We start from the raw sequence: 57671 nt of genomic DNA, 5'->3' as shown, positions 1-57671 counted from the left end.
CAATGGAGGACGCTTTTACGTCAGGGTCCCAGGAAGACCAGCCTTTTACGTCTGCGTACAGGGAAAAGACCTTTTCAACAGGGGCTGCGATTACGACTTGCTCTTCAAATTGCATGGCACTCCCTCTTTGATAAAACTAACGTCTGACGTAACCGACTGGCTGTCGTCTGGCGAAGCCCGCGGGAAGCCAGGCCAATTGTTCCAGCTCCGTCCCGCTATATTGCTTTTGCTCAATAATCATCACATATATTATCCCAGCAACTTTCAAGCCTGGCAACTTCGCAGATTATATTTCATTTCTCTGCAGCCGCAGATGAATAATTCCTACTGTGTTCACCAAATACGTCATTGATGAATTTGAGTCTGTCAAATCTCTTGTCGCCAACCTGCAATAGATACTTACTCATCACGACACATCTTATTATCATTAAATACCGACAGAGGATTCTGCGAATAGAGAACTTTTCATGCTGCAGCCTAACATGCTTTAGGCCAAATACGAATCGCACCATATACACCGACAGGGTCCAAGTTTACACTAGAAAATCAGATAAAAATACGTTATACAGCATAGTACGCATGTGCACATAATACCTGGTGGTCGAGGCCAAAATGAAACACCTCAGCAGTCAGGCGACTTCGCGCACCCTTGTAGTAGAGAGTAATGCTGTTAACGCCGATCAAAATTGAAAGCAGTTCAAACTGAAGATCAGGAATGAGTTGCAGTGCCTTCGCCCAGTACGCGCCAACCGCGTTCTTGCCCTTGAGAGTGCCGGATGGCTCACCTGCAATTTGAATGATGGCGGGGAGAACATCTCAAACTGTTCTGAATAGTGAGAAAGAATGCGATCAAGGTCATGATTATTCCATGAGCCGATCCAATCGCTCGCAAAATGTTCAGCAAACTCCTTGTCGATCATTGCGGTTCTCTCCTTACCTCTGACGGCTGAATTCAGTAGCACATCTATGTGGCCGAGTGTTATGTTATCGATCCATTTGAGCGCTGTACAGGCACGCTTTCACGGAGTCACCTTTTCCCCGTCTATTATGACACGCGTAAGCACTGCGGGGGCAATGAGTCTATGCAGTGGTGTGACGGGAAGCATATACATTCGCCCCAGCAAGTTGTGAATGTGAACAACCGTCGTCACCGAAACGGACTGAATGCCGCCTTGGCCAGGAGGATGTTTGTAGATGGAGAGCACAACATCCAGATGCTTGTCGTGATCTCCCAGCAGCGCCTCATTGGGTGTGTTGGAAATGAGTGTGAAAATACCTACTCGATCTCCAGGCGCATAGGCTGGCGCAGGCTTTGATAGATCCAACTCGCCAAGACCGCCAAGATCTTTCAAGCCGGCAAACCGAACCATCTTGTTCCGCAACGCCATGAGCGAATTAACCCAAGGGGGGGTGTCCGCCAAAGCAGTGAGAAAATAGCTCAGAGCGGTACGTGTATTGGTAGCACCGGGAACAAAAATGGTGTAGCAATCATTAAAATATGCACCAGGCAATCGTGCGTTTATTACGCTTCCGGGTGGCACATCAGAGAGTATGGCGCGTGTTTTCATTGCGGCCTAATATTTGAGTTGGGGTACATTTTTAGAACACCAATATGGCGAGTTTCCGACCATGACCCAAAGAACGATGTTTGACAAGACATAGGTTATGAACCGAAGTAGGGCTAAGTTAACTGTGCAATGAATAAAACCATGTACGGCTCGCAAAACAACATAAATATACTGAAACCACCTGACGTACATATAAGGGTACTGTCAAGCAGCCGCGTGGCAAGGAATCCGACAAAGCTGCTCGGAGCGGTAATCCTCATTGAGGCTTTGTCGATCGGTCACTTTCATGCGTATCTCCAAAGGCATGGCCTGATGATGGGTAGACTCCACCAATGGTACTATGCTTCCAGGTGGTTCGGTCTAGCTGTTAGTTTTGACAGGGATGCCTGGGCTCAAGGGGGTTAATGCGCGACTGCCCACGAAGTCATCTTGAGATGGCGTAAAGTTATTGACGGAGGGAAACAGTGTGAGATTATGGAAAGAGGGTGTTCTCCAATCGTTCCCGTTTGCCGAGAGCGAACCGCAAGTCCTGGAAACCATGACTTCTTTGGCGCATCAACTGGGATTTGATTATTGTGCCTATGGACTCCGCATGCCGATCCCTCTGAGCAATCCCCCTGTGGCCCTGCTATGCAACTATCCGGTAGCTTGGGCGGAACAATATACAGCGCGTAACTATCTGGCCATTGACCCCACCGTTCGCCAGGCCATGAAATCCACATCGGCGTTTGTCTGGTCAGAAGAAACCTTTTCATCAGAACGCGTCTTCTGGGAGGAAGCACGCTCCTTCGGTCTCCGGGAGGGACTGGCCAGTGTTTGCCGTGACACGGGTGGTGTCAGCGGCATGCTGAGCCTTGTCCGCTCCGGCGAAGCGATTACAGAGATTGAATGGCAGGCCATATCTGCGCGTGTTTTACAACTAACGGAAGCCGTGCATTGGGCCTTTCGTGGTTTGGTGACACCCCGCCTGTGCCCCGAGCTCAATGCAAAACTATCCCCGCGCGAAGCCGACATCCTGCGCTGGACTGGCGACGGCAAGACTGCGCAACAGGTCGCCGATGTGCTACGAATTTCCGAGCGCACCGTCAACTTCCATCTCCGGAATGCTATGGCAAAACTGAATGCCGCCAACAAAACCGAGGCCACATTGCGGGCAGCAGTACTGGGGCTACTTTAGCGCAAACAGGACTCAGGCCTGCCAAATGCCATCATCCCTAGCGTCTGCGGCGCGAAGTGCGGAAATACATGAGCCACGAGCCGATGGTAAAGAGTTCTGACGAAGGCTTCTGAAAGCCTCTGCGCACAAAGTGTTCTATCTATCCCCGCCGTTTGCATCTCGCATCATCGGCAGAGAGAAGCCCCTCGGAGATTTGTTTTATCTCACCAACTTCGGCGTCAATCTCACGAGCCTTGCGCCGGAAGCACTTTCATCGTTACGGCATGCTCATTCGACGTCGTTTACTTGGAGATCGGTGACCGTACAGCGGGTGACTCAGCCTCGTACCCTGACGATGATCTTCAGGCCATTCGGGTCAACGGCAATTGGCAGTTCAATCACAAAGATGGAACACCTTACTAACCTCGCTCATGGGGCTAACGCGGCCCGTTTTTATGAATGGCCGACGCAATAAACGAGCAGTGGAGATCGGATCAAAATCAGGGCGGGGTCGACTTACGCCGGTGCGTAGCGACTGCCGACCATTGAGCGTGGTCGGCATGACGGATTGCCGGTATCTGGAAGATCCACCAGCAGCCCCACTGGCTGAAAGACATTTGAGCCGTTTTACCGATGATATCGCCGTCACGTGACTAACTGACGGATGTCAGCCAGTTGTGCCAATTTCTTAGTCTATTTCTTCACTGATCATAGACGGAGACGCCTTGGCTCTTGCTCCCTAACAGGTAACCAGCCCCTCTTCGCTCTCCAGCAAGCCTGGCAGCGAGATTACCGACGCGCAAATGGGTATAACGAGCAAGCATCTGCAGCGTTCTATGCCCGGTGATCCCTTTTATTTCCATGATGTCGAGATCTGTGCGCTCAAAAAATCGGCTCGTCGCCTCATGTCGCAGGTCATGAAAGTGCAAAGACTCTTCATCCCACCCTGCCTCCATACCCGCAGCATCTCTGGCTCGATCCCATGCACTGTCGATGCCGTCACAACTGAGATCAAAAATGGATCCCTCAGTCTTTCCAGCCCGCCTCATCGTCAATGCTTCAATGGCTGCGGGTGACAATGACACCGTTCGCGCTTCCGATATTTTTGTTTTAGGCAGAAATGCCGTCCGAACGTCTAAATTGACATTTTCCCAAGTGAGCGCAGCGATTTCATTCAGCCGCATTGCTGTTTCTAATGCAAAAACTATTAAACACGCAAATTCCAAACTCGTAGCACCCAACAGAGTACCCGCTTCACCTGACCGGAGACGGCGCTCCCGACCAGGGGGCAGTTTTGGCTTGCGCACGATCGCAACCGGGTTTTCGAGTGATTCCATTCCCCAGTTGGATTTAGCCACGGTAAATAAATTGGACAAAACAGCGAGATGCAGACGAACAGTATTTGCCCCCTTTCCTTCCGCCTGCATATCCAGGATCACGTTCCCAATATCGACGCTGCGCACGCTGGCCATCGTACGCTTCGATAAGGGGCGCTTGAGCCACTGGGAGATAAATCATCGTTCTCCCGATTGACCACGCCCCTCTTTCTTCAGTGGGGTCACTTCCCGAAGGTATCGCCCCAAGCACTCTCCGACGGTCGTGCGTTCTGCCTCACCCCGAGGAGAAAATACACCGCGTTCCATTTCGGATTCGACCTGTCTGGCCCATGCTTGAGCCTGCCTTTTTTTTCAAAAGTTTTTGACTGTGCAGGGAAGCCCTTTCTTCGCACTTGGGCCTGCCAGCCAATCACAATACCGTCGCAATCCTTTCTAGCATTGATACTTGCCATGCTGCACCTCCGCTGCACTCTCGAATCCATAGTGCAGCATATTTGCAGCAAAAAATAAACAGGCACTGAGCATATTCTGCTAAGTGCCTGTTTTATTTGGTGCTGGCGACCGGAATCGAACCGATGACCCACTGATTACAAATCGGACAATGTACCGTCTTTCCAAGTATCACGGGGACTCAAAACAGCATACTTTACACTTTATAATCAGTCTATTGTGTAAAGTCATTGTGTCGTAGCGTATCAAAGAATATCATAGCAGCGTACCCAAGAAAGTTACCCCGAAGTTACCCCGGACGCGCTGATTGATAGGAACTGGTGCCATGCAAAAACTGACGTTCACAGACACAACGGTTAAAAACCTGAAACCCACAGGTGCCCGCGTGGAGATCCAAGACGCAGGCTATAACGGACGCGGAGCGCTGTATTTACGAGTCGGAGCCAAAGGCGGCAAGTCTTGGGCGTTTCTGTATCGGTTTGCTGGCCGTCTGCGGCGTCTCACTCTGGGCGATTATCCAGGGGTAACCTTGGCCGGTGCGCGGGTGGCAGCGGCTCAGGCCGTCACCGAGATAGAAAAGGGTGATGATCCTGCAAGTACCAGGCAGGGCGAAAAAGCGATAAACCGCCAGGCGCTGACGGTCGAGGGGCTGGCGGCTGATTATGTCGAGATCTACGCCAAAGCAAGAAAGCGAAGCTGGGCAGAGGATCAGCGTATTCTCCTGCATGACGTAGTTCCCGCATTGGGCACCCTCAAGGCCAAGGACGTGACTAGACGCGATATTGCGCGTCTACTTGATGGCGTCGCAGCCAGGGGCGCACCTATTGCGGCAAATCGCACATTAGCGGTGGTGCGGAAAATGATGAACTGGGCTGTTGACCGTGGCGAAATCGAAATAAATCCGGCAGCGGGCATCTCTGCGCCAAGCCGGGAGCGAAGCCGAGACCGAGTAATGACTGAGGATGAGATTGTGGCGTTCTGGTCTGGGCTGGAAACGGCGCGTATGGAAGCCGTCACCAGGCAGGCGCTCCGGTTTATGCTGGTGACTGGTCAGCGCCTTGGCGAGGTATGCGCGATGCGCTGGGAACAAGTAAATGGCGTCTGGACCATACCGGCGTCTATCGCCAAGAACGGCAACGCACATCGGGTGCCGTTGTCCGCGCTGGCGTTGTCGATTTTGGAGCAGGCGAAGCAGGTTGACGGCGGCGCGGTGGTGTTTCCTTCACCACGGGGGGACAAGCCCATGAGTCCTACGGCGCTGTCGCATGCCTTACGGAAGAACCTGGAGCAGATAGGGCTGGATGACGTGCACCCTCATGATCTGCGGCGTACTGCAGCCAGCCACATGACCATGCTGGGCCATAATCGGCTGGTGGTATCGAAAGTTTTGAATCATGTGGAAGGCGGCGTTACGGCTGTTTATGACCGCCATTCATACGACCCAGAGAAAAAGGCGGCATTGGACGCCTGGGCCGCGAAGTTGGAAACGTTGGTACTCTGAGGAGCACCCCGCAATCGCTTCCACTGTGGAGGCGAGCGAATAACCCGGCGCAATGCCGGGTCTCTTGGTCAGCTTCCGGCAAGGCCTCTGCCGAAACTGCCGAGCTGCTTTGAAATCCACCAGTCTGCCGGGTCGTATATGGCTGGCACCTTGGGTGCTTTGGGCATTCCCTTGCCTGCACCCCAGTAGTCGCCTATTCCTGAAGTGGTGAACCGGCCCAGCCCACTGTTATAGGCGTCCTCAACCGCGTGCGTCCCAGCCCATTTACTCGGCGTGAAGGTAGGCGCGTCTGGTGCAGTCGGTACGCCCGGACCGGCGCCCCAAGCATCTCCGATTGAGCCCCCGATAAAATTCCCGGCCTGCTGCGCGGCTGGCTTCGGCTTGGCAGCGGTGACTTGCCCAGGTGTCGGGATAGCCGCTGATATATTTGGTACACCCAAATACGGGGCTCTCCCCGTAAAGAAGCTATCGACGAGGGGGGATTTCATCGGGTTAACCCGTTGAGGCATCCCCGAAGCGCTGGGAAGCCCAGCAGGGGGAGGACCGATCATCTTCTGATAGGAACTCACCGACCCAGGATCACTGAACGGCTTTAGGCTTGGAGCAGGTTTATCGTAGGAGGCGCCAGTCCCCCCCAAAAGTGCGTTCTGTTGCGCCGGACTAAGGTTGGCGCCCTGGTTGTGCATATTCGTGGCAAGTTGTTCCGCCGCACCGGACGGACTGATTTGGTTTGCTTCGTTATACACACTGGGAATATTCGTAAAATTATTCCCGCCCTGCTCGTGAACCCCGTGAACATCAGTCGGTTCAAAACCCATGCCCGCGCCGGTTGCGAAGTTCACGGGATGGCTGGGGTCATTCCCTTTATAGCCAGTAGCCTCGTCGTAACGCATGGCAGACCCAATGCCCCCACCAGGCGCTACAAAGCCTGAACCATCGGTTGCGGGCATCACAGGGGGCGTAGACGGTTCATACGGACGATAGTTAGCGGCTGTCGCGGGTAGCTGGCCGTAAGGATCGCTGGCAGGCACTTGGCCTGTGCCGACTCCAGAACCTTGAGCAATCAATCTCGCGCCCTGCGGAAGCCCCCGCATGCCAGGGAATGACGCCTGGAGCGGTTGGGGTAGTTTCGGCGTGGCCCCGCTGGTTACACGTCCTGTCGTGGGTAGTCCTAGTCCAGCCATGTCTGCTTCCTCGTGGGTTGTCTTTCGATGGCTTGAAACTAGCATCTTCGCAAGTGGATTGATGCCATTCATAGATGCGGCTGTCACTGTGACTAATTAAGAGCCTTATATAGGGCAACATATTCCAAACGCTGAATGTCATGATTCGCCTAGATGCCTTGTTATAAGTAACGCAACGGCAACGGGCCGTAGACATACAACGAGGTTACGATGGACAAGATTATTAGATTTCCAGAGGCAGTGAATATCACCGGGTTATCCAAGGCCACGCTGTATCGCATGTTGCGCGAGGGTCAATTTGTGCCACGGGTGCAGATCTCGGAGCGCAATGTGGGCTTTCGTCAGAGCGAAGTTGCGAAATGGGTTGAGTCCCGTCGACGCGCGTGACCCGCAAAAATAAAGGGCCGCTCCGCAGCGACCCCCTAAACAACCCCAACACGAGGTAATTATGGCACAACTTTCAACTGTAAACAACGAAGTACTAGAACCTTTAACCCCGCGTTTTGACGCGATTCCTGCCGCGTTGCGGGCTATGCCGTGGGCGGTATCCGACCCGACAATACCGGACGGCAACGCGCCCAAAGCCCCTCGAAATGCGCAAGGGCGGATGCTCTCGCCAGCATCGGACACGGGGTGGCCTAGTTTTTTACAGGCTAGCGCCGCTCTAAAGTCGGGTAAGTTCCGCTCTTTCGGGGTGCGGCTTAATGGCACAGTGGACGATGAGGGACGCGCACTGGTTGGGTTCGACCTGGACAAGACCGACGCGAAATTTTTGGAATTTCCAGCCCTAAAGTCGATTTTAGAGGGCGCAGTCGGGCGGGGCGTTTACGTGGAAAGATCGCCAAGCGGGACCGGATTTCGCGGGTTCGCGTATGCACACGTCCCCGCAGGCTTTACGGGAGCAAACAAAGGGCACGGGCGGGGCCTCGAAGTTTACGCAGATTTAAGGTATCTAAGGATAACTGGGCGTAAACTTACGGCATCAGCCCCAGAAATTGGCGTGGATCAAGAAGTTATTGGCGAGTTTTTGGCGATGATCGGTGACGGAGATCCGGCGGAGCGTTTCGATCTGGCGGCGAATGATACTCCGGCAGATGCGGAACTGATCGCACAGTGCGCGGAGCGAGTGAAGCAACGCGACCCGTTTCTCTGGGCTGGCAATCTTGAGGTGGCCTGCGACGCGAACGGCGTAAAGTACGGCCCCAGCGAAGCGGACATGGCACTTTGTGCAGTCATCAGAAACGCGGGAATCGAAGTCGGCGCGCCAATCGCCCAGATCCCGAGCCTAATTGAGGCGGTCATGGCCCAAACGGGGCTTGCACAAGGCGCACATGGCGATGGCAGCCGGAAGTGGATTGAGCGGGCCGATTACCGCGAACGGACCATATCTGCAGTCTGCGCGGGTCTGGCGGCAGCTCCAGCCGTACTCAAGCGTGAGGCGGGCGTAAATCCAAATGCTGCAGGCGATATTGCGCTCGCGGAGCGTTTCGCCCAAGCGCAGCGCGGACGGTTGCTCTGGATTCCCGAAATGTCGGCGTGGCTGGCCTGGAGCGGCACTTGCTGGGGCGCGTGTAGCTGCGGCGAAGAGGTCCAGGCGGCCAAGTCGGTTTTGTTTGCACTGGTGGACGAGGCTAGGCAGGTCATGGCGACCGATCAAGAACGCGGAGCCACGATGATGCGTAGTGCGATGGCAGCGCAGAAAGACGCCCGCATTAAGGCCATGCTGAACCTGGCGAAAGCGGAGCCGGGGATGAGCCGGAGCGTGGTCGAACTAAACGCTGATGCCCACCTTCTCGGCGTTCAAAACGGTGTCGTGTACCTGAAAACCGGCGAATTGCTGGAAGCAAAACCCGAGCAGCTTATTTCACGGCAATGCGCGGCCAGCTATAACTCCAACGCAGTGTGTCCCGCATGGTTGGGGTTCCTCCACGGCGTGTTCGACGGGGACGATGAGCTGGTCGCTTACGTTCAACGGGCCATCGGTTACACACTGACGGGTAGCAACACCGAAGAGTTGCTTTTTGTCTGCCACGGCCACGGGAGCAACGGCAAGTCTTTATTCCACAATGTAATAAGTCGGATCATGGCAGATTACGCGAAGGGCGCACCTGCTGACGTTCTGGTCCAAAAACCCGGAATGAATCCAGGGGCGGCGAGTCCAGCCCTCGCAATGTTGGCCGGGTGCCGGATGCTTGGAATCAATGAAACCGGGACGGGCGACAGATTAGACGAGCAAGCGCTCAAGACGCTCGCGGGGCGCGAAGCCATCACCGCCCGGCCTTTGTACGGCTCGTACTTCACTTTCAGTCCGGCGTTCACTCCTTGGCTGCGCACGAACCATAAACCGGTGATTACGGGAACTGACCATGCGGTTTGGCGTCGTTTGGCGCTGATCCCGTTCAAGCGGCAGTTCTCCGGCGCGGAGCGCGACAACGGCCTCGAATTGAAGCTGTGGGCCGAGCGCGATGCCATTCTTACCTGGGCTGTCGCGGGCGCGGTGGAGTGGTCGCGGAACGGGCTGCAAGCTTGTACCACCATTACACAGGAAGTACAGGCGTATCGGCGGGAATCAGACCTACTCGGGCAGTATCTCGACGAGGCGACATGCGCCGATCCCGCTGTACGCGTGGAGCAGAAGCTGCTCTATGCGGGATGGGCGGCGTGGTGTGCCGAGAACGGGGTGCGGCCCACATCAAAGGCTTCGTTCACCCGGCGCTTGGCTGAACTCGGGCACAGTACGTTGCGGTCCCACGGCCACAGCTACTATGCCGGGCTGGCAATGGATACCACCGGGCTGATCCCTGCCCCTCTCGCGTAACGCACAGTTGGGTCGGGTGCAACGGGTACAACATTTTCGCTATTTCCTAAAACTTTCTATAAAACTTCTCCACGAGGGGACTTTATAGAAAAAGGCATAAAACTAGCACCCGTTGCACCCGATTCGGCACTATAACTGTGAAGAACGCAGTGAGCCTACCGATTTTTGACCAACAAGGAGCACATGATGGAATACACAACACAACACCGCACAGCCGCCCCGCGTACACTTGGGGGTGCGTCGTGACCACCTACAGCGAAGTTATCAAGGAGCAGATGATGGCAGCCGAGCCAATCAATGCGACGCGGCCAGAGCTTGGTCTATGCACAGGCCAGGGGCTTGTGGATGCGGCCAAGAGGCTGCGCAGCTTCTCAAGTACGGTGCCGCCCAGCCAGCAATGGCAGCAGTTTATAACTGCACAGAGCGATGTTTACCGGATTATTTTCGTGGCAGATCACTTCGATTATCCAGACGATCTGATTGATATTTTAGGCCCTCGCATCATGCAGGCGCAGGAGGTCATCGGCAGCTCTAAGTTCTACGAGAGCAAAGGGCGTTGCGCCCCAGGCATGCGAGAACAAAGAGCCCTTGAGAATTACTTCGGGTCCATCGCGTCTTATCTGGAGCGCCTCGTGGTCCATATCAAAACGAGAGCGCTGCAGCCCAAACAGGAAGAACCGGGGGATCATCCAATTCGGCCAGCGCAGGAAGCCGAGGACGCTTTGGAACTACAAAGGCAGAGTTTCGATCCGTTCGACGCTTTCGCCTCGCTGGAAGGCTGTCGGCTTGGGGAGGATTGACTATGAATGCGCTTGAATACCGCCAGCATCTTGCAGAGGCCGCGAAAGCGGCCCAGGCACCCGCACCATTACCTACTCCGCCAGAGACCCCGGACATTGCGCTGTACCGCCAATTGCTGAAATCAGGCTTGCAGCGCGGGAAACAACTGCCAGGCTTCCACAGTACCCTCTCAGACCGCCAGGAACGCCTCATGAGCGGCTATGTGGAGGACTTGCACCATGCCAATGATTGGTTACGCTCAGCGGCCTCGTTTGCCCTTGCACGGGGCGGTAAGGCTGGCCAGTCCCTCATGGTAGAGTTTCGCCACCACATAGCCTTGCTCGATGATCTCCGGGACGGGTTCAGTGTGGAGACGGCGCCAGCCCGAGCCGAGGCGTGGAACACCTGCTTTCTTCATTTGCTGGATGGTCTGGAGCGTTGCCGGTGGGTAGCGTACCGGCCATCACGCAGGAAAGAATGAAAGTGGTTACTTAAAATAACTGCGTCTTGTTTATGGGTTTCATATTACCGACCGGTCGGTATGTAGTGGATTGTGGTTTCGGTTGTCGCGCTTCTCGGTGGCGAAACCTCCGACCATCCCGACATGCCGCGCCACCATCCACTCCAAGCATCGGGACTGCGCGTTAGCGACTCCCGATCCGCCCAATCATTGGGATGCCGCGCAGAGCTTAGCGACCCAATTGACCGCAGGCTTGGGCAATATCCGCGCCGCTGTATCCCGCTGCCATCCCACTCGGAGACGCTGCGGTCCATTTTGCGTCCTGGGCTTCCATTCGTTTCTCGCAGGCAACCACAGTTTGTTCTTTAGCGTGTAGCGTTTTCTTGAGCCCCTGCATGGCTTGTCGCGGCGCTTCTCGTTCCACAAGGCGGGCCTGCCGTTGCGCCTCGATCCCGGCGTACCTCGCCCCCGATTGATCATCATCCGTAGTGGGTGCGCCGCGTCTGATAATAGCACCCCGGCACGGCGTACCCTGAAACGAGTTCCCACACTGGTAAATTGTCGCGTGCGCGGCTGCTGAGAACGCGAATAGAACGACCGGTAGGATATACTTATGCGCGGTCATTTTGTTCCACAGGCAGCTCAAGAAGTTTGATCACTGTTCATTATACATATTTCCACTGCCTCCATTGCTGTATAGTTTGCCGTTATTGTTATCAATCGCCTGCCCCCCACCTATACCTGTCAAAAATCCGCCATTTCCGTTGATAATAGGAATTTCTTGTCCTTCATTACTCTGGTGATGTTGCCAATGATCGCTATTTTTAAATGCTGCCGCTGGCGCTGCCTGTGGAGGTACGGGCTGACTAGCTTCCTCAGCCGCTAAAATCGGCGCTATCTGCGCCATTTCTGCCGATGCCTGAGCCTGTTCCTGCCCAGCTAGGTAAGCGTCCGCTTCTGCATTCTGTGCCTGTCGCTCCTCCTTTGCTTCAATTACCCACGGCGCACTTGCGCGAACTTCGGCCTGCACTTTCGAGAACGCGGCGAGACCTCCGACAATACCAGACAGTGATTCAATCTGTGCCTCGGTCTCAAACTGCTTCCCTTTCGGCATAGGGTTAGGATCTTTACTGCTTACAGGTGCCAACATTACCCCCGGCAAGTTATTCAGAATATAATGGGCATAATCGGTATTGTTGGTCGCGCCATGCGCGGCTGCTGAGAACACAAGCAGGGCGATTTTAAGGATAGGTTTGTGCATGGTTATTTCGTCCCACAGTAGGCGTTTATAATCGCCGCCTCAAAGGTGCCCGGAGCACCGTAAAATGGCGCGAAAGGTCCAGGGTCAGAATTGACTAACGTATCATTGAGGTAGGCACTCCCTTGAATTATTGTATCTGATCCCTGTGAACAATTTATCCTGTTTAGCGTTATTGTTTTATTATAAACACCACTGCCGTGATTTTGCGGAGAACTATGGACAATCTTTTGCCATACCTCATTTGCCCCCTGTGCACGCATAGCCCACACAGCCTCACCCCCGTGCACGCTGGTCCCGATTTTCACCCAATCAGCACCATACGCTGCCCCAAAGTATCCCAGCAGCGCCAGCCCTAAAATAAGCCGTTTCATACCCCTCCCTTTACACATTTTCATAAAAATTAGGCTCCCGTATAAGAGCGAGTAAGCAATATAGCAGTCGCACGAACTTCGACCCCCGTACCGACTAAGCAAGGCTTGTTTTAGCGTTTCTCGTTCTCAGTATCAATAGTGTATCAATAAATAGCAGCATTTAATCAGGTGCGATATAATGTGCTACACATTAATTGAATGGAGTTTTCAAAATGATCTGCCCAACTTGTAACAAACGCCTCCGCGTCGTTAATTCTGCCCACCGTAGTGATGGCGCTGTTCATCGCAAGCACTTTTGTTACCGCTGTGATGCGGTGTTTTTCACCCGCGAAGAACTGGTGCAAGGTCGTATCCCGATGTACAAGCCACAATTGCATCGTTTTCCCCGTCCGGTCTGAACACTAACGCGCCCTTCGGGGCGCACATTGGAGGCTTACCATGTATTTAATCATTCAAACCCTTATGAACACGGACAACCAGGCAATGCGCCTGCCTGGGCGCGTCCTCTCGCGGATCATCGCCGGTCGGTTCTTTGTGGTGGCTGGCGCTGACCACTTCGACCTTTTCACCGTTGATGCACATGGTCTGCCTTGCAGATTAGACGATGCTGGGAAATTTGCCAGTGCGAGCGCGGCCTACAGGCAAGCGCGTCGTTTGGCCAAATGAGACACGCGGCAGGCTTTACGCCTGCCCACTGGAGACGATCATGCACTTCTCGATCAAGGCAATAAAAGCAGCGAACAAGGCCGCCGGTCAGCACTTCTTTGATCGGTCCACGATGAGTTTCTTTCAGTCCAGAGTATGCAGAAAGGTAACAGGCCATTACTTTGTGACTTCCGAGCGGTGCAGATTCGACCAGAGCGCGAAGCGTACCTATACACTTCGGCAGGTAATGGATAACGGCTGGATCTCCACAGTGGGCGATTATGGGGCGTATTCCACCAGTCGGGCAGCACACGCGGAAGCTGCGCGGCTCTGGGATCAGGACTGCCTAGAGATCCGGCAGGACGAGGAAGCGGACGCGGGACGCTGGGAAGCCTACACAGCAGCATGACCACAGGAAGCAGCCCGGCATAGTCCGGGCTTTCTTGCGTCTGGACAGGGAAGGGGCGGCCTTGCGGCCTTGGTAGCGCTGGGGACGCTGGGATGTAGTAGCGGGCAGATATGACGCCTTGGCAGGTACTCGTGGCGCTGGTCTGGCTGTTCCGGTGTCACAGTAACAGACGAAGGCGCCGGTGAGTAAGCCATGGATAATTGAACAGAGGCCGAAAGTTACCCAGAAAGTTACCCCAGACGAAAAAAGGGCCTAGGAATTAACCTAAGCCCATGTTTAACATGGTGCTGGCGACCGGAATCGAACCGATGACCCACTGATTACAAATCAGTAGCTCTACCGACTGAGCTACGCCAGCAAGACGCGCAGTTTAACGCGAGGCGGGTGGTACTTTCAAATCTGACGGGGCCTGATGGTGGCGGTGCAGCCCGATCCAGAGCAACGCCCCCGGCAGGCTGGTCAGTACGACGGTGAAGCCCAGCAATAGTGAGAGAGCCAAGGCCTGATCATGCCCCATATGCAGGTATGACAGATAAAACACCATCAACCCCTCACGCAGTCCCCAGCCCGCAAAGGAGATGGGTAAGGCCAGAAAAAGGCTGATCACCGGCCAGACCACCCATATCGCCACGGCATCGGGGGCTTCGCCCAGGGCACGGGCGAGCAGCCAGAAAGTCAGGATCGAAAAAAACTGCACCACAAAGGAGAGCGCAATCGTGCCGCCGAGGGCCAGACGATGACGCAGCAGCGCCGCCATTCCCAGACGAATGTCGTGCAGCTTTTCACCCAGCTTACCCGCAAATTTTTCCAGAAAATTGAGCAGTGGGCTCAGAATCAAAAATACAATCAGGACGTAGGCAAAGACCAGAATCCCGATCGTCCAGCCCATCTGCGGCAACAATCCCACCCGCGCACCGCCCAGCACAAAGGCCACGGCGGCGATAGCGATGAGCGCCCCCAAACCCATGAAGCGGTCTCCGAATACTGCGGCCAGCGCCAGCGGCATGGAGTGGGTCTGATGGCGGGTGTACCAGGCGCGGATCACGTCACCGGACACGGAACCCGGCAGTACCTGATTGAAATAGGCACCCACCCAGTTCAGCCGCAGCAGCCAGAGCATGGGCGCGGAGCGCTCCATTGCCATGAGAATAATGCGCCAGCGTATGGCAGACACCGACAGATTCATGGCGTAGGACAACACGGCCGCGACAAACCACAACGGGCGCAGCGCCGCAAAACGCTGACCCAGCTCCTGCCAGTTGGTGTTGTGCAGGAGCCAAAACAGGATGCCGACCGTAAAGACGATCTGCAACAACAATTGCCAATGGGTATGACGTTTTTTGTTTTCTTCGGACATATTCAGCTTTTTGCAGTCATGACTGGCAGCGACTCTATGCCAGATGGGGGCACGATGACAAACACCCTCATCCTGCCCACGCCGCAAGCTCGCGATGGAATACGGCTACTTTATCCAGTGTCTCCTGATACTCCGCATCCAGATCAGAATCCGCGACGATGCCGCCCCCCGCCCAGAAGCGCAGATCGCCCTGAACCGCCGTCATACTGCGAATGGCAATATTCATATCCAGGCCGCCGCGCTGGTCCAGATAACCAATACTCCCGCAATACAGGCCGCGCGCCCCGGCTTCCAGTTCCGCGATGATTTCCATGGCGCGACGTTTGGGAGCCCCAGTAATGGATCCCCCCGGAAAGCAGGCCTCCAGCGCACTCAAGGCATCCCGTCCCGGTGCTAAGTGCGCCTCCACCACGCTGACCAGATGATGAACGTGGGCGTAAGATTCGAGCGCGCAGAGTTGCGGCACCTGCACCGAGCCAGTCGCTGCCACCCGCCCCAGATCGTTGCGCAACAGATCGACAATCATCACGTTCTCGGCGCGATCCTTGGGGCTGACTAAAAGTGCTTGCGCTATCTGTTGGTCTTCCTGCGGAGCCTCCAGACGCGGGCGTGTCCCTTTGATGGGCCGCACCTGCAAACGATCTTGTTGAACCCGCAGCAGCCGTTCCGGGGAAAAACTCAGCACCTCTCCCTGGGGCAGGGACAAATATGCCGAAAAAGGCGCCGGATTGACCGCCCGCAGACGCTGGTAAAGTGACCATGGCGATCCTGCATAAGGGACGGCAAAGGGTTGGGCCAGATTCACCTGATAGCAGTCACCCGCCTGAATATAGTCCTGTACCCGGCCAAAAGCTGTGGCATAGTCCCCACGACTCCAGAGCGGCCGTACCGGCCCCTGCACCTGAAAAGGTGGATCGGGGGAACATGCTGTCTCGCAAGCCAGGCGTGGCTGCCACTCCGCGAGTGCCTGCACCATCCGGTCTTCGGGTGCACAGAGCCAGGCCTCGCGCGCATGATGATCGACCAGCAGCACCGTATCATAGATACCAAAGGCCGCTTCAAGAAGAGACTGAGTAAGGGGCGGTGAAATACCCTGCCCCGCCAAACCAAAGTCATAGGCCAGATAACCCAGCGCCCCGCCCACAAACGGTAATTCTGCGGGCAGAGAAGCGGCATCGGGAAGTCTCGTCACCGACTCGCGCAACGCCTCCCAGAGAGAAAGCGCCGAGCGGCGCGCAGGACTATCCCCATCGGCAATCCAAAGCTGCCCCGCCTCCTGCCACAAGCGCCGGCGTGGTGCCGTCACCAGCATGCTGTAACGCCCCTGCGGCGATGCCGTCACGCCGCTATCCAGAAAAAAGGACCAGGGCATTGAGGCGAGCGGCGCAAATACCGTGGCGACATGCTCAGGATAGGGCACCACAACACATTGGGTCAGTACAGGGTGAGGGGGCATAAGCAGCGCGGAGTCCACTGAAACGGAAGCATCAGCATAAGGGAGAAGCGTGATTTTGCCCATTCCCGGACGTGGCATTGGGGCGCATCACCGCGGGACTCTCCCTTGACGGCTGACCGATCGGTCAGTATCTTGTGGGCTTACTGTCACAACAGGGTCATTCCCATGCGCGTAGATCGTCTCCCCCCACGTCTTCCGCTTCTTATGGCGACACTGATTCTGGGCACGCCGCCCGCCTGGGCGGAAAATCTCATTGATGTTTATCAACAAGCCTACCAGACCGATCCGATACTGGCGCAAGCCCGCGCTGGACTATCCGCTCAGATGCAGGACAAGCCCCTCGCCCGTTCCGCCCTCCTCCCCCATGTCGGCGCCGGTGCCGGTGTCGGCTTTAACACCGCCGACATCACCGGCTTCGGTGCAGAACCCATCAATCGCGCCTACCTGTCCGACAACTATAGCGTCAATATTACCCAATCCGTTTTTGATGGTCAGGCATGGACAGCACTTAAGCAAGCCGACACCAAAATTCAGGCCAGCGCCGCAGCTCTTACTTATACCGAGCAGCAACTGGCCCTGCAGGTGGCTCAGGCCTACTTCGGCGTATTGGAGGCACAAGCCCAGAAACACGTTGCCGAAAAACAGAAATCGCTGCTCGAAAGTATTTATAAACAGACGAACGCCACTCTGAAAATTGGCACCGGGGATGTCATTGCCGTACGTGAGGCACAAGCCCGCGTTGATGCTGCCGCAGCCGATCTCATCAAGGCCCGCAACGGGGTCGCTATTGCTCAGCGCCGCCTGCAGCAACTCACCCATCATCCCATCGGCGTGCTCGACAACCTGGGACATTATGAGGCCCTGGGTCCACAACCAGACGATATGAACAGCTGGGTACAGAGTGCCGTCAAAGATCAACCGCTGATGCGTCAGGCGGAAGCGCAGCTGCATACTGCGCAGGATCAGGTCGAATATAACCGCCGTGCGCGCTGGCCGGTGGTGAATCTTCAGGGTATCGCACAACACTCCCTGGGTAGCCCCTTCCCCGGCATGGCCATGAATCAGGCCGGGGTGAGCCTCAACCTCTCCGTACCCTTCTATCAGGGTGGACACACCTCTGCCTCCGTACAACAGGCGCAGGCACAGACCATCGCCAGTGTTGATCACGTCGCCAATGTCCGCGATGAAGTCACCCTCAATACCCAAACCGCCTTCCTCAATCTCAAGGACAGCGTGGCACAATTGCGCGCCGCCAAAGAGACCGCTGCCTCGGCCAAAGTTTCCCTGGAAGGCACGCGCAAGGGCTATGAGGTAGGTACCCGCTCCATCATCGACCTGCTGCAGACGGCCACGGATTATATCCGCGCCGAGCAGAACTACAATGTGGCGTTCTATAGTCAGATAATAGCGCGAATACAACTGAAGGCCGCCTCTGGGCAGATCGATATGGCGGATCTCGAAGCCATCAATGCCTTGCTGAACCAGAGCACAAGCCGCCCATAATAGTCCACCAACCTGGTGGACTGTGGCGTATGGCCGCTGCCAAGAAGATGCGGGCCGCTTTTGACCACGATAAATTTGTTCTCAGCCTCTCTACGGCAGCCGCGTCATTCGCAGAACGCCAAACCACCGTATAAAATGGCCACATTACTCGTCGACACACGGCGCGTGCTCTTGGCGCGCCCTCAGCAGCGTGCCAGAATCGGAAGATGAACCCCTCCCCACCTGACGGTGACCTCGTCATAAGCAGCCACCACCCCCTGCGCAGCGTGCTCAAAATCGGCAGCAATACTATGCTGTCACGCCTGCTGGGCTTCGCTCGCGACGTGATCCTGGCGCGACTCTTCGGCGCGGGTGAAATAGCCGATGCGTTTTTTGTCGCCTTTCGTATCCCGAATTTATTCCGACGCCTCTTCGGTGAGGGCGCTTTCTCCCAGTCATTCGTCCCGGTGCTGGGGGAGTATCGGGCCACCCGCTCCGTCGAGGAAACCCGAGCCTTTGTCGCGGACGTTGCTGGCTGGCTGACTCTCACCCTGGCGGTCGTCACCATCGTTGGGATACTGGGGGCCAGTGCCGTTGTCTATGCCATCGCGCCCGGTTTTGCGGATAGCCCGGACAAATTTCACCTCACCGTAGAGCTCCTGCGCATCACCTTTCCCTACCTCTTTTTTATCTCTCTGGTGGCACTGGCGGGTGGCGTGCTGAATACCTATGGACGTTTTACGGTACCGGCCTTTACACCGGTCTTTTTGAATCTGAGCATTATCGCAGCGGCGGTCTTCTGGGCACCGCATCTTCAGCAACCCGCTATAGCCGTGGCCTGGGGAGTTTTCATCGGCGGGGTGCTGCAGTTACTGTTTCAGCTACCCACCCTCAGACAGGTCGGGCATCTGCACTGGCCACGCTTGCGGCGGCGTGATCCCGGTGTGGGCAAGGTGCTGCGGCTCATGGGACCGGCGGCATTCGGGGCATCGGTAGCGCAGATCAATTTATTTCTGAATACCATTTTCGCTTCCTTGGTCGGGGCAAATGTGGTGTCTTATCTGTATTACTCTGATCGCCTGGTGGAGTTTCCTCTGGGCGTCTTCGGAGTGGCGTTGGGGACAGTGGTGCTGCCGCTACTCTCACGACAGGCGGCAGAGCGCTCGCCGCAATTCCCAAAAACTCTGGACTGGGCCTTGCGTCTCACGTGGCTCATCGGACTGCCCGCCACCGTCGGCCTGCTCATCCTGGCCCAACCTCTACTGATCAGCCTGTTTCGTTACGGGGCCTATACGGCTGAAGATGCCTGGCAAAGCACCCTCAGCCTGATGGGCTACGGCCTCGGCATCTTGCCGATCATTGCTGCACGGGTGCTCGCACCGGCCTTTTATGCCCACCAGAATACCCGCACGCCGGTGCGTTTTGGGATGATCAGTGTCGCAGTCAACATGGGTATCAGTCTTGTCCTGGCATGGCCGCTGCACCAACTGGGCTTGGCCATTGCGACGAGCTGCGCCGCACTGGTCAACGCCTTTTTACTCTGGCGTCGTTTGCATCGCGACGGGCTGTATCAGCCGCAACCCGGCTGGCCGAAGCTTCTGCTGAAATCCGCCGGGTTAGCGGTGATTATGGGCATGGTCTTACTGTTTTTGCGCGGCGACACAGCGCTTTGGCTGTCACTGTCCCTCTGGGAGCGGCTATTGCGCGTGCTGAGCCTGACACTCCTCGCCGCCACATTATATCTGGCGGGTGCCTGGTGGCTGGGCATTCACGAGCTGCGCGATCTGTATCGACAGAGATCGTCGCGTGCCTGATTCCGACGGATTACCCAGACATGGCGATACCGTCTTCGCCATTCAACGACCCGGCCAAATCAGGGTCTTTACCCTGCACGAGGCTGAGGCTCTCTTTCCTTTGGTCCGTTTCATCACGGTGCAGGCCCATGATGAGCTGGCTCCTATCCTGGAGTCTGCACGTGCCAGCATGCAAAGCCATGAAGCCTTGCGCCAGCAGGAAAAGCGCTACGAAGAAATTGTCCGACGCTGGATTAACAAGATGGAAAGGCTGGGGGTGGTGGTTGCTGGACTGTGGCTATTGGATTTTGATACCGGCGACGGCTATCTCTGTTGGCGTTATCCAGAAGTAGTGCTCGGATTTTATCATGGCTACGATCAAGGCTTTAGCCAACGGCGTCCGCTGCCAGAGATATTGCGGGAGCACCAGCCCGACTGGGCAGCTTCCGGCGAAGGAGAAGAGCGGTGAAGGACGGATGGCCCATGCCCTGCCGCTCGCGCTCTTTAGCCACACCGGTTCGGACTCTGGGTATAATCTAGGGTAATCCACATTTTTACGCTAAGATGACGGCATTTTTGGCAAACCCGGACGCACTGAGGCGCATGCACCCCTTCCCCTCTCTCCATCACCGTATCACCCACACTGCCGATGCAACCCAGGCGGTCAGCATCGGCAATTTCGATGGGGTGCATCGCGGCCATCAGGCACTACTGGGGACCCTGCAGGAAAGTGGGCTACCGACGGCGGTCCTCACTTTCGAACCCCTCCCCCGCGAGTTTTTCCGCGGTACGGACGCGCCACCGCGCCTCAGCAGCCTGCGCGAGAAGGTAGTAGCACTCCGCCAAAACAAGGTACAGAACATCACTTGCCTGCCTTTTAATCAGGCATTGGCCAACCTGTCTGCTGAAGATTTCATTACTCAGATACTGGTCAAACGATTGCGCTGCGGGCTACTGAGCGTCGGCCACGACTTCCGCTTTGGGGCGGGACGGCGCGGTGATCTGGACATGCTCTGCCGCTTCGGGCAGGCGTATGGCTTTTTGGTGAAAGAACAGCCCCCCTTTCTGCTCGACGGTGAACGGGTGAGCAGCACCGGTATCCGCGCCTTTTTGCAGGCGGGCAAATTGTCACAGGCAGCAGCCTGGCTGGGGCGTCCCTACGCCCTCTGCGGCCGCGTCGTACATGGCGACCATCTGGGTCAGGAACTGGGCTTTCCCACTGCCAATATCCCCTTGAATCGCCGCCCGGTGCCGGTCAGAGGTATCTTTGCCGGACGCCTGTTGAGCCCACAAGGAAACTGGGTCGCCGCTATCAGTATCGGCCTGCGCCCCACCGTCGGCGGCAAGCAGATGGTGCTGGAGGCCCACTGTCTGGATGCAGACAGCCCCGATCTCTACGGACAGCAGGTTTCCGTAGAACTGCACCACAAGCTACGGGACGAGGAGAAATATGCTGATCTCGACACCCTTAAGGCCGCCATCGACAATGACGTCGTGAACACCCGAAACTTTTTCGCCGAACATCCCAAGGACTCTGAATAATCATGGACTATAAGCAGACCCTTAATCTTCCTAAAACCGAATTCCCCATGCAGGGGAAACTGCCGGAACGCGAACCCGCGACCCTGGTCCGCTGGCAGGAGCATGACCTCTACGGAGCGCTGCAAAAGGCGCGTGCCGAAAGTCCGGCGTTCATCCTGCATGATGGTCCACCCTACGCCAACGGCAATATTCATATCGGCCATGCGGTCAATAAAGTGCTCAAGGACATTATCAACAAGAGCAAGCTGAGCGAAGGTTTCCGGGTGCCGTATGTGCCGGGCTGGGACTGCCACGGGCTGCCTATTGAAATCCAGGTGGAAAAGGAACTGGGACGTCCCGGCGAAAAAGTCAGCGCCCAGGCCTTCCGCAATGCCTGCCGTGCTTATGCGGAAGGCCAGATTGCCGGGCAACGTCAGGACTTCGAGCGCCTCGGTATTATCGGGGATTGGGAGAAACCCTACCTGACCATGCACTTCACGGCCGAAGCTAACATCCTGCGGGAACTCGGTCGCCTGACGGTGAAGGGCCAGGTGGTACGCGGTGCCAAACCGGTACACTGGTGTGTGGACTGCGGCAGCGCCCTGGCGGAGGCGGAAGTGGAATATCAGGAGCGCAGCGATCCTTCTATCGACGTTGCCTTCGGCGTCGCCGACGCCGCCGATCTGCACCAACGCCTCGGTCTCGCTGAATCTGCAGAGGCCAGCGTGGTGATCTGGACAACCACGCCGTGGACCCTGCCCGCCAATCAAGCGGTCGCCCTGCATCCGGAATATACTTACGTATTGCTGCGCGCCGACGAGCGACACCTGATCCTCGCCGCGGATTTGGCAGAAAGCACCCTCGCCCGCTATGGCCACCCGGAAGCAGAAGTGCTGGCGGAGTTCGCCGGTGCGGTGCTGGAGGGTCTCCAGCTCAGGCATCCCTTCCTGGATCGCGAGGTGCCGGTCATTCTCGGTCAGCATGTCACCCTGGAGGCGGGTACCGGCTGCGTACATACTGCCCCCGCCCATGGCGTGGATGACTATGAAGCGGCCCGGCGCTATCACCTGCCCGTAGACAGCCCCTTACTCGGCAACGGCCGCTTCAAAGATGATCTGCCCCTGGGTCTGGGAGGTATCACCGTGCAGGAAGCCAATGAACGAGTGCCGACCCTGCTGCGCGAGCGCAACGCCCTGCTCCACTTTGAGAAAATCCGCCACAGTTATCCCCATTGCTGGCGCCACAAAACCCCCCTGCTCTTCCGCGCCACCCCCCAGTGGTTCATCAGCATGAGCGCCAACGGCCTGCGCGAGAAAGCTATCGACGCCATCGACGCCACCCGTTGGATTCCCGACTGGGGCAAAGAGCGCATTGCTGGCATGGTCAACCAGCGTCCAGACTGGTGCATCTCCCGGCAACGGGCCTGGGGCGTACCCGTCGCACTCTTCTCCTGTGCCCAGTGCGGCGAACCCCTGCGCGATGCCGACACTTTTGAGCGTATCGCCCAGGCGGTGGAAGCGGGCGGGGTCGATGCCTGGTTCAACCAGCCGGACAGCGATTTTCTGCCTGCAGATGCTCACTGCAGTAGCTGCGGCCATGCGCATTTTCATAAGGTCACGGACATTCTCGACGTTTGGTTCGACTCCGGCTCCACCCATGCCTTTGTACTGGAGCAACGCCCCGAACTACACAGTCCCGCAGACCTTTATCTGGAAGGTTCTGATCAACATCGCGGCTGGTTTCAGTCGTCCCTGCTGGAGTCCGTTGCCAGCCGCGGGCGGGCACCCTACAAAGCGGTGCTTACCCACGGCTTCACTGTCGACGGTGAAGGTCGGAAGATGAGCAAATCCGTGGGCAACGTCATAGCTCCGCAGGCGATCATCGACCGCTACGGCGCGGACATCCTGCGCCTCTGGGTGGCCTCGGAGGACTACCGCAGCGAGATCCCCATCTCCGACACCATCCTCAAGCAACTGGGCGACAGCTATCGGCGCATCCGTAATACGGCCCGCTATATGCTGGGCAACACCCACGACTTTAATCCGGCCACGGACGCTCTGCCCACGGCAGAGCTGCTGGAAATGGACCGCTGGATGCTGGCCCGTACCGCGCTCTTGCAGGAGGAAATTCGCGCGGCCTATAGCGAGTATCAATTCCTCCGTGTCCAGCAGCGTCTGCATCACTTCTGCTCAGTGGATCTCGGTGGGCTCTATCTGGATGTGCTCAAGGATCGTCTCTATACCACGCCCGCCGCCTCACGGGCGCGGCGCTCGGCGCAGACGGTACTCTGGCAGATGCTCGAAGCCATGGTGGTGTGGATGGCCCCCATCCTGAGCTTCACCGCTGAAGAAATCTGGCACGAGATGGGCGATCGCCCATCCCCCAGCGTGTTTTTTGCGCAATATCCGAAAATTACACCAGCTGTCGATAGTGAAGCACTGGATGTACGTTGGGAGCGGCTCAGTCGATTGCGGGATGCCGTCAATGCCACGCTGGAACCCCTGCGTCAGGAAAAAAAGATTGGCTCGGGTCTGGATGCAGAAATCGCCCTTTACGCCAACACCGACTGGCATGAGTTTCTCGTGCCAGTCGGTGAGGAACTGCGCTTTTTTCTGCTGAGTTCCGCGTGCGCCCTGCACCTCTATGGAGAGCGCCCGGAAGGATGCAGCGATATCATCCCCGGCATCGCCATTCAAGTCTGGCCCAGCGATGCCCAAAAGTGCGCGCGCTGCTGGCATCGTCGCCCGGACATGAGTCGTCATCCCGAGCATCCGAATATTTGCGACCGCTGTGTCGAAAATCTCGCCTTACCCGGCGAAACACGGGAGTTCTGCTGATGCTGCGTTATTTATGGTTATCGCTCGGGGTCATCCTGCTGGATCAAGGCGTCAAGCTCTGGCTGAGCCACGTCTGGCGGGTGGGACAAGGTATTATCATCATTCCTGGCCTGCTCAATTTCCGCCTGATCCACAATACCGGTGCCGCTTTCAGCTTCCTGGCGGGAGCTGGCGGCTGGCAACGCTGGCTGCTCATTGGCATCGCCCTGCTCGTGGTCGCGGTCATCGTCGCCATCCTGCGACGGCTCAAGCCCGGCGCTACCTGGACCGCCATATCCCTTGCACTGATTCTCGGCGGCGCAGTCGGCAACCTGATTGACCGCATCCGCCTGGGCTATGTGATCGATTTTATTGGCGCTCACTGGGGTAGCCTTTATTGGCCTTACTTCAACGTCGCCGACAGCGCCATTTCCATCGGTGCCGTGATACTGGTTCTGGACGCTTTCCGACGCCATTGATGCAAAACGGCTGCGGGACCTGGGGGCTTTTTGCAACGCCGATCAAAGGAGCAAAAAGCAGCCCTGTTATTGGACTAATCCCCACTGCGGCACCGCTGCGACGAAGCATTGTCGTTTAAATGTGACAAATTTTCCCCGGATGACCTATCGGAAAACACCTACCCCATAATTATAATGACTTATTTTTTTGGCACGACTATTGCTATTAGCTCTTATATTTATCAGAGCAAAGCAATGGAGACTAATATGGACAGCACCGCGAATCTTCTGGCCGCCTTACGCCGAGTACGCAGCTTCCCTAGCTACGCATCATTCATGGCAGGCCACGAGCGGCAACGCATCAAACGTGAGTTGCAAAAGCGCTTGCTGCGTCTGCGTCGGCAGCGTCAAAGCCATAACCTCACCCACTTTGTCGCGAAAAAGCAACAAGCGGCCACGGGTTTATTGCACGCCATTTTTCACTGATCGTCACCGAATGGGCTGCAGGTGCTTTTTCTTCTTGAGAAGCCAGTGTAGCTCCTCCATCCGGAGTACACCGGCATCAACGCCGGTGCACCATTCCTACCCGTGCCTGATCCCGTGGCTTAATGATAATTTCGTCAATATTCACATGCGCAGGTCGCGTTACCGCCCACAGAACGGCGTCAGCAATATCTGCAGCCACCAGAGGCTCCATGCCGGCATAGACGCTGGCGGCCCGCGCTGCGTCACCGGCGAAGCGTACGAGACTAAATTCCGTCTCCACCAGACCAGGATCAATCTCCGTCACCCGCAGAGGCTGACCCAGCCATTCCGCGCGCATCGTCTCCGTAAGCGCTTTTACGGCATGTTTACAAGCCGTATAACCACCACCACCGGCATAGGTTTCGTGGGCAGCGACACTACCGATGTTCACCACGTGACCGACCCCGGAAAAGGCTTTCAGCAGATGGGGATAGAGCGCTTTACTCATGCGCGCGAGGCCGAGAACATTGCTCTGCCACATTTCCTGCCAGTGGGCCTCATTCAAGTCCGCAAGGGATTCCAGCCCCAGCGCGCCACCCGCATTATTGACCAGCACATCGACCCCGGATGGTAGCTGAGCCGCAAATACAGCCACACTGGCTGCATCGGTTACGTCCAGAAAAATAGCTTCCCCTCCCAACTCGGTCGCCAGCGCCTGCAAACGCTCCAACCGCCGGGCACCAAGAATCACCCGGTATCCCTGTGCTGCCAGCGCGCGTGCCGCAGCTGCCCCGATGCCGGAAGAGGCACCGGTCACTACGGCGCAAAGACCCTGCGCACTCATACCCAGTCCTCCGGCTCGTTACCCGGTCGCCATTTGATACTGCAGCCAATGCTGGGCAGCACTTTAGCGGGTGGCTCGGCCCCCGCCAACACCGCCGCGACCGCCGCCGCCAAATCTTCACCCGTCACCGGCAGATCATTCTTGGGACGACTCGCATCAAACTGACCGTGATAAAACAGCGCGCCCACCGTATCAAAAAGAAATAGATCAGGCGTGCACACCGCATTAAAAGCCTTGGCTACACTTTGCTCCCCATCAAACAGATAAGGGAAGAAATACCCGGCGCGCCGGGCCTCTGCAGGCATTTTTTCCGAAGCATCGTCGGGATAATTTACGGCATCATTGCTGTTGATACCCACCACCTGCACGCCCTGCTGCTGCCATTGCGTCGTCAACTCGCCTAAACGCTTGCTGATATGGATTACATAGGGACAGTGATTACAGATGAAAAGCACCAGCAAGGGCTTGCCCTGCGCCTGCGTGCTGCACCATTGTCCTGTCTGGCCCCCGATGGGCAGGCAGAATTCGGGCATTGCCCCACCAACCGGCAAATCTTTTGCAGTCATGGCCATATTGGATCTCCTTTCAAATCATCACGATGGATAGGAATAAAACAAAGTGTTCTTTCCGGCTGCCCGCATCAGACCGGTGCCGGCTCTTGTCTTCCAGGAACGGGATGAACAACGGTCTCCAGCTGCCAATGCCCATCGCCTTGCAGACGCAAACAATACTGATGATGCCGCAACAGGCTGGAGCGGTGGCCCACGCTGATGATGGCGGTTTCTGGCAGCGCCTCAACGAGCATATGGTAGAGCGCATCCTCTGCTGGTTCATCCAGTGCGGAACTGGCTTCGTCCAAAAACACCCATTGGGGCTTCTGTAACAGAATGCGGGCAAAGGCCAAACGCTGCTGTTCACCCAAAGACAATACGTGGGACCACAAACGGGCATCTTCCAACTTGTCGGCCAGTGCATCCATACCGACCAGATGGAGCACTTGTTGCAGCTGGGCATCGCTGATCCCTGGCACCCCGAAGGGATACACCAGCACATCACGCAAAGTACCCAAGGGCAGATAGGGTTTCTGCGGCAGGAAGAGAGGACGGTCGCCCTGGGGCATTTGCACGACCCCTTCGCCAAAGGGCCAAATACCCGCCAAAGCACGTACCAGCGTGCTTTTCCCACCACCGGATGGGCCCATGATCAGCAAACGCTCCCCACGCTGCACATCCATATCCAAATGATGAATCAATTCCCGGCCATCGGGCAGGCGCACGTTGAGATCTTTCACGAGCAGTCGCGGACCATCCTTGCGCTCAATCTGGTAATGGGTTTCACGGATGACCCGTACCTCATCCATAGACCGCTCAAAAAACCGCAAACGATCGACCACCGCATGCCAGTTGGCGAGGCTGCCGTAACTGCTGACGATGAAGGACAACGCGCCTTGCACCTGACCAAAAGCCGCAGCAATCTGCTGTAACCCGCCGATACCAATCGCCCTATTCACAAAATAGGCGGGCAAACTCACCAGGATTGGAAAAATAATGGCGACCTGACCATACCCCGATACCCACCAGTTCAGGCGCATGGACCGCCAGATAATCCGCCAATAGTTAGCATATACATTGGCAAATCGCTGTAAGAAATGATGCCGTTCCTCGGCCTCGCCGCCATACAGCGCGACACTCTCACTGTTTTCACGCAAGCGCATCATGCTGAAACGAAAATCTGCCTGAAAGCGCTCCTGGTTGAAGTTCAGATTGATGAGTGGTCGTCCGATAAGCGCGGCCAGAATGGTGCCGAAGATGGAATAAATGAGCGCTGCCCAGACCAGATAGCCCGGAATGGTGTAAAGACTGCCCTGCCAGGGAATGGTAATCATGGCCGACAAGTTCCAGAGCATGAACACAAAGGCGGCGAGGGTCGTGACCGAGCTGAGCAGGCCTATCACAATATTCAGCGTCTGCCCGGTGAAACTGGCCAGATCCTCGCTGATACGCTGATCCGGGTTGTCGGTGCCGTCACCCAGTACCTGCATGTGATAGAAGGTACTTTTGGCCAGCCAGGCATCCAGGTAATGCTTCGTCAGCCAACGCCGCCAGCGGATCTCCAGCATCTGGGTAAAGAAGGTCTGGGAAACCGCGGCGACAATATATACTGTGGCCAATCCGAGAAAAATCAGCATCTGGTGCCAGGCGGCATTCACCGCAAAGCGCTGCAGGGCATTCCAAAACACCGCATACCATTCGGTAATACGATAGGAAATAAAGACCATGAACAGGTTGAGCAGGATAATGAAGGCAAACACCCCGCGTGCCACCCAGCGCTCCTCAGAGTACCACCAATAGGGTTTGGTCATCCGCCATAGGTCACGGAAAAATGCGCCGTTAAACTGCTTCATGCACAACCTCTGAAGAATACCGATTCAACATCCACGCATACGCTCCTCATCCGCCGCGATCACGTCGGCGCAAATTTTGCTAGTCTTAGGGTGATTATCACAACCCGTAAAACTCAGGAGGATAGCATGGCTCAAGCCAAAAACCATTCCCGCCGCCACTTCATGGGAGGTCTCGCCGCCGCGGCCGGGGTCGGTGCACTGGCCGTCGCCGGTCAGAGCAAGGCCGGGGGAATGATGGAGCCCAGCAAGAACAAAGTGGTCTATCAACTCAACAAATCTGATGCCGCCTATATTTTAGATATTCTGCACAGCGCGGCAACGGTCCTGCAGCATTTCAATAACGACGCAGACATCGTCATTGACTGTTTCGGACCCGGTATCTGGCTGCTGGTCAAAACGGAAAAGAACCATCACCACTACGAGAAATTCATTATGGAACAGGTACAAAGCCTGTCCATGTATGGCGTGGTCTTTAATGCTTGCGAGCAAACCTTGAAGACCGTCGAAATAGACAAGGCCAGCCTGATTCCTGAGGCAAAGCCGGTGTTCAGCGGCGCGGTGGACCTTATCATCCTGCAACAGAAGGGTTACGCCTATATCTCCTGGTAAGCGTCGCAAAATGCCTGGCGGCGGCGACGATGCTGCAGGGCGGGCAGATTACTGCGACAGCGCCGCAAAAATTCCATGTCAACCTGGGCCAGAGCGACCCCTTCGCCCTGGTCCAGGCGGGCCAGCACCTGGCCCCAGGGATCAATAATCATACTACCGCCGAAGGTCTGACGGCCGTTCTGGTGCAAACCACCCTGATCAGCAGCAAGCACGTAGGCCTGGTTCTCGATAGCACGCGCCCGCAGCAGACACTCCCAGTGCGCGGCACCCGTCTGCTGGGTAAAGGCGCTGGGGACAACTAGTAATTCAGCCCCAGCGTAACTGCGGTACAACTCCGGGAAACGCAGGTCATAACAGACAGAGAGGCCAAGCTGACCCCAGGGCGTAGTCACGGCCACTGGGGTGCTGCCGGGAGCAACAGTACGGGATTCGCGGTAACTTTCGCCGCCCGCCAGATCGACGTCGAAGAGATGTATTTTGTCATAACGCGCCTGGCATTGGCCGGCGGGGTCGAAAACCAGGCAGGCGGCATAGCAGCGTCCGTCGGGGGCGGCCAAAGGGATGCTACCCCCGACCAGCCACAGACTCAAACGCTGCGCCTGCGCTGCCAACCAGGACTGGATCGGGCCATCGCCACCCATTTCCATAATGGCCAGTTTGGCCTTTTCGTCGCGCCCCATGAGCGCAAAATTTTCGGGCAAGAGCACCAGTTGCGCCCCCCCCATAGCCGCCTGCGCCAGCAGAGACTCGGCATGGGCGAGGTTATCCGCCAGCAGCTCCGAAGACACCATCTGCACCACAGCAACCTGGACTTTCATGGTCTTCCCTCTCCGGCCTTGGCCGGTGCATGGACCTGACGCACCACCGGATGCTTCCAGGGCCCGTCTACCTGATACCGCCATTCTAGCACCTTGCCTGATTTCCCGAAGAGGGCGGGACCGAGAATCGGAAAATGTCCGAGGAGCAGGTCAAAACTCTGCAAGGGATAGACCTGCAACCCCATACTCATGCTTCGGTGCGATAAATCGATATCACCACTCCCTTGCATATCGAGCGCGCTGGACTCAAGGCGTAGATTGCGGGTATGGGCGACACCATCCTGCACCTGGAAGTCGGCAAACAGCTTGGAAAAGAACAAGCCGCTGCCGAAGAGCGGGCGATAATCAAAGGTGAGAACGTCCTGAAATAACGTCGTAGGATTCAGGAAGATAAGCCAGGAAATATCCGTACCCAGTTTTCCGAGACGACCATTCCACAGCTTTGATTGTATGTTTCCGCGGAGATGCGCCGCGGAGAAATCCCAGGGTGCGCCTGGCCAGGACAGTTTTCCTGCATAATCAGCACGGCCATAGTCCAGGGTCTCCATACCGATATCCTGCAGAATAGGTGCAATATTGTTGCTGCGGACATTTCCCTGAAAGGTCGACTGACCAACTCCGGCGCCCTGCCATGATCCTTTAAAATCCCATTGACTGCCTGCCCAGACGCCTTTGAGCATAGCGATATTCCAGCCGCTCGCCGATCGCCCGGCATCCAGCAGTACGTCATGCACCTTGTGGCCCCGCCAATCGAGTTGCGCGATATGGGTATGCACTGTCAGCGGGCTACCCGCGGCTCCCTGCAGTGTTTGCGAAAGGACGGTGGCAGAGGACCCCGCAGATATCGGTGCCGCGATGTTTAATTTCTGGATGTCCAGATGCAATTCGGCAGGAACCATGGGCTGCAGCGCGGGCGCATACTGTAAGATGCCGGCTAACTGGGGGCTGGCGCATTGCAGATAGAGCTTCTCCGCCGCCACTTGGCCGCGCATCTGCACATCCGGCCAATCCTGTTCCAGAAAACGCAGGTGCTGCCAATGCAGGTCAAAGCGGATTTCCGGCCATGTCCCGCGGCCTGCTTCACCTCTCAGCATGCTCAGCCATGGTCCTACGGAGAGGCTATCGCCACGGCCCCGAAGGGAAAACCCATTACTGGGCAGTGGCGGAGGGATTTCTCCACCCAAACGGGCGGCGCCCGCCTTCCATCGCCAACCGGATTTCTCCCGTTGCCAAGCCAGGACGGCAGACCCCATGGGTAGCTTGAAATTGACTTGCAGACGGTGAGCCACATTGCCATGACCTTGCACGGTCAGGCTGCCACCCTTGCCTGATGCCCAATTCAAAGGCGCCGGTAAAGCGCTACGACTTTGGCGCAGGTCGGCATCGCCCTTAAAATGCAGTTTGTTGTTCAACAGCGTACCGCTACCCTGATACGGGACGGCGCCACTGAAAGCCGTGCGCCAGCGCTCCGGCATCGGCAGATCAGCCGCCTGGAGCGCACCCTGCAGCGAAAAATGCAGGCGCGGCGCGGTCGCCAGTTGACTGGCCTGCAGGCTCGCCTGCACGGGACCACCGGCAAAAACGCCTTTCAGCCCGCCAATCTGAATCTTGTCCCGCTGAAAATAAATCGGCCCCTGTATACCGGTAGCCTGCCAGCCGCCCCATCCGGCTCCCGCGTGACGGAGATCGATCCGGCCATCCACCTGGCTCTTCTCAGCCCCGAAAGGGACGCTGAGGGCTAATTGTAATTGTCCCTGCCCGGTCAGACGCAGGGGCATGTTCGCCACGGCCTTGCCCTCCAGTATGGGTGTTTCCCGCAAAAAGGGCAGCAATTTATCCAGCGGGATCGGCGTCTTCAAGGTTACCTGCAGCGGCGAGGTATGCGCTGCGAAAAGATGGTTGAGATCGATGCTGGCGGAAGCAACTGGCATCCCGAAAATGTCACCCTGATGGCTCTGGACGGAAAGGTGGTCTCCCACCCAGAGGAGTTGCGCGTTTACTTGCGTCGCTATTGGCCAGTGCGGGGCATAATGCAGGGTCAGATGGCGAAAATTCGCTCGCAGCGAAAAATGCCCGCCCGGTGCCTGACGGGGCAGGTGATTCCATGGTCCCCGCCACTGCAGATCAGCATGCTGCAAGGATCCCGCCTGAAATGCCTGCAGCAGCCAGTGGCGCAGGGCAGGGCTAATACCGCTCTGCGGTACGAAATCCGCCATCGCCGTCGCGGGCATATCGTCAAGCTGAGCCTTCAGGCGCAATTGCTGGCCCTGCACCACAAGGCTGGCGTGCAGGTGACCGGGACCCTTAAACGCGATCGGATTGGCCTGAATCGTCCAGTCTGCACCTGTTTTCCGGGCGGCAATCTGTGCCGAAACTTCCTGCAAGTGCAGCGGCGCCGCAAAGCGCTGCGGCCAGTCCAGGGCAAGTTGCGGACTAAGCATATGAAATTTCATGGCTTCCGGGTGAAGGACGAGATCGCCGCTAAGGCCCTGTACACCGAACCAGTATCCATGGGGCGGAACACCAATGCCATGCAGTACGGCCTGAAGCTCCCAAGTGACGGGCTGATGTCCGACGCTGTGTGAGTGGAAGTGCAAATCGCGCAGGCTGCCTTGCCACCGTTGCTGCGGTATCCAACGGAGTTGCGCGGGGAGGGCCATCTCCGGCACGTTCCGGAGGAGTGCAGCGGGAAGCAGTGGCGTTTCCACCTGCCATTGCAGGCGATGGCGCCAGTTGAGCCCCAAGCGCACTGCCAGCGGTTGTGCGGCAAGCCCTGTCAAATCAGCAAGCTGCAATGTCCCGGTAGAACCCGTTCCAACCCAGCCCAGATGACCATGGATTTGTGCCCACTGCTTACCGTCCACCCCGGCGTCGTGCACGGCAAATTGCCCGGTAGCGGTGCGCGGCAAGCCATAACGCCATTGCAGGCGCCCGCTGCTGCTCACGTTTCCGCTCAACAACGGCAGGCGCGGATCCGCGAGATGAAGCCATGGCAGCGGCAACGATTGCAACACCCAATTACCGCTGCCAGAGGAACGCTCCGGACGGGTAAAAACGCCACGCGCCGCTCCTGAGTAGCGCAACAAACCTTGCGGTGACCAGCGCACCTGCACCTGCATCTGTGGACGCAGACCACCACTGCTCTGCCACCGTACCTGCAGAGAAATGGGAGCGGCCTGCAACTGAGGGCGCCATTGTAGAGTCAGGTGCTGAATATCCACATGGGCCCAGTCCAGATCCAGTGGCAAAGGCGACCCGCCATGTCCCAGCGGCTGTCCAGCCACCTGCCAGGCACCGTCGGCTGCCTGAACGACGGACACTTCGCCGTCCGTAACGCGGAAATCCTGAGCGACCAGATCCCCCCAGAGCAGGGGCAGGGCAAAAAGGCGCAGATGCACCCCGTGCAGCGCCAGTTCCGGCTGTGCAGACGGGCCCACCCGCAACGTGGCCAATTCCAGCGACGGTCCCCAGTTCCAGCTCAAGCGCATCCCGCGCACCTGCACCGGAGCGCCCCAAGCCCGCGACAGGTATTGAGAAACATAGGGACGCAATGACTCCAGATGAGGCATCAGCAGGAGATAAAAAACCACCGCCAGCAACACCAGCACAGTCGGCACGATGGCCAGCAGCCAACCGCCCACCCGGCGGGCACCAACCAAGGTCAGGCGCAAACGCGGCAAGGCATGCCTCTCCTGAAAGCCCGCAACATCAGCCAACCCGTCCGGTCAACGCCGGTAAACGCTGTGAGATAATGAATGTGCCCCCTGCTACGATTCTCTTGGCGGATCGCGTTACCATATAGCATCGCGTAACGCGCCAACGGTAACCGCACAAAATCCTAGCACAAGAAGCACCACAGAGCCCCATGCGGACCCCAAAACAGGGATAAGTTACACTGCCCATACACACGATGCGGAACATCACCGGAAGGAGCATGCATGGCGGCACCTGAGTTACCCGAGGAGATCATCCACGCCATTAACCTGTTACCCCTGGAAACGGAGGCAATCACCGGACCACTCGAAACCACCTGGGCTGCCCTCTCTACTGAGGAACAGGCCGAGCTCCGTCGCCTTGGACCCGCCTTTGCCGCACACTGGGCACATATCGCTTGTGTCAGCCTCTTTGCGCGCCGACTCCTCCTCCGCCATCCCCACTGGTTGCTGCGTCTTGCACGCGGCGGGCACAGCGACCTTGCCGCCACCCATGGACTCAGCAGCGACGCCTTCCTTGCCGATCTGCGCCAGTACCGCAATGCCCGTATGGTAGAAATCATCTGGCTGGATCGTCAGCCCGGCGAACATTATTCAGAAACGGTAGCCGCCCTCAGCGCGCTGGCCGAAATCTGCCTGCAACAGGCTTATGCTTATGGCGTAGAGATGCTACACCAGCGCCATGGCATCCCCCGCAACAACGACGGTCAGGAAGTGCCTTTCACCATCCTCGGCATGGGCAAGCTGGGCGGGCGCGAACTCAACCTCTCCTCCGACATCGACCTCATCTTCTGCTACGGCGAGGATGGCGAGACGGATGGTCCCATCCCCCTCGACAACAGCACATACTTCCAACGCCTCGGGCGCTGGCTGATTCAGGCCCTCGATCAGCGGACGGCGGACGGCTTCTGCTTCCGCGTCGACATGCGCCTGCGCCCTTTCGGTGATGCCGCCCCCCTCTCCATCTCCGCCGCAGCCATGGAGCAATACTATCAGGTGCATGGCCGCGGCTGGGAGCGCTACGCCTTTATCAAGGCGCGCCCCGTCGCGGGTGACCTCGCCTTTGGCCAAAGTCTCCTCCACACCCTGCGCCCTTTTGTCTATCGCCGCTACCTGGACTACACCGCCCTCACTGGCCTGCGGGAAGTCAAAGCCCTCATGGATGCGGAACAAGGTGGCAGCAGCAACGACATCAAAAAGGGCCAAGGCGGTATCCGTGAAATCGAGTTTGTCTGTCAATCCCTGCAAATTATCCATGGTGGCCGCCAACCCGCCCTGCGCAGCACCAACACCCTGGACACCCTCGCCGCCATCGCCCATGCTGAACTCCTGCCCGCAGACGATACCGACCGGCTGCGCCGCGCTTATCTTTTTTTGCGCAATACTGAACACTGTCTGCAAATGGTCGATGATCAGCAGACCCAGCAATTACCGCGCTCGGAACCGGAATGGCAACGCCTGGCCTGTAGCATGGGTTTCCCGGACGTCATGACCATGCGCGACACCCTGGACACCTTTCGCCAGGAGAACCACGCCATCTTTCAACGCACCCTGACCTCCGGGGAGGATGATCGCCAGGGTAAAAACAGCAACGGAGAGAAACTCTGGCAACGCGCTCAGACCGCTGCGCTGGAAACCGCTCCCAGCGACCTGCTCCAGGTCCTGCGTTTCACGGCGCCGGAAGCCATATGGACGCGCCTCTGGCGCTTCGCCCACAGCCGCGATGTGGCCAGCCGCCTCTCTACAGAAGGACGCCAACGCCTCAACCGTCTGCTTCCCCTGGCCCTCGATCTGGGCAGCGCCCAACCAGACACCGACGCTTGGTTACAGCGCTTCCTCACCCTCATTGAGGCCATTCTGGGGCATGCCAACTACCTCGCCCTGCTTGCGGAGAATCCGCCGTACCTCATGCGCATCGCGGAGTTACTGCACAGCCCCTGGCTGGCACAGGAACTGGCACGCTTCCCCATCCTGCTGGATGACGTACTCAGCGACACGGTCATCAGCCCCGAGCATTGGCCGCAGGCCCTCGCTGCACAGTTACAGATCGCTGAAGATATGGAAGAACGGATGGATGCCCTGCGGCGCTTCAAAAATGCCGAAGTCCTGCGTCTCGCCGCCGCCTTCTGGACGAACCAGCTGCCCGTGGAAACCCTGCTCCCCCAACTCAGTGATCTCGCCCAGCTTACCCTGCAAACCGCATTGGCTTGGGCCGAAGCGGAAATGCAGCGCCGCCACGGCAGCGTGCGGACCGGCAACGGCCAAGTGGCCCCCTTCATCGTTATCGCCCTCGGCAAACTGGGCGGTCGGGAAATGGGCTTTGCCTCCGATCTCGACCTGGTCTACCTCTATGACGCAGCCCTCGACACCGAAAGCGACGGTGCCCTGCCCCTCCCTGCCCCTACCTGGTTTGCCCGTCTCGGACAACGGCTTATTCACATCCTCAGCACCCTCACCCGTGCCGGGCTGCTCTACCAGATCGACATGCGCCTGCGCCCGAGTGGGCAATCCGGGCCGCTGGTCACGACGTTGGAGGCCTTCAGCCGCTATCAGCACGAATCCGCCTGGACTTGGGAACATCAAGCCCTCACCCGTGCCCGCTGGGTCGCCGGGGATGGGGAACTCGGTGCCCGTTTTACCAGCCTGCGTGCAGAAATCCTCGGCCGGCCGCGCCAGCCCGAGCAGTTAGTGGAAGACGTCCGCAACATGCGGCAACGCATTTATCAGAGCAAGCCCTTCGCCCGGGATGGCTTTCATCTGAAACTAAGTCCCGGGGGCCTCACAGATATCGAGTTTCTCGTACAATTTGCTATGCTAGGGGCCTGCTCCCAGCAGCCGACCCTGTGTCAGGATACCGGAACCGCCGCAGGGATAGCCGCACTGACCCGTGCGGACATCTGGAGCGCAGAACAGGGCGCCGTCCTCGGGCAAGCCTGGCGACTGTACCGCCAGGAAGAAAACCGGCGCTGGCTGAACTTGCAGGGCAACGAAATCCGCACTGCAGCGATTCCCGATTGGGATGCGCTACAAGCCGCAGCGCATGGGGTGCGGGAGATTTGGCAGGAACTCATTGGCAGTTATAGCGATTAAGGAGATGTGACGATGTCCATGGCGGAACGCGACGGTTTTATCTGGTTTGACGGCAAAATGGTCCCCTGGCGGGAGGCCACCGTGCATGGCCTCACCCACAGCCTACATTACGGCATGGGCTGTTTTGAGGGCGAACGTGCCTATGCCACCCCCCAGGGCGCCGCCATTTTTCGCCTGCCGGAGCACACCAAACGCCTCTTCAACAGCGCCAAGATTTTGCAGATGGAGGTCCCCTTCACGCAAGACCAGATCAACGATGCCACCAAAGAAGTCATCCGCGCTAATAAGCTGGAGTCCGCTTATATCCGCCCTCTGTTCTTCTACGGTGCTGAAGGTATGGGCTTGTCCGCCAAGGGACTCAAGGTCCATGCACTCATTGCCGCCTGGAGCTGGGGCAGCTATTTGGGCCAGGAAGCGCTGGAAAAAGGGATCCGCGTCAAGGTGAGTTCCTTCAGCCGTCACCACGTCAACGTGCACCTGTGCAAGGCCAAGGCCACCGGCAACTACATGAACTCCATGCTGGCCCAGCGCGAGGCTTCATCCTGCGGCTACGATGAAGCCCTGCTGCTGGATCGTGAAGGCTATGTCGCAGAAGGTTCCGGCGAAAATATCTTTATGATCCGCGACGGCATTCTTTACACGCCGACACTGACCAGCGCCCTGGAGGGTATCACCCGCGACACCATCCTGCGCTTCGCCCGCGATGCCGGCATCCCCATCGTCGAGAAGCAACTGACCCGCGACGAGTTCTATATTGCCGACGAAGCCTTCTTCACCGGCACCGCGGCGGAAGTCACCCCCATCCGCGAGATTGATGGCCGGGTCATCGGCGAAGGGTATCGTGGTCCGGCCACCGAAATGCTGCAAAGCCGCTACTTCGACACCGTAGCCGGGCGCCGTGAGGACCATCCGGAATGGCTGCATCACGTTGGCTGACCCCATGACCCAACCCATCAAGTGCTGTGACCAGAGTTATACCGAGGTGGAAGCCAAAGACCTCCCCCTCTACTGCCCCATGCCCAGCATGAGTCGCTGGAACGGGCACCCCCGGGTCTTTCTCAAGATCGAAGAGAGCGGAGAAGTCCGCTGCCCGTATTGCGGGACACTTTATGTGCTCAAGGGCGGGCCCGTAAAGAAGGCGGCGGGGCACTGAAAAGCATCAGCATGACTACGCTAAGATTTCGGCAGCCACTGCAAAAACGCCGCTGAGCCTAAATACCCTTCCTGCTGCGCGGCTATCTTGCCGTCAGCGCCTACGGCGATGAAGGCGGGGGGGCCTACCAGATTGTGACGTTTCAGGAGGGCGCGGCTGGCGGCGTCATCCTTTGTCACATCCACGCGGATCAGTACCCGTCCCTGTAAAGCGGCCCGCACCTGCGGATCGGCGAAAGTGACTTTATCCATACGCACGCATTCCACGCACCAGCTTGCCCAGTAATCCACCAGTACCGGTTTGCCGTTAGCTTGCGCCAGCGCATGCTGCAAAGCCTCCGGAGTTTTTACCACGCTAAAGTGCAGCGCATCCGGCCGAGTTTCCTGATGCGCCGGTCCTGCCGTGTAAGGTGTCAGCGGTCGTAACGGATCACTGGCCCCACTCAGTGCCCCCAAGCCCATAACCAAACCATAGGCCAGCAATAAGACGCCGACACCTTTCCAGAAACGGCGCCAGCCCGAAACACCCGCCGCCATCACGTCCAGCGCGCCGAGATACATGGCGCTGACCACCGCCAGCGCTGCCCACAAGGCCAGACTCACCGGCCCCGGCAGAACCCGAGCCAGCAGCCAGATAGCGACGCCCAACATCAGTACGCCAAAAACCGCTTTGACGGCATCCATCCAAGCACCAGCACGCGGCAACAAATGACCAGCGGAAGTGCCGATGATCAGTAAGGGCACCCCCATCCCCAAACTGAGAACGAAGAGCGATAACCCGCCAAGAAAAACATTCCCCGTCTGCGAAATAAAGAGCAACCCGCCCGCGAGGGGTGCCGCCACGCAGGGTCCGACAATCAGCGCTGACAGGGCCCCCATGACAAAGGTACTGAACAGATGCCCGCCCCGTCCCATGCCCGCCAGGCGCGTCTGGATACTGCTCGGCATTTGCAGTTCGTAAAAATCAAACATGGACAGCGCCAGCAACACGAAAATAAATGCAAAAACCCCCAGCACCCAAGGGCTCTGAAAGGCCGCCTGCATATAGGCCCCAGTCACCGCCGCGAGCACTCCGGCAATCGTATAAGTCAGTGACATCCCCAGCACATAGGCAATGGAAAGCGCAAAGGCACGTGACCGTTGCTGGCCGCGCCCTGCCTCCTGCCCGATAATCAGCGCCGAGAGAATAGGGATCATGGGGAAAATACAGGGTGTGAACGCCAGACCCAGTCCGGAGAGAAAAAAGAGCCCCAACGTCAGCCAGAAACGATTCTGCAAAGCCCCCGCAAGGGTCCCGGCATTACTCGTCGGGCTGAGCGCAGCAGCTGTGGTCACCACCTTCGGTGACTGCACAACGGGCGCCACCGGAGATGCCATAGCCTGCTGAGGCAAAGCCAGCCTGATCGTCTTGGCCTGCTCAGGGTAACAAACGCCGGCATTGGCACAGCCCTGATAGGTGGCTTTTAGTTCAATGAAAGCAGGGGCTGTTCCTTGAATGGTGAAAGGCACCGTGAGGGTATTTTGGCCTTCCAGCACCCGTACTTTGCCAAAGGCCGGGTCGTTCAGCATCATCCCTGTGGGCAGGGTGTAGTGGCCGAGGATAATACTGTCTGGCGTCACGGAGAATTTTATCCGGTCGCGGTACAGGTGGTACCCCGGCGCCACATTCCAGCGCAGTTGCAACTGGTCGTGGCCGCGCAGACTCGCTTCAAAGCGAAAGGCCTGGTCCGGCGCCAAGAACGGGGCAGCTTGGGTTAACGGCAGCCAGAACAGCAGCAGGAAAGCGAAAATGGCACTCCACATCGATACGTTCCTGGCCCGAATGGTCCTACTCCCTGCTCCAATTCTCATCCCTGCATCGCTCCTCACCACGCTGTCATTACCCCTGCAGACATTTTCCGCAGATTATCCGTTCCTCAAGGCAGCAAGAACTGCGCCACCACGCTGAGGATACGGGGTCTCAGAAAGAAATCCCAGCAGCGTGGAACTTTCTGCAGACCTCGTTCTCTAATCCCTTGCAAGCGGCTGTAATGGTTGCGAGCGCATGTTTCTTCCTCCTTTGGTGGTTTTGGGCGGACCTCACGGTTCGCCCTTCTTTTATCCGACCAGTCGGAATGTAATTTGCCAGTGCTCCTGTAATTTGCTAATATTTTCACTGCAGTCAGTAGCAGGCTGCAGCGCATGTTTCTTTCCTCCTTTGTGGTTTTAGGGCGACTATAGTCGCCCTTTTTTGCGCGGAGCAGCCTGTGTCCCTCTCAGCCGAAAGACCTTTTACTCTGGTTCATCCCAACGGTGACCGCGTTTGCGGACTCATTCATGAAACCCATACCGACCCCGTCGGTATCTTTCTGCCCGGCTTCGCCTCCAACATGGAGGGCTCCAAATCACAACGCCTCGCCGGCAGCGCACAAGCGCAAGGCTGGTCCTGGGTACGCTTTGATCCGCGCGGCGTCGGGCGCTCGGACGGACTGTTTCAGGCCCTGACGCTGTCCCGCTATCTGGCGGACCTCCAGTTGATTTTGCACATGCTGGAAGATCGTCCAGTGCTCTTGGTAGGTTCCAGTCTGGGTGGTTGGCTGGGCACCATCGCCGCCACCCGCTGGCCAAAACAGATCCGCGCCCTGTTACTCATCGCCCCCGCCTACAATTTTATTCAGGAAATTTTTCGGCGCTTGCCCGCTGACGAACAACAAACCTGGCAGGACACTAACCTGCGCTGCTGGGAAGATCCTTATGGCCTCGGTGAACTGCGCATGCAGTTTGATCTGGTGGCAGACAGTTGGCGCTACGACTTTCTGCGCTTCCCGCCTTACCTGCATTGTCCCGTAGAAATTCTCCACGGCAGTGCCGATAAGGATGTACCCCTTACTCTTAGTTATCAGTTTGCCGCCCGCGCTCATGCACCGGAACTGGCTATCCGCCCCTTACCTGGGATAAATCATCGCTTGCAGGGCGCCGATACGGTGCTCCTGCGCAGCCTGCAATCCCTTTGGACCCGTATTTCCCAAACAGAACATCTGTCCCCTTGACAGAACATTCTCAGCGCCTATCATTAGCACTCGATGGGTGTGACTGCTAACAACACCCAGGATGAATCATCCACTAACCTGTATAAAACGAGGAAATGCTCAATGAAATTGCGTCCTTTGCATGATCGTGTTGTCATCCGTCGTCTGGAAGAAGAACAAAAGACTGCGGGCGGGATTATCATTCCCGATACCGCCAAAGAAAAGCCTGTACAGGGTGAAGTCGTTGCCGCTGGCCATGGCAAAATCCTGGAAGACGGCAAAATTCGCGCCCTCGACCTCAAAGTCGGCGATCGCGTGCTGTTCGCTAAATATGCCGGCACTGAGATCAAGGTAGACGGCGAAGAACTGTTAGTGATGCGTGAAGACGACATCATGGCGGTCGTCGAAAAGTAAGCATTGCTGAATATCCCAACCCTATCCACATATTTTGAGGAGTATTTATGCCAGCTAAACAAGTAGCCTTTGCTGAACATGCCCGCGAGAAGATGTTGCGCGGCGTTAACGTGCTTGCCGATGCCGTCAAGGTCACCTTGGGTCCCAAGGGCCGTAACGTGGTGCTCGACAAATCTTTCGGTGCCCCCACCATTACCAAGGACGGCGTCTCCGTCGCCAAGGAAATCGAACTGGCTGACAAGTTCGAGAACATGGGCGCGCAGATGCTGAAAGAAGTCGCCTCCCAGGCTTCCGACGAAGCCGGTGACGGCACCACCACCGCCACCGTTCTGGCCCAGGCCATCATCCGCGAAGGCCTCAAGGCCGTCATCGCCGGCATGAACCCCATGGACCTGAAGCGCGGCATCGACAAGTCGGTCATCGTCATCGTCGAAGAGCTGAAGAAGCAGTCCAAGCCCTGTAAGACGCAGAAGGAAGTGGCCCAGGTAGGCACCATCTCCGCCAACTCTGATGACTCCATCGGCAAGATCATTGCCGAAGCCATGGAGAAGGTCGGCAATGAAGGCGTCATCACCGTGGAAGAAGGTTCCGGCCTCGCCAATGAGCTGGACGTCGTCGAAGGTATGCAGTTCGACCGCGGCTACCTCTCCCCCTACTTCGTCAACAACCAGGACAAGATGGTTGCCGAGCTGGAGAATCCTTACATCCTCCTGCACGACAAGAAAATCTCCTCCATCCGCGACATGCTGCCCATCCTGGAGCAGGTCGCCAAGTCCAGCCGTCCGCTGCTGATCGTGGCTGAAGATGTCGAAGGCGAGGCGTTGGCTACCCTGGTCGTCAACACCATGCGCGGCATCATCAAGGTCGCTGCGGTCAAGGCCCCTGGCTTTGGTGATCGTCGCAAGGCGATGCTCGAAGACATGGCCATTCTGACCGGCGGTCGTGTGGTTTCCGAAGAAATCGGCATGAAGCTGGAGAGCACCACCCTCGCCGACCTCGGCCAGGCCAAGAAAATTGTCATCGACAAAGAAAACACCACCATGATCGATGGCGGTGGCCAGCAGAGCGAGATCAAGGCCCGTGTTGAGCAGATCCGTCGCCAGATGGAAGATGCCAGTTCCGACTACGATCGCGAGAAGCTCCAGGAGCGCGTGGCCAAGCTGGCTGGTGGCGTTGCCGTCATCAAGGTCGGTGCCGGTTCCGAGATGGAAATGAAGGAAAAGAAGGCCCGTGTCGAAGACGCCCTGCATGCTACCCGTGCGGCCGTCGAAGAGGGCATCGTTCCCGGCGGCGGTGTGGCGCTGGTGCGTGCCCGGCATGCACTGGAAGGCTTCAAGACCGCCAACCACGACCAGGACATGGGTGTTGCCATCATCCGTCGTGCCATTGAAGAGCCATTGCGTCAGATCGTCGCCAATGCTGGCGGTGAAGGCAGCGTGGTGCTGAACAAGGTCGTGGATGGTAAAGACGGCTACGGCTACAACGCCGCCACCGACGAATATGGCGACATGTTCGAAATGGGCGTCATCGATCCGACCAAGGTCACCCGCACCGCGTTGCAGAAGGCCTCCAGCATTGCCGGCCTGATGATCACCACGGAAGCCATGGTCACCGAACTGCCGAAGAAAGACGACAAGTCCGGCGGCGACATGGGTGGTGACATGGGTGGTATGGGCGGCATGGGTGGTATGGGCGGCTTCTAAGCCCTTACTCCCCGACGTCTGTAGCGTCAGAAAGCCGGCCCTTCGGGGCCGGTTTTTTTATGGGTCATGCGCCGAGGGTTAGGCGTCGACGCCACAGCGGACATTCAACTGCCAGAAGTAGCACGGCGTTTTGTCGCGGGGCGGCTTGATTGCTTGGTTGTGCGCGGCTCGGCCAGACGGCCTGTAACGTACTTGTGAAGAACGCTGGCGATAAGCGTTTGGTACGGCATACCTTCCTCAAGCGCTTTAACTTGAATGTCGCTCAAATCGCCAGAAGACAGGCGGATGTTGACCCGGCGATCCTTAATAGCCGTAGCGCGCGCTGCTGCCTTGAATTTCGCTAGCTCGGCTTTCGTGGCAACGGACTTCAGTTGGCCTTTCTCAAAGGCAGTGAGAACTTCATGTTCGTAGGCATCAATTTTCGGCATCTGTTTCACCTTGATTCAAATAGTCCCTGGTTGCCTTGCGGTTCGGTATTACGGTCTTGAGGAAGAAATAGTCTTCCTCTTCGACAAACGGCACCAAATAGACGTAGTTGTCGCACGCGACTACGAGAACGCGCTGCCTGGGGTATTTCGCCTGGTTCGGGTGAACCAAGATGTCCAGCAACCCGCCGGCTTCGATTGAGACAACAATGCTCTCAAACGAAATACCCCGCTCTGCTTTGACGGCCTCGTTCTTCTCTGGACTCCAGCGAAATGGTTTCATGAAAAAAGTTTACGCCACTGTGTGCCTTTTGTCACCACACCACCGTGCGTACGGGACCGTACACGGCACCAGGGAGACCTCCCGGGGTAAGACACGTCACTTTCGCTGCGCGAGCGCCGGATTTACAAAGTGTATCCATACTGAACCGCCCCAACCGCGTCGCCCTAAGCTACCCACCCCCCTCCCCCTGTGGCAGAATGCGCCTAAAAGGAGCATCCATGACCCACCCTGACAGCCACAACAGCACCTACCCCCTCAACATCAATGGGGTGCAGCGCCATCTCCCCCTCTTCAAAGTGCAGCCGGACCTGGCCATCGCCGTCCTCAACATCCTCGGCGATACGGAACTGACTGAGGCCGCGGCCCACGCGCTGAACGGGCGCATGGCGGAACTCTCTTACGATGTGATCGTCACCGCCGAGGCCAAGAGTATCCCCCTCGCCTACGCTCTGTCGGTGCACAGTGGACGTCCCTATATCGTCCTGCGCAAGAACTACAAGTCCTACATGGGCGAGGCTTTGTCCACCGAAACCCTGTCCATCACTACGGGCAAGCCTCAGACCCTGTATCTGGATGCCAAGGATCGCGCGGTGATCAACGGTAAGCTGGTGGTGCTGGTGGATGACGTGGTGAGCACCGGCTCCACCCTGGCGGCCATGCGCGCCCTCATGGCAGAGGCTGAGGCGGAGATTGCCGCCGTCGCCGCCATCTGCACCGAAGGCGATGCGGCACAATGGTCTGAGGTGATCGCCCTGGCGCACCTGCCCATCTTTCCCCTCTCCGCGTAAGGACCGGCCCATGCCCACCTCACCTATTCATGTCCTGACGGCGCGCCAGCGCTGCGATCTGGAACTTTTACTAACCGGCGCTTTTGCTCCGCTGGAGGGTTACCTGGATGCAGCGGACTGGCAGTCCGTACTACAGGATATGCGTCTGAGTAATGGCGCGCTCTGGCCCATCCCCGTGGTGCTCGACGTCAGCGAGGCGCTCGGCCAATCTTTGGCGGCAGGAGACACTTTGCGCCTGGAGCGCAGTGATGGCACCCCCCTCGGCTCCGTTGCCGTCAGCGACTGCTATCATCCAGATAAGTTGCTGGAAGCCGCGGCGGTTTATGGAACGACCGACCCCAGCCATCCGGGTGTGGCCGAGTTGCTGGCGCGCGGCACTTACTACGTGGCGGGGCGCGTGTCGGCCTGGGATGCAGACACGCTGACCCGCGCCGCCGCCGTCGAATTTCCGCCCGAGTATCAGACCCCGGCCATGCTACAACAGCACTGGAGCGGGGCGCATCCGGTAGTCGCCTTTCAGACCCGCAACCCCCTGCATCACGCCCACATCGCCGTGACCCAGGCGGGACTGGAACAGGCCGGGGCAGGTGCGCGGCTACTGCTGCACCCGGCTATCGGCCCTACCAAGCCCGGCGATGTGGAGGCGTCCTACCGTATGCGCGTGTATCGTGCGGTGCTGAGCCATTATCCCCAGGCGACCGCCCTGCTCTCGCCCCTGCCCCTGGCCATGCGCATGGCCGGGCCACGGGAGGCGCTGTGGCACGCACTGATTCGCCGTAATTATGGCGCCACCCATTTCATCATCGGCCGTGGTCATGCCGACCCGGGCGCAGCGGCGGGCGGTCTGTTCTACCCGGCCTTTGCGGCGCAAGAGCTTTTTGCCCGGCACGCCAGCGAAATGGGTATCACCGGTATTTTCCTGCCCGAATATGCGTATTCCCAAACCCGGCGCCGTTATGTGCCGATGGAAGAGGCCAACGGCGAGGCCCTGGCGGGCATTTCCGGTACAGAATTGCGGCGACGACTGGCCAGCCGGGAGGACATCCCCGAATGGTTCTCCCCACCGGAGGTCATTCAGATATTGCGCCAGGCCTACCGCGGTGCAGACCGGCGCGGACTGGTCATCTGGTTTACCGGCCTGTCTGCCAGCGGCAAGAGTACCCTGGCCGGGATGCTGGCCCGCACTCTGGAGGCGGGTGACGAGCGCGCCGTGACCCTGCTGGATGGCGATGTGGTCCGGCGTTTTCTGTCCAAAGGACTGAGTTTCAGCCGCGCAGACCGCGACGAGAATATCCGCCGCATCGGTTTTGTCGCCAGTCTGGTGGCGCGCCATGGTGGCATTGCGGTGGTCGCTGCCATTTCGCCCTATCGTCAGGCCCGCGCCGATGCGCGTCGTCTGGTGGAAGAAGCCGGTGGTCTGTTTATCGAAGTCCACGTGGCCACCCCGCTGGAGGTCTGTGCCGAGCGCGATCCCAAAGGCCTTTATGCCAAGGCCATGCGCGGCGAAATCACCGGCTTTACGGGTGTGGACGACCCCTACGAAGTACCGGAGCATGCGGAGTGTGTATTGGGCGCCAGCCTGCAAAAACCGCCGGTGGCGTTGGCGACACTGATGGGCGTGCTGCGCCAACTGGGTGCGGTGACCGCTAAGCCGACCGTGATCGCGGCGCGCAAAGAAGCATGAGCATGTTACCGGCGCACACAGCTTAAGGTTCAGCAGATGGACACCTTACAACTCGCCGCCGCCGCCCGGTGTCTGGACCGCCAGCTCGCGCAGCAGGCCATCCAGGGCATCAGCGATGCGCCGGGCGGGATTTATCTGCACACGGCCAAAGCACATCTTGCGCTGATTGTGCAGCGTGCCCCTCTGGGGCTCTGGCAAGACCCTGCATTCCATAAGTCGGATGCCTTAACCACCTGGAGCAGTCCACTCAATCAGCGTTTCGCGGGTTTTCGCATTCAGCGTATCAGCGTGCCCTGGGCGGATCGCATCGTGCGCATCGATTGCAGCCGCATCCATATCAGCAAGCGGGTGGACCAGATCAGCCTGATTGCCGAGTGCTTTGGCGGACGCGGCAATATCGCCCTGCTCGATGAGGCGCAACATATCCGCTGGGCTTGGCGCTGGGACAGCCTGGATGGCAAGGCCGCGCCACGCTTCCTGCCCGGCATTGCTTATGCACCACCGAAAGACAGCCAACCCTTTGCTCAGCCTTTACCGACTGCCGCCTGGCTGCGCCGCGTGGCGCCCCGTTATCGCCCGCAGCACACGGCGGATCAGGATGCCATGCAGGAGGCCTGGTCGCTACGCTCAGATCCCTGCGCGTCCTGGTGGCGGCAAGCAGTGGATGCAGACAACCCTGTCACCTACCCCCTACCCATATTCGACTTGGGGCCGATGCAGGAGATTCCAGCGCCGGAAGCACTGCACTTTGTGCAACCCACAGCCCATCCCCAACCTTCCGCCCAGGAACGCGCCCGCACTCAGCAATGGGAGCGCCTGCACCGCCGCATCCAAAAAATGCGCCAGGATATGACGCGCTGGGAGGACCCGGAGGTCTATCGCACCCAGGCCTTCGCCCTTTTTGCCCTGCCCGACGCGATGCCGTCCGCCACGCAGCTCAGTGCCCCGGACCACACCTGCGTCACCGGTGCAACACTCACTATTACCGTGACGCCGGGCAAGTCGCTGCACCGGCAGGCGCAGTGGTACATGCAGCAGGCACAACGCAGTCAGCGCGCGCAACGCGAAATCGCCACCCGCCTGCAAGAGATGGAACGGCTGCTGCAAGACCTTACGGAAGCGACGGGGGGCGAGCAGACCGGACCGGCAACGGGATCATCAACCGCCGCAGGCCCGGCACCCGTAAGATCCGCGAATAACGGAAAACCGGATGTTAGCGACTTCAACCGCACGGCAATAGAGGGCTTTACGCTCCTCTGGGGGAAAAATGCAAAGGAAAATGACCGCCTGACCTTCCGCAGCGCCAAGCCTTGGGACCTGTGGTTTCACATTCAGGATTTAGGCGGCAGCCATGTGGTGTTGCGCCGGGAGAACAGTCAGACGCCCGTACCCGAATCGGTGCGCGTCGCCGCGGCACGCATTGCCCTGCAACAGAGTCAGTCCCGCGCCATCAGCGGGGAGGTGGACTGGACGGAAATCCGCCATGTCCACCGCAAGCCGAACGGCGGGCCGGGACAAGTGACCTATCGCCATTTTCAGAGCATCCGGGTACGGCGCGACGGCTAATATAATCATCTAAAATCCTTGATTAGTTTGACCGACTGTCTCCCGGAATTGCATCTTCGTCCAATGCTTGCAGAATGGGGCAACTATGGCGCTGGCGGGCATCCCCGCTTTTGCATTCCTCGATCAGGTTCGTCAGAACGGTCTCCAGACCTTGTAGTGACTTGATTTTTTCCTGAACTGAATGGAGCTTGACTTCGACGTGGTAGCGCATGGCGGCACACACTTCTGCATCGCCTGTACGTAACGCGAGCAATTCCCGCGTCTCCTGCAAAGTAAATCCCAGGGCTTGGGCATGCTTGATAAAGCGTATGCGCATCACCACTTCGGAGGCATACCGGCGCATCCCGATGGTGGGTTTTGCAGGCTGTTTGATGAGATTTTCGCGCTCGTAGAAACGTACGGTCTCCACATTAACACCGGCAGCCTTGGCCACCTGGCCGATGCTGAAACCAGATCCGTCTCTTTGCCTGTTCATATATGGCTCCCATAACTTTCGGCAACGGATACAACCGAAACCCGTTAGTGATCTCACTACGGCATCAAGTTGTGCCCGCTTTTGTACCACCCCGGCTGAGAAACTGGATCCGAAGGCGGTTTACCATCGTGGTTCCAATAATCCATTATCCCGCGCAGCAGGATAATTGCGAGACATCTTTGGTGAAGGTTTGGGCACAGAGTTTCAATCCCTCCACCATGGTCAGGTAGGGGAAAAGCTGATCGGCGAGATCCTGAATGCCGAGACCGCCACGTATGGCTAGTGCGGCTGCCTGGATGATTTCTCCGCCTTCTGCGGCGAGAATCTGCGCACCCAACAGTTTGCCGCTATGCTTGTCCGCGACCAGTTTGATGAATCCCCGTGTATCAAAGTTCGCCAGTGCACGGGGTACGTTATCGAGGGTCAGTGTGCGGCTGTCGGTGGTGAATTCCTGCTGTGCCGCTGTCCGCTCGTCCAGCCCCACTGTAGCGACTTGAGGATCGGTAAATACGACGACAGGAAGCACCCGCAAATCCAGGCTGGCATCGCCGCCCAGCAGATTGATGGCCGCCCGGGTGCCGCCCGCCGCGGCGACGTAAACGAACTGAGGATGGGTCGTGCAATCACCGGCAGCATAAATGTGGGGCACACTGCTTTGCATGTGCGCATCCACCGAAATGGCCCCGGATTTGTTGGTGATTACCCCGATCTGCTCCAGTCCCAGATCCGCCGTATTGGGCGTGCGCCCGGTTGCCACCAGCAAGCGATCCGCGTGGATTGTCTCAGCGCCTATGCTGACCAAAAACCGGCCCTTCTCGTAATGCACCGACGTGGGAACGGTGTGCTTGAGCACGCGAATTCCCTCTTCCTGAAATACGGCCTCCAGCCCCGTACCCAGTGCCGGATCGTCTTTGGACAGGAGTGTGCTGCGCGCCAGCAGAGTGACTGCGCAGCCCAGTCTGCGAAAGGCCTGCGCCAGCTCCACCGCGACAACCGCCCCCCCCAGAACGAGGAGATGATGCGGCAATTCGGGCGCTACCAAGGCTTCCGTTGACGTCCAGTAAGGCGTTTGCGCCAGACCCTCAATGTCCGGGCAGTGCGCATGGGCACCCGTCGCAATCAGAAAACGATCCGCCTGGATCCGTTGTTCCGATCCGTCGGCAGCGCGCACCACGAGGGTTTTGGCATCGGCAAAGCGGGCATGCCCCTGCACAAAGGTGATGTCCGGATGCGTAGCCAGCACATGGGCATATTTGGCTTCACGCAGCTCAGCCACACGATCCTGTTGTTGCTCGACGAGGGCGGCGCGATCCACGCTGGATACGCTATGACTTAAACCACGAAAAGGATGGGCACGCTGCCATTGGGCCATCTGCGCGGCACGGATCATGATCTTGGAAGGCACGCAGCCGACATTGACACAGGTGCCGCCCAGCGTACCGGATTCAATCATGGTCACCCGTCCGCCCCCTTCCGTCACCCGGATGGCGGCAGCAAAGGCGCCTGATCCGGAACCGATAATGGCGACATGAAAGCCGGTAGCATCGGCATTTTTTGCCGCCATTGCCACCGGAGTGCTGGCATTTTCAGGCAGCGAAACACCGTAGCCCGCTTTGTTGATGGCGGCAGCAAGCACTTCCATGGATACCGGTTCGGAAACTTCGATCTGTGCCTGCTCTTTCGGAAAAGCCACCTGTGCCAATGCGACGCCCGGAACCGCGCGCAACGCATTTTCCACCATCTGAGCACAATGATTACAGGTCATGCCCGTAATGCCCAACATCATCGCTTTATTCATCTAAAACATCCTCAAAAATAGATGATCCAGAGATTATGGCTGTACTACCGAGGCGGGATAGCCGACCTGACGGAACACGTTCAAAAGGGTAGGAACCTTGACCGCCTTCGGGTCGTACTGCACCGTTACCGTCAGCGCCATATCCCGGATCTGAATTTTCTTCACGCCGTGCAAACGATGCAGGGCAATATAGATGGACGTATTACAGGCCTTGTCGGCGCAGGTCATACCCGGCACCTTAAATGTGGTGCTGGCCATGTCGGTTGGGGCCACAGCATGCATTGTGCTGGCCGCAGACGCAGGCATAGTGACGCTGACACCAGTGATCAAGGCTATCGTACAGAGCGACGCCAGGATTTTTTGAATAGACACTTGGGCATCCATAAAAATATCTCCTTTTATAAACGGTGAGAGCGGCCTGATTAAGGCATCAGAAGGCGAGGTAGCACATGGGGCAACGCCAGAGCGATGAGCACCAGAATGGTACCCGCCCAGAGCAGAGGGGTCTTCCATCGTTCTCCCGGCGCACAGGTGCCGCAGGCCACCCCTTTATTCTCCCGATGGTTTTGTATATGGGCGTAGACCAAAAAAGCCAGTGCCAAAATATCCAGATAGGGTGCGTAGGGCCCAAGTATCCGCAGGTTGGCCATCCATGCGCCACCGATACCGGCGACGATCAGCAACAGGGGCAATACACAGCAGGCCGATGCTAAAAAGCCCAATACCACAGCCAAGAACAGACCCCATATGCCTTTTCCCGCAGATGCAGGCGCTCGCTGTACTGCTGCGGCGCAGGCTTCTGTCGCTTTGCCAGGTTCCGTCTTGACAGTCATGGTCACCTCCAATCTACATACTGGTCATACGTTGCATGACTCATGATCGTAGACACCGTACTATAGTACGGTGTCAAGGCATTCTTTTGCGCCAATGACTTCCGTAGCTGTTTATTCTCTACTTCACTCTGCCACGCTACGCACCCCAGGGGTGCCCGCAGGCTTCCCACCATGGGCATTGGCCACCGCATAAAGCGCTGGCTGGAAGGTACCCATCGTCTTGACACTCCCGCCGATCCTGACTAAGGTTGGTACCAACCGATCGGTATGTAAAACTGACGGCAGGGGGGCAACCATGGCACATGCGTTTTGGTCCTTGGAGAAACCATGCCGGCCCTGCAATTTTTAAGAATGTCCGACCGTCTGGTATGTAATAAAATGAGGAGGGACGCATGTCCGAATTAAAAATCCATCATTACAAGCAACCTGCCGGAGGTTGGGGCGCGTTGCGGGCTTCCATGCAGAGCCTGCAGCATCAGGGAATTCTGGCCGAAGGTACCACCCTGCTCCTCAAATCCAATCAGGCGGAGGGTTTCGACTGCCCTGGTTGCGCCTGGCCGGACCCGGACGCCCACTCCACATTTGAGTTCTGTGAAAACGGCGTGAAAGCCGTGGCGGCGGAGGCCACCAGCAAGCGGGTGACCACCGACTTTTTCGCGCAACATACGGTCAGCTGGCTGGCTGAACATGACGATTATTACCTGGAAGAACTTGGTCGCCTGACCGAGCCGATGTTTTACGACGCCGCGACCGATCACTATGTGCCCATCAGCTGGGAGGCGGCTTTCCAACGTGTTGCCCAGCATCTGCAAGCGCTTAAATCGCCGCATGAGGCGATTTTCTACACCTCCGGGCGCACCTCCAACGAGGCGGCGTTCCTCTACCAGCTTTTCGCCCGGGAATTCGGCACCAACAACATGCCGGACTGCTCTAATATGTGCCACGAGCCCACCAGTCTGGGCATGCCCGAATCCATCGGTATCGGTAAAGGCACCGTCACCCTGGAAGACTTCGATCATGCCGATACCCTCCTGCTCTTCGGTCACAATCCGGGCACCAATCATCCGCGCATGCTGGGCACTCTACGCGATGCCGCCAAACGCGGCTGCCGAATACTGGTTTTCAACCCGCTACGGGAGCGTGGTCTACAGCGCTTTGTAAATCCGCAGAATGCCAGAGAAATGCTCATCAAGCACGGCACGGAAATCGCCACCCATTACTATCAACCGCGCATTGGCGGCGACTACGCCATCGCGCTGGGGATCGCCCGCTATGTGCTGGAACAGGGCACCCTGGATCAGGATTTTATCGACACTCACACCCAAGGCTTTGAATCCCTCAAGGAAATTGCCAGCAACACACCCTGGGCGGATATTGAGGTGGAAAGTGGCCTGACCCATGCCGAGTTCATGGAAATCGGCAAAATCTATGATGAAGGCAAGGCCGGCATAATCACCTGGGGCATGGGAATCACCCAGCACAAGCACGCGGTGGCGACCATCCAGATGTTGGTCAATGTGCTCTTGCTCAAAGGTAATATCGGCAAGGAGGGCGCCGGCGCCTGCCCGATTCGCGGCCACAGTAACGTCCAGGGGGATCGCACCATGGGTATTTGGGAACGTCCGGCACCGGATTTCCTGGATCGTCTCGCCAAGGAGTTCGATTTTGAACCGCCCCGCGAACATGGTTATGACGTGATCGGCAGCATCACCGCCCTGGAAGAGGGATGCGCCAAGGTCTTTTTTGGCATGGGCGGCAATTTTGCCAACGCCACACCCGACACGGCCCGTGTCCATAAAGCCCTGCGCGGGTGTGCGTTGACCGTGCATGTCACCACCAAGCTCAATCGCTCGCATATCGTCCATGGGAAGGAGGCAATCATCCTGCCCTGTCTGGGACGTACCGAAATTGATATTCAAAACGGTCAACCGCAGGGGGTGACGGTGGAAGATTCCATGAGCATGGTGCATATCTCCCAAGGTATGCGCGCTCCGGCTTCACCCCACCTGAAGTCCGAATCCGCCATCATCGCGGAGCTCGCCGAAGCGACGTTGCCCCAGAGCAAAACGCCATGGCGCGAGATGGTCGCAGACTATGACCGGATTCGCGACCGTATTTCCCGCGTTGTTCCAGGTTTTGAAGACTTCAACGACCGCGTCCACAAACCGCGTGGTTTTCATCTGGATCTGCCGCCGCGCTCCCGGCGCTGGACCACCGCATCCGGCAAAGCCAATTTCATCGCGCAGGCGCTGAAAGCCATCACTGAAGATCGCTTTCAGCCGCAGACGGCAGCGCGGATATTTAATCTCATGACCATCCGCAGCCACGACCAGTACAACACCACGATCTATGGCTTAGAAGACCGTTATCGTGGCGTTTCTGGCGCCCGCAACATCTGCTTCATGCATGCCGCTGACATGGCGGAACTGGGATTCCAGCCGGACCGTCCGGTGGACATCACCTCGCACTGGCGGGATGGCGAGCGGGTCGCCCGGAATTTCGTCTTGGTGCCCTACGATATCCCGCGGGGCTGCGTGGCCGGATACTATCCCGAGCTTAACGTGCTGGTCCCCCTCTCCAGCCATGCGGACCGGGCCAACACCCCCACCTCCAAGTCCATTCAGGTGACTTTTGCAGCGGCGGGTCAGTGTGACTGAAACCACCCCTGAAGAAAGCGCGATGGAAAACCTGGTGATCGCCCTGATGCAGGCACTATGTGCTGAGCAGGTGCTGTCGCTCGCGAAAACCGGCAAGCTTCTGGGCATCCGTCGCAGCCAACTGGAGCGACTCCTGTTGCTCCTCGGTCATACCGATAGTTGGGGCGGCATAGACTACGTGGCCCAGGCAGAACGGCGGGGGCGCCCCGTCATCATCCTCACTGAAAAAGGACGGGCGCTATGCGCACAGATGCAGGCCTCGGCGGAATAAGTTGGTCTCCGGCGACGGTGCTGGAAAGCCAGTGCGTGCCCTTGGTACACGAGGAAGCCATACTGCAGGAAGCTGCCATTTCGCTGGTGATCAACGGTGATCCCTACGCGGTGATGATGGCCACGCCAGATCATCTGGAGGACTTTTTTTGTGGCTTTCTATGGAGCGAAGGCGTACTGCGGTCCCAGGAGGAAATCATCGCCTGGGAATCGGTACATGTGGCCGAGGGTTGGGCACTGTATATTCAGCTCAGCTCGGCGGCAGCGGAACGCGTCGAACATAAGCGTCGCTGCGTGATCGGTGGGAGCGCTTGCGGACTCTGCGGGACACCCTGCTTCACCGGGCTGGTGCCTTTCCCGTCCCTGAAACGGGATCTAGTGACGACGGATACGGAGGCCATTCACGCGCTCCTTGCCACCATGCAGCAACAGCAGGATTTAAATCAGACCACCGGAACCGCACACGCCGCTGTTTTAGCTACGTCCCTTGGCATTCTGGTCCGCGAGGACATAGGACGCCACAATGCCGTCGACAAAAGTATTGGTGCTGCGTTGCAGCAGGGCATTGCCTATGGGCAGACCACACTGCTGGGCGTTTCTTCCCGACTCAGCTTCGAGATTGCCCTCAAGGCTCTGGGCTTTGGCATACCCGTTGTGGCGGCCATCTCTGGAGTCAGCAGCCTGGCCATTCAACTGGCCGAAAGCCATGGTCTGACCCTGATCGGTTATGCCCGGGACAGGCGTATGACGGTCTACGCCCACGGTGAAAGAATCCGCGGCTGTAGCGGGTCGATTCCCATGAATTGCTGATTTCACCCCTCATCACCATCCCTTACATACTGGAGATATACCCATGGATGTTCGTGCTGCCGTTGCTTATGGCGCCAATCAGCCCCTCGTTGTTGAAACCGTGCAACTCGAAGGACCACGCGCCGGCGAAGTGCTGGTGGAAATCAAGGCTACCGGCGTTTGCCATACCGACGCCTACACCCTCTCGGGCATGGACCCCGAAGGTCTGTTTCCCACCGTGCTGGGTCATGAAGGCGCGGGCGTGGTGGTAGAAGTCGGGCCGGGGGTGCGCTCCCTGAAGCCCGGCGATCATGTCATCCCCCTTTACACCCCAGAATGCCGGGAGTGTGAATACTGCCTGAGCGGCAAGACCAATCTCTGTCAGGCCATCCGCGATACCCAGGGGCGAGGTCTAATGCCCGACGGCACCAGTCGTTTCTCGGCCAATGGCAAGCCGCTGTACCACTACATGGGCACCAGCACCTTCGCCAATTACACCGTGTTGCCGGAAATCGCCCTGGCCAAAATCCGCGAGGACGCACCCTTCGATAAGGTTTGTTATATCGGCTGTGGCGTTACCACCGGTATCGGGGCAGTGCTTTATACGGCCAAGGTCCGTCCTGGTGACAAGGTTGTGGTTTTCGGCCTTGGCGGTATTGGCCTCAATGTGGTTCAGGGCGCACGCATGGCAGGGGCGGACATGATCGTCGGCGTGGACATCAACCCCGGCAAGCGCGATCTGGCCGAAAAATTCGGCATGACCCATTTCGTGAATCCCAAGGAGGTCGAAAGCGATCTGGTTCCCTATCTGGTCAACCTCACCAAGGGCGGCGCCGACTTCAGTTTCGAGTGCATCGGCAACACCACCCTAATGCGCCAGGCGCTGGAATGCTGCCACAAAGGCTGGGGCACCAGCATCATCATCGGTGTCGCCGGTTCCGGACAGGAAATCAGTACCCGCCCCTTCCAACTGGTGACCGGACGCAACTGGCGGGGTTCCGCCTTCGGCGGCGCCAAGGGCCGCACCGACGTGCCGAAAATCGTCGACTGGTACATGGAAGGCAAAATCCATATCGACGAGATGATCACCCATACCCTGCCATTGGAAGAGATCAACACCGCTTTCGATCTCATGCACGAGGGTAAGTCCATCCGCACCGTACTGACCTTCTGAGGCAGCAGATCCCGCTTTGATCCGAGGATAAACGTAACTGCATCGGGATTTGCTCCGATACTGGGTGGGCATGGGGATGCATGACCGTGCTCGCCGTCCTTAAAAAAGGAACATCAATGACTACAGCCGCACTTAGCCCTTCCAATGGAAATGACCCACTGCTCAAAGTACCGAAAATCACCGCATATTTCTGGATGGCGAAACTCCTGACCACCGCCATGGGAGAAGCCACATCGGATTTTCTCGTTTTCCACACGAACCCCTATCTGGCCGTGGTAGGTTGTGGGTTATTGTTCCTGGCCGCTATCTGGCTACAGATGCGGAGCAATCAATATACCACGCACTATTACTGGTTTGCCGTAATCATGGTGAGTATCTTCGGCACCCAAATAGCGGACGTCACCCATGTCGTGCTGGGCGTTCCCTATGACATCTCGACATCCGTTTTTCTGGTTGCCTTGATCGGGATTCTGGGGGCCTGGAAACGCAAAGAAAAAACCCTCTCCATTCACAGTGTGCATACACCTCGGCGAGAGGCATTCTATTGGGCGACCATCGTAGCCACCTTTGCCCTGGGCACCGCCGCAGGTGACATGACAGCATCGAGCCTGGATTTAGGCTACCTTGGATCGGGTTTACTATTTGTCCTCTTGTTCGGCATTCCCGTCGTCGCATACTTCATGTCCGACCTTAACGAAATCGCCGCCTTCTGGATAGCCTATATCTTGACCAGACCGCTGGGGGCTTCTTTCGCGGACTGGACAGACAAGCCGATACGGTTCGGTGGCCTTGGTCTTGGCACGGGTCCGGTGAGTATATCGCTGACGCTGGTCATTTTGATGCTGCTCAGCTTCCTGATAATTTCCAGAGTAGATGACCCCAACCGCGCCCAAAAAATAGAGGTGCGCTGATAAGCCGCTGTTAAAAAACAAAGATGTAATTGCTAGTTATGAATTTCTGAGAATATATTTATAGAGCAAAAAACATCCCAACAGTCTCAATTTATGTCTCATGGAGAAGCGTTCAGGAAGAGCACGCGAGATTAACGTGCGCCTATGCAAAAATCTAGAATTTGCTTATACCACGCTTATACGGCTGGGCCCAGGCAAGAAAAAGGACCTACCGCACCTTGGTAGATCCTTGATTTAATTGGTGGGCCCGCACGGACTCGAACCGTGGACCAAGGGATTATGAGTCCCCTGCTCTAACCAACTGAGCTACAGGCCCTAAAGAAAGGCGTGGAACGCGCCGATATCCACGCCTGTATACAGCAAAAGCATACATCAGGACGGGATCGTCACCTCACCGTCCACAAAACTGCGCAACCGCTCCGATCGGGAGGGATGACGCAGTTTACGCAGTGCCTTGGCTTCAATTTGGCGAATACGCTCACGAGTAACGTCAAACTGCTTGCCAACTTCTTCTAGCGTATGGTCGGTATTCATCCCGATACCAAAACGCATACGCAACACCTTGGCCTCCCGCGCCGTCAAACCATTATCGAGCAGCTCCTCGACCACCTCGCGAATCGCCGCATTAACGGCAGAATCCGCTGGCGCCGTCACGTTCCGATCCTCAATGAAATCACCCAGATGCGAATCTTCATCATCACCAATGGGTGTCTCCATAGAGATGGGCTCTTTAGCAATTTTCAATACCTTGCGAATTTTATCCTCAGGCATCTCCATCCGCTCTGCCAACTCTTCAGGCGTCGGCTCGCGTCCCATTTCCTGAAGCATCTGCCGGCTGATCCGATTGAGTTTGTTGATGGTTTCGATCATATGTACCGGAATACGAATGGTCCGCGCCTGATCCGCAATACTCCGCGTAATGGCCTGCCGTATCCACCAGGTCGCGTAAGTCGAGAATTTGTAGCCACGCCGATA

54 protein-coding genes and 2 tRNA genes (2 of these 56 only partly in view) are annotated in these 57671 nt (G+C 57.7%); 31 read left to right on the top strand and 25 right to left on the bottom strand.

Translation table 11 applies throughout. The features are described 5' to 3' along the window. From H2515_RS04805 to H2515_RS04795, 3 genes are all read right to left on the bottom strand, one after another. Positions 1-115, bottom strand: the start of a protein-coding gene (locus H2515_RS04805) for an SRPBCC family protein (protein WP_198661020.1). It extends 302 nt beyond the left edge of the window; only the first 115 of its 417 coding nucleotides appear in the window; it begins with the start codon at positions 113-115; its stop codon lies off the left edge, out of view. A gap of 565 nt (positions 116-680) precedes the next feature. Then, the gene (locus H2515_RS04800) at positions 681-920 is read right to left on the bottom strand and encodes a Cif family virulence factor (protein ID WP_232821554.1); all 240 of its coding nucleotides are present in this window, start codon (positions 918-920) and stop codon (positions 681-683) included. 99 nt (positions 921-1019) lie between these two features. Next, entirely contained in the window at positions 1020-1568 is a 549-nt protein-coding gene (locus H2515_RS04795; protein WP_198661019.1) for a DUF2867 domain-containing protein, read from the bottom strand. A 466-nt stretch (positions 1569-2034) separates the two neighbouring features. Between H2515_RS04795 and H2515_RS04790 the strand changes: the two genes are divergently transcribed. Then, positions 2035-2745 carry an autoinducer binding domain-containing protein gene (locus H2515_RS04790; protein ID WP_198661018.1) on the top strand — a complete coding sequence of 237 codons (711 nt, stop codon included), beginning with the start codon at positions 2035-2037 and terminating at the stop codon, positions 2743-2745. A gap of 680 nt (positions 2746-3425) precedes the next feature. On the opposite strand, the gene H2515_RS04780 is transcribed toward H2515_RS04790, so the two are convergent. Together H2515_RS04780 and H2515_RS16015 are read right to left on the bottom strand one after the other, a co-directional pair. Beyond that, entirely contained in the window at positions 3426-4196 is a 771-nt protein-coding gene (locus tag H2515_RS04780) for a site-specific integrase (protein ID WP_232821553.1), read from the bottom strand. A gap of 86 nt (positions 4197-4282) precedes the next feature. Beyond that, positions 4283-4513 carry a hypothetical protein gene (locus tag H2515_RS16015; RefSeq protein ID WP_232821552.1) on the bottom strand — a complete coding sequence of 77 codons (231 nt, stop codon included), beginning with the start codon at positions 4511-4513 and terminating at the stop codon, positions 4283-4285. 323 nt (positions 4514-4836) lie between these two features. On the opposite strand from H2515_RS16015, the gene H2515_RS04775 reads away from it, so the two are divergent. Further along, positions 4837-6012, top strand: a complete 1176-nt coding sequence (locus H2515_RS04775; protein WP_198661017.1) for a tyrosine-type recombinase/integrase — start codon at positions 4837-4839, stop codon at positions 6010-6012. 68 nt (positions 6013-6080) lie between these two features. On the opposite strand, the gene H2515_RS04770 is transcribed toward H2515_RS04775, so the two are convergent. After that, on the bottom strand, positions 6081-7196 hold the full coding sequence (locus H2515_RS04770; protein WP_198661016.1) for a hypothetical protein: 1116 nt from the start codon (positions 7194-7196) through the stop codon (positions 6081-6083). Positions 7197-7406: 210 nt separating this feature from the next. Between H2515_RS04770 and H2515_RS04765 the strand changes: the two genes are divergently transcribed. The 4 genes from H2515_RS04765 (at position 7407) to H2515_RS04750 (ending at position 11275) form a co-directional block, all read left to right on the top strand. Continuing rightward, positions 7407-7583, top strand: coding sequence for a helix-turn-helix transcriptional regulator (locus H2515_RS04765; protein ID WP_198661015.1), 177 nt, complete (start codon positions 7407-7409; stop codon positions 7581-7583). Between the two features lie 613 nt (positions 7584-8196). After that, on the top strand, positions 8197-10014 hold the full coding sequence (locus tag H2515_RS04760; RefSeq protein ID WP_198661014.1) for a DNA primase family protein: 1818 nt from the start codon (positions 8197-8199) through the stop codon (positions 10012-10014). A 242-nt stretch (positions 10015-10256) separates the two neighbouring features. Beyond that, entirely contained in the window at positions 10257-10814 is a 558-nt protein-coding gene (locus H2515_RS04755; protein ID WP_198661013.1) for a hypothetical protein, read from the top strand. A gap of 2 nt (positions 10815-10816) precedes the next feature. Next, positions 10817-11275, top strand: coding sequence for a hypothetical protein (locus tag H2515_RS04750; protein WP_198661012.1), 459 nt, complete (start codon positions 10817-10819; stop codon positions 11273-11275). 634 nt (positions 11276-11909) lie between these two features. On the opposite strand, the gene H2515_RS04745 is transcribed toward H2515_RS04750, so the two are convergent. Further along, positions 11910-12515 carry a hypothetical protein gene (locus tag H2515_RS04745; protein ID WP_198661011.1) on the bottom strand — a complete coding sequence of 202 codons (606 nt, stop codon included), beginning with the start codon at positions 12513-12515 and terminating at the stop codon, positions 11910-11912. A gap of 2 nt (positions 12516-12517) precedes the next feature. Then, on the bottom strand, positions 12518-12886 hold the full coding sequence (locus tag H2515_RS04740; RefSeq protein ID WP_198661010.1) for a hypothetical protein: 369 nt from the start codon (positions 12884-12886) through the stop codon (positions 12518-12520). A gap of 212 nt (positions 12887-13098) precedes the next feature. Here H2515_RS04740 and H2515_RS04735 point away from each other — a divergent pair, with 212 nt between their 5' ends. Genes H2515_RS04735 through H2515_RS04725 form a run of 3 tightly spaced genes read left to right on the top strand, consistent with a single transcriptional unit; the run spans position 13099 to position 13940 of the window. Continuing rightward, positions 13099-13284 carry a hypothetical protein gene (locus H2515_RS04735; protein ID WP_198661009.1) on the top strand — a complete coding sequence of 62 codons (186 nt, stop codon included), beginning with the start codon at positions 13099-13101 and terminating at the stop codon, positions 13282-13284. A 40-nt stretch (positions 13285-13324) separates the two neighbouring features. Beyond that, positions 13325-13552: a hypothetical protein gene (locus H2515_RS04730; RefSeq protein WP_198661008.1), complete on the top strand. Its 228-nt coding sequence runs from the start codon at positions 13325-13327 to the stop codon at positions 13550-13552. Between the two features lie 40 nt (positions 13553-13592). Continuing rightward, positions 13593-13940, top strand: a complete 348-nt coding sequence (locus H2515_RS04725) for a DUF7447 family protein (RefSeq protein WP_198661007.1) — start codon at positions 13593-13595, stop codon at positions 13938-13940. A 282-nt stretch (positions 13941-14222) separates the two neighbouring features. On the opposite strand, the gene H2515_RS04720 is transcribed toward H2515_RS04725, so the two are convergent. The 3 genes from H2515_RS04720 to pabB all read right to left on the bottom strand — a co-directional run bounded on the left by H2515_RS04720 (position 14223) and on the right by pabB (position 16717). Then, positions 14223-14298 (bottom strand) — tRNA-Thr (locus tag H2515_RS04720). Between the two features lie 12 nt (positions 14299-14310). Beyond that, positions 14311-15297 (bottom strand): lysylphosphatidylglycerol synthase transmembrane domain-containing protein, encoded by a 987-nt coding sequence (locus H2515_RS04715; protein WP_198661006.1) that lies wholly within the window; start codon positions 15295-15297, stop codon positions 14311-14313. Between the two features lie 67 nt (positions 15298-15364). Further along, the gene (gene pabB / locus H2515_RS04710) at positions 15365-16717 is read right to left on the bottom strand and encodes an aminodeoxychorismate synthase component I (protein ID WP_232821550.1); all 1353 of its coding nucleotides are present in this window, start codon (positions 16715-16717) and stop codon (positions 15365-15367) included. A 201-nt stretch (positions 16718-16918) separates the two neighbouring features. Here pabB and H2515_RS04705 point away from each other — a divergent pair, with 201 nt between their 5' ends. From H2515_RS04705 to H2515_RS04675, 7 genes are all read left to right on the top strand, one after another. After that, positions 16919-18256, top strand: a complete 1338-nt coding sequence (locus H2515_RS04705; RefSeq protein ID WP_035195095.1) for a TolC family outer membrane protein — start codon at positions 16919-16921, stop codon at positions 18254-18256. Positions 18257-18462: 206 nt separating this feature from the next. After that, entirely contained in the window at positions 18463-20049 is a 1587-nt protein-coding gene (murJ, locus tag H2515_RS04700; protein WP_232821549.1) for a murein biosynthesis integral membrane protein MurJ, read from the top strand. Continuing rightward, positions 20042-20497 carry a DUF2203 family protein gene (locus H2515_RS04695; RefSeq protein ID WP_051984935.1) on the top strand — a complete coding sequence of 152 codons (456 nt, stop codon included), beginning with the start codon at positions 20042-20044 and terminating at the stop codon, positions 20495-20497. The genes murJ and H2515_RS04695 overlap by 8 nt, the downstream gene beginning before the upstream one ends. Before the next feature lie 134 nt (positions 20498-20631). After that, positions 20632-21570, top strand: coding sequence for a bifunctional riboflavin kinase/FAD synthetase (locus H2515_RS04690; protein WP_035195313.1), 939 nt, complete (start codon positions 20632-20634; stop codon positions 21568-21570). A gap of 2 nt (positions 21571-21572) precedes the next feature. Continuing rightward, entirely contained in the window at positions 21573-24386 is a 2814-nt protein-coding gene (ileS, locus tag H2515_RS04685) for an isoleucine--tRNA ligase (protein ID WP_198661005.1), read from the top strand. Further along, positions 24386-24844, top strand: coding sequence for a signal peptidase II (lspA, locus tag H2515_RS04680; RefSeq protein ID WP_065413019.1), 459 nt, complete (start codon positions 24386-24388; stop codon positions 24842-24844). The genes ileS and lspA overlap by 1 nt, the downstream gene beginning before the upstream one ends. Before the next feature lie 246 nt (positions 24845-25090). After that, positions 25091-25309 (top strand): hypothetical protein, encoded by a 219-nt coding sequence (locus H2515_RS04675; protein ID WP_014029631.1) that lies wholly within the window; start codon positions 25091-25093, stop codon positions 25307-25309. A gap of 76 nt (positions 25310-25385) precedes the next feature. Here the strand turns inward: H2515_RS04675 and H2515_RS04670 are convergent, their stop codons facing one another. From H2515_RS04670 to H2515_RS04660, 3 genes are all read right to left on the bottom strand, one after another. Beyond that, a complete protein-coding gene (locus tag H2515_RS04670; RefSeq protein ID WP_035195102.1) occupies positions 25386-26132 on the bottom strand; it encodes an SDR family NAD(P)-dependent oxidoreductase in 747 nt (248 codons plus the stop codon). Next, a complete protein-coding gene (locus tag H2515_RS04665) occupies positions 26129-26704 on the bottom strand; it encodes a thioredoxin family protein (protein WP_065413020.1) in 576 nt (191 codons plus the stop codon). The genes H2515_RS04670 and H2515_RS04665 overlap by 4 nt, the downstream gene beginning before the upstream one ends. Before the next feature lie 68 nt (positions 26705-26772). After that, entirely contained in the window at positions 26773-28536 is a 1764-nt protein-coding gene (locus tag H2515_RS04660; protein WP_035195106.1) for an ABC transporter ATP-binding protein/permease, read from the bottom strand. A gap of 126 nt (positions 28537-28662) precedes the next feature. Here H2515_RS04660 and H2515_RS04655 point away from each other — a divergent pair, with 126 nt between their 5' ends. Beyond that, entirely contained in the window at positions 28663-29145 is a 483-nt protein-coding gene (locus H2515_RS04655) for a DsrE family protein (protein ID WP_198661004.1), read from the top strand. Here the strand turns inward: H2515_RS04655 and H2515_RS04650 are convergent. Both H2515_RS04650 and H2515_RS04645 read right to left on the bottom strand, forming a co-directional pair. Further along, the gene (locus H2515_RS04650; RefSeq protein ID WP_065413023.1) at positions 29130-29963 is read right to left on the bottom strand and encodes a carbon-nitrogen hydrolase family protein; all 834 of its coding nucleotides are present in this window, start codon (positions 29961-29963) and stop codon (positions 29130-29132) included. The two genes, H2515_RS04655 and H2515_RS04650, sit on opposite strands and share 16 nt — an antisense overlap. Continuing rightward, on the bottom strand, positions 29960-33643 hold the full coding sequence (locus H2515_RS04645; RefSeq protein ID WP_198661003.1) for a YhdP family phospholipid transporter: 3684 nt from the start codon (positions 33641-33643) through the stop codon (positions 29960-29962). The genes H2515_RS04650 and H2515_RS04645 overlap by 4 nt, the downstream gene beginning before the upstream one ends. Before the next feature lie 258 nt (positions 33644-33901). On the opposite strand from H2515_RS04645, the gene glnE reads away from it, so the two are divergent. From glnE to H2515_RS04630, 3 genes are read left to right on the top strand one after another with little or no spacing between them, the layout of a single operon-like run. Beyond that, a complete protein-coding gene (gene glnE / locus H2515_RS04640) occupies positions 33902-36766 on the top strand; it encodes a bifunctional [glutamate--ammonia ligase]-adenylyl-L-tyrosine phosphorylase/[glutamate--ammonia-ligase] adenylyltransferase (protein WP_198661002.1) in 2865 nt (954 codons plus the stop codon). Between the two features lie 12 nt (positions 36767-36778). Next, complete coding sequence (locus tag H2515_RS04635; RefSeq protein ID WP_198661001.1) at positions 36779-37702, top strand: branched-chain amino acid transaminase; 924 nt, start codon at positions 36779-36781, stop codon at positions 37700-37702. 4 nt (positions 37703-37706) lie between these two features. Continuing rightward, a complete protein-coding gene (locus H2515_RS04630; protein WP_014029640.1) occupies positions 37707-37919 on the top strand; it encodes a zinc-finger domain-containing protein in 213 nt (70 codons plus the stop codon). Positions 37920-37939: 20 nt separating this feature from the next. On the opposite strand, the gene dsbD is transcribed toward H2515_RS04630, so the two are convergent. Next, complete coding sequence (dsbD, locus tag H2515_RS04625; RefSeq protein WP_232821548.1) at positions 37940-39721, bottom strand: protein-disulfide reductase DsbD; 1782 nt, start codon at positions 39719-39721, stop codon at positions 37940-37942. 443 nt (positions 39722-40164) lie between these two features. Between dsbD and H2515_RS04620 the strand changes: the two genes are divergently transcribed. The 3 genes from H2515_RS04620 (at position 40165) to groL (ending at position 43043) form a co-directional block, all read left to right on the top strand. Further along, positions 40165-40947, top strand: a complete 783-nt coding sequence (locus H2515_RS04620; RefSeq protein WP_035195116.1) for an alpha/beta hydrolase — start codon at positions 40165-40167, stop codon at positions 40945-40947. Positions 40948-41049: 102 nt separating this feature from the next. Then, complete coding sequence (gene groES, locus H2515_RS04615; protein WP_014029644.1) at positions 41050-41340, top strand: co-chaperone GroES; 291 nt, start codon at positions 41050-41052, stop codon at positions 41338-41340. A gap of 47 nt (positions 41341-41387) precedes the next feature. Continuing rightward, positions 41388-43043 (top strand): chaperonin GroEL, encoded by a 1656-nt coding sequence (groL, locus tag H2515_RS04610; protein WP_014029645.1) that lies wholly within the window; start codon positions 41388-41390, stop codon positions 43041-43043. A 104-nt stretch (positions 43044-43147) separates the two neighbouring features. On the opposite strand, the gene H2515_RS04605 is transcribed toward groL, so the two are convergent. Next, positions 43148-43471 (bottom strand): hypothetical protein, encoded by a 324-nt coding sequence (locus H2515_RS04605; protein WP_014029646.1) that lies wholly within the window; start codon positions 43469-43471, stop codon positions 43148-43150. Continuing rightward, positions 43458-43751, bottom strand: coding sequence for a DUF4258 domain-containing protein (locus H2515_RS04600; protein ID WP_014029647.1), 294 nt, complete (start codon positions 43749-43751; stop codon positions 43458-43460). Before H2515_RS04600 ends, H2515_RS04605 begins: the two co-directional genes overlap by 14 nt. A gap of 218 nt (positions 43752-43969) precedes the next feature. On the opposite strand from H2515_RS04600, the gene H2515_RS04595 reads away from it, so the two are divergent. The 3 genes from H2515_RS04595 to H2515_RS04585 are packed head-to-tail and all read left to right on the top strand — an operon-like array spanning position 43970 to position 47789. Continuing rightward, positions 43970-44539 (top strand): phosphoribosyltransferase family protein, encoded by a 570-nt coding sequence (locus H2515_RS04595; protein ID WP_035195117.1) that lies wholly within the window; start codon positions 43970-43972, stop codon positions 44537-44539. 10 nt (positions 44540-44549) lie between these two features. Then, the gene (sat, locus tag H2515_RS04590; RefSeq protein WP_198661000.1) at positions 44550-46223 is read left to right on the top strand and encodes a sulfate adenylyltransferase; all 1674 of its coding nucleotides are present in this window, start codon (positions 44550-44552) and stop codon (positions 46221-46223) included. A gap of 36 nt (positions 46224-46259) precedes the next feature. Further along, the gene (locus H2515_RS04585) at positions 46260-47789 is read left to right on the top strand and encodes an NFACT RNA binding domain-containing protein (protein WP_198660999.1); all 1530 of its coding nucleotides are present in this window, start codon (positions 46260-46262) and stop codon (positions 47787-47789) included. 22 nt (positions 47790-47811) lie between these two features. Here the strand turns inward: H2515_RS04585 and H2515_RS04580 are convergent, their stop codons facing one another. From H2515_RS04580 to H2515_RS04565, 4 genes are all read right to left on the bottom strand, one after another. Beyond that, positions 47812-48264, bottom strand: coding sequence for a MerR family transcriptional regulator (locus tag H2515_RS04580; RefSeq protein WP_198660998.1), 453 nt, complete (start codon positions 48262-48264; stop codon positions 47812-47814). 145 nt (positions 48265-48409) lie between these two features. Next, positions 48410-50062 carry a mercury(II) reductase gene (gene merA / locus H2515_RS04575; RefSeq protein WP_198660997.1) on the bottom strand — a complete coding sequence of 551 codons (1653 nt, stop codon included), beginning with the start codon at positions 50060-50062 and terminating at the stop codon, positions 48410-48412. A 33-nt stretch (positions 50063-50095) separates the two neighbouring features. Then, a complete protein-coding gene (locus tag H2515_RS04570) occupies positions 50096-50446 on the bottom strand; it encodes a heavy-metal-associated domain-containing protein (RefSeq protein WP_035195122.1) in 351 nt (116 codons plus the stop codon). A 38-nt stretch (positions 50447-50484) separates the two neighbouring features. Next, positions 50485-50895 (bottom strand): mercuric transporter MerT family protein, encoded by a 411-nt coding sequence (locus H2515_RS04565; RefSeq protein WP_065414002.1) that lies wholly within the window; start codon positions 50893-50895, stop codon positions 50485-50487. Between the two features lie 392 nt (positions 50896-51287). On the opposite strand from H2515_RS04565, the gene H2515_RS04560 reads away from it, so the two are divergent. From H2515_RS04560 to H2515_RS04540, 5 genes are all read left to right on the top strand, one after another. Beyond that, positions 51288-53552 (top strand): FdhF/YdeP family oxidoreductase, encoded by a 2265-nt coding sequence (locus tag H2515_RS04560; RefSeq protein ID WP_198660996.1) that lies wholly within the window; start codon positions 51288-51290, stop codon positions 53550-53552. Beyond that, positions 53545-53823, top strand: coding sequence for a hypothetical protein (locus tag H2515_RS04555; RefSeq protein WP_232821547.1), 279 nt, complete (start codon positions 53545-53547; stop codon positions 53821-53823). Before H2515_RS04560 ends, H2515_RS04555 begins: the two co-directional genes overlap by 8 nt. Beyond that, positions 53793-54632, top strand: coding sequence for a formate dehydrogenase accessory sulfurtransferase FdhD (gene fdhD, locus H2515_RS04550; RefSeq protein WP_198660995.1), 840 nt, complete (start codon positions 53793-53795; stop codon positions 54630-54632). Before H2515_RS04555 ends, fdhD begins: the two co-directional genes overlap by 31 nt. A gap of 43 nt (positions 54633-54675) precedes the next feature. After that, positions 54676-55785, top strand: a complete 1110-nt coding sequence (locus H2515_RS04545) for an S-(hydroxymethyl)glutathione dehydrogenase/class III alcohol dehydrogenase (RefSeq protein ID WP_014029657.1) — start codon at positions 54676-54678, stop codon at positions 55783-55785. Between the two features lie 80 nt (positions 55786-55865). Then, positions 55866-56696, top strand: a complete 831-nt coding sequence (locus tag H2515_RS04540; RefSeq protein WP_232821546.1) for a COG4705 family protein — start codon at positions 55866-55868, stop codon at positions 56694-56696. A 239-nt stretch (positions 56697-56935) separates the two neighbouring features. On the opposite strand, the gene H2515_RS04535 is transcribed toward H2515_RS04540, so the two are convergent. Next, a tRNA-Ile gene (locus tag H2515_RS04535) sits at positions 56936-57012 on the bottom strand. 56 nt (positions 57013-57068) lie between these two features. After that, a protein-coding gene (gene rpoD, locus H2515_RS04530) for an RNA polymerase sigma factor RpoD (protein WP_304363960.1) crosses the window boundary here: on the bottom strand, positions 57069-57671 show its final stretch. It continues 1266 nt past the right edge of the window; the window shows 603 of its 1869 coding nt (coding positions 1267-1869); its start codon lies off the right edge, out of view; it ends in the stop codon at positions 57069-57071.

The organism is Acidithiobacillus ferrivorans (assembly GCF_016250455.1).
GTDB classification, from domain to species: Bacteria; Pseudomonadota; Gammaproteobacteria; order Acidithiobacillales; family Acidithiobacillaceae; genus Acidithiobacillus; species Acidithiobacillus ferrivorans.
Note: the sequence above shows the minus strand (reverse complement) of the source record. Positions and strands in the feature narration are given on the sequence as shown.

Bases quoted from the DNA above. Each gene is read 5' to 3' on its own strand.
- H2515_RS04770 (WP_198661016.1), bottom strand. From the start codon at position 7,196: ATGGCTGGACTAGGACTACCCACGACAGGACGTGTAACCAGCGGGGCC.
- H2515_RS04565 (WP_065414002.1), bottom strand. From the start codon at position 50,895: ATGACTGTCAAGACGGAACCTGGCAAAGCGACAGAAGCCTGCGCCGCA.
- H2515_RS04730 (WP_198661008.1), top strand. From the start codon at position 13,325: ATGTATTTAATCATTCAAACCCTTATGAACACGGACAACCAGGCAATG.
- H2515_RS04725 (WP_198661007.1), top strand. From the start codon at position 13,593: ATGCACTTCTCGATCAAGGCAATAAAAGCAGCGAACAAGGCCGCCGGT.
- H2515_RS04595 (WP_035195117.1), top strand. From the start codon at position 43,970: ATGACCCACCCTGACAGCCACAACAGCACCTACCCCCTCAACATCAAT.
- H2515_RS04560 (WP_198660996.1), top strand. From the start codon at position 51,288: ATGTCCGAATTAAAAATCCATCATTACAAGCAACCTGCCGGAGGTTGG.
- H2515_RS04705 (WP_035195095.1), top strand. From the start codon at position 16,919: ATGCGCGTAGATCGTCTCCCCCCACGTCTTCCGCTTCTTATGGCGACA.
- H2515_RS04635 (WP_198661001.1), top strand. From the start codon at position 36,779: ATGTCCATGGCGGAACGCGACGGTTTTATCTGGTTTGACGGCAAAATG.
- H2515_RS04740 (WP_198661010.1), bottom strand. From the start codon at position 12,886: ATGAAACGGCTTATTTTAGGGCTGGCGCTGCTGGGATACTTTGGGGCA.
- lspA (WP_065413019.1), top strand. From the start codon at position 24,386: ATGCTGCGTTATTTATGGTTATCGCTCGGGGTCATCCTGCTGGATCAA.
- H2515_RS04780 (WP_232821553.1), bottom strand. From the start codon at position 4,196: ATGGCCAGCGTGCGCAGCGTCGATATTGGGAACGTGATCCTGGATATG.
- H2515_RS04665 (WP_065413020.1), bottom strand. From the start codon at position 26,704: ATGGCCATGACTGCAAAAGATTTGCCGGTTGGTGGGGCAATGCCCGAA.
- H2515_RS04660 (WP_035195106.1), bottom strand. From the start codon at position 28,536: ATGAAGCAGTTTAACGGCGCATTTTTCCGTGACCTATGGCGGATGACC.
- H2515_RS04750 (WP_198661012.1), top strand. From the start codon at position 10,817: ATGAATGCGCTTGAATACCGCCAGCATCTTGCAGAGGCCGCGAAAGCG.
- H2515_RS04670 (WP_035195102.1), bottom strand. From the start codon at position 26,132: ATGAGTGCGCAGGGTCTTTGCGCCGTAGTGACCGGTGCCTCTTCCGGC.
- murJ (WP_232821549.1), top strand. From the start codon at position 18,463: ATGAACCCCTCCCCACCTGACGGTGACCTCGTCATAAGCAGCCACCAC.
- H2515_RS04735 (WP_198661009.1), top strand. From the start codon at position 13,099: ATGATCTGCCCAACTTGTAACAAACGCCTCCGCGTCGTTAATTCTGCC.
- H2515_RS04655 (WP_198661004.1), top strand. From the start codon at position 28,663: ATGGCTCAAGCCAAAAACCATTCCCGCCGCCACTTCATGGGAGGTCTC.
- H2515_RS16015 (WP_232821552.1), bottom strand. From the start codon at position 4,513: ATGGCAAGTATCAATGCTAGAAAGGATTGCGACGGTATTGTGATTGGC.
- H2515_RS04650 (WP_065413023.1), bottom strand. From the start codon at position 29,963: ATGAAAGTCCAGGTTGCTGTGGTGCAGATGGTGTCTTCGGAGCTGCTG.
- sat (WP_198661000.1), top strand. From the start codon at position 44,550: ATGCCCACCTCACCTATTCATGTCCTGACGGCGCGCCAGCGCTGCGAT.
- H2515_RS04580 (WP_198660998.1), bottom strand. From the start codon at position 48,264: ATGAACAGGCAAAGAGACGGATCTGGTTTCAGCATCGGCCAGGTGGCC.
- dsbD (WP_232821548.1), bottom strand. From the start codon at position 39,721: ATGTGGAGTGCCATTTTCGCTTTCCTGCTGCTGTTCTGGCTGCCGTTA.
- H2515_RS04765 (WP_198661015.1), top strand. From the start codon at position 7,407: ATGGACAAGATTATTAGATTTCCAGAGGCAGTGAATATCACCGGGTTA.
- glnE (WP_198661002.1), top strand. From the start codon at position 33,902: ATGGCGGCACCTGAGTTACCCGAGGAGATCATCCACGCCATTAACCTG.
- H2515_RS04605 (WP_014029646.1), bottom strand. From the start codon at position 43,471: ATGCCGAAAATTGATGCCTACGAACATGAAGTTCTCACTGCCTTTGAG.
- H2515_RS04600 (WP_014029647.1), bottom strand. From the start codon at position 43,751: ATGAAACCATTTCGCTGGAGTCCAGAGAAGAACGAGGCCGTCAAAGCA.
- H2515_RS04570 (WP_035195122.1), bottom strand. From the start codon at position 50,446: ATGGATGCCCAAGTGTCTATTCAAAAAATCCTGGCGTCGCTCTGTACG.
- groES (WP_014029644.1), top strand. From the start codon at position 41,050: ATGAAATTGCGTCCTTTGCATGATCGTGTTGTCATCCGTCGTCTGGAA.
- groL (WP_014029645.1), top strand. From the start codon at position 41,388: ATGCCAGCTAAACAAGTAGCCTTTGCTGAACATGCCCGCGAGAAGATG.
- fdhD (WP_198660995.1), top strand. From the start codon at position 53,793: ATGCGCACAGATGCAGGCCTCGGCGGAATAAGTTGGTCTCCGGCGACG.
- ileS (WP_198661005.1), top strand. From the start codon at position 21,573: ATGGACTATAAGCAGACCCTTAATCTTCCTAAAACCGAATTCCCCATG.
- H2515_RS04745 (WP_198661011.1), bottom strand. From the start codon at position 12,515: ATGCACAAACCTATCCTTAAAATCGCCCTGCTTGTGTTCTCAGCAGCC.
- H2515_RS04690 (WP_035195313.1), top strand. From the start codon at position 20,632: ATGCACCCCTTCCCCTCTCTCCATCACCGTATCACCCACACTGCCGAT.
- H2515_RS04540 (WP_232821546.1), top strand. From the start codon at position 55,866: ATGACCGTGCTCGCCGTCCTTAAAAAAGGAACATCAATGACTACAGCC.
- H2515_RS04630 (WP_014029640.1), top strand. From the start codon at position 37,707: ATGACCCAACCCATCAAGTGCTGTGACCAGAGTTATACCGAGGTGGAA.
- H2515_RS04775 (WP_198661017.1), top strand. From the start codon at position 4,837: ATGCAAAAACTGACGTTCACAGACACAACGGTTAAAAACCTGAAACCC.
- H2515_RS04715 (WP_198661006.1), bottom strand. From the start codon at position 15,297: ATGTCCGAAGAAAACAAAAAACGTCATACCCATTGGCAATTGTTGTTG.
- H2515_RS04585 (WP_198660999.1), top strand. From the start codon at position 46,260: ATGGACACCTTACAACTCGCCGCCGCCGCCCGGTGTCTGGACCGCCAG.
- H2515_RS04545 (WP_014029657.1), top strand. From the start codon at position 54,676: ATGGATGTTCGTGCTGCCGTTGCTTATGGCGCCAATCAGCCCCTCGTT.
- H2515_RS04795 (WP_198661019.1), bottom strand. From the start codon at position 1,568: ATGAAAACACGCGCCATACTCTCTGATGTGCCACCCGGAAGCGTAATA.
- merA (WP_198660997.1), bottom strand. From the start codon at position 50,062: ATGAATAAAGCGATGATGTTGGGCATTACGGGCATGACCTGTAATCAT.
- H2515_RS04800 (WP_232821554.1), bottom strand. From the start codon at position 920: ATGATCGACAAGGAGTTTGCTGAACATTTTGCGAGCGATTGGATCGGC.
- H2515_RS04675 (WP_014029631.1), top strand. From the start codon at position 25,091: ATGGACAGCACCGCGAATCTTCTGGCCGCCTTACGCCGAGTACGCAGC.